We start from the raw sequence: 55,838 nt of genomic DNA on the forward strand, positions 1-55,838 counted from the left end.
ACGGCCGCGGCGATTTGAGCGAGTCGAGTCTCCACGTCGTCATGGTCGAGCTTGGCCGACGATATCTCGAAGCGACGTTCGTTGATACCGATGACTCAGCGGCTGTTGAGGCTGTCGCATACTTTGAACACGAAGGCTCACGTCTCGATGCGGTCTGTCTCGATGACGATGGCGATATCGTCGTCACGCTCGAAGCCGAACGTGCGAATCACGATATTTTGACTGCGGTCCCCGACGACTATGACAAGATGGCTGCGTGCGATCCCGAAGCCGCGGTGTGGGTCGTGAAGAATCGAAGTGATGCACATGAGGTCCTTCGTGCACTCAACGAGCCAAACGAGGGCCACCCACGCGTCGAAAAGACCTATAGTTCGAATTCGCCGCCATCGTCGTTCCAGATTCATCAACCCGGATTCACCGAGATGCGTACCTTACAGGAGTTGCAGTCGGGTCCGTCGGACTCGTGAGACAAAGCGAAAAAGACGAACCTACCGTCTGAACCACCCAAACAGCGACCATCCACGACCACTCTCGTCTGTCTTGTCTACGGCATCTAACGCTGCTTCCAGTTCACGTCGCCGTTCGCGTTCGGCTTCCAACTCCGCCTGTAATCGTTCGTTCTCCACGAGTACCGATTCGAGATGGCTCTGGAGGTCTTTGAGCCGGTCGAGATGGCCGGTATCGCGAGGTGAAGCTGTGTTCGAACGTTCGGTTGGTGTGGCCGACGTCGACGTCGGATCGTGTGGCGTCTGGTGGTCCGCACGTCCAGTTCGGGCGGAGTCTGTGCGCGTTGGTGAACGAGAGTCTGCATTCGACCACTGTGAGGGCTCATAAAAATCGGACGTCCGTGATACCGACCGCTCGATGGTCTTTTCTCCGTACGTCGACCCGTCGGCGAAGTGAGTTTCGTCCCATTTCTTGCGATACAATCCAGAGTCTCGCAGTAGCCGATCTATCTGTGCTGCATCACCGCCAGTCCAAAACGACAGGATAGAACACAGCGCCATATCGGCTTCTGAGTGGCTGTCATACGCGCTGGTATCGCCTTTCCACAGGCGACTGAATTTCGGCCCGTTGGCTGCGTTCGATGCGCGCTCGACCACATCCTCGTCGGTGAGGTTGTTTCCTGGCGTGTCGACAACACTCGGTGGCGTGGTGATACTGGTGGTGTTCGATGCGTGTTGTGTGTCATGCTGGCTGTGTTGTGTCTCGAAGTACGCACCGTGAATTGCGGTGAGTTCGTCTGTTCGGTCGGCGACCGTCGTGGGCGTCTCGTCGACGTGGTCGCCAGTCATTGTAAAGAATCGCGAGTGTTCGTAGAGTTCGAGGTTCCCTGTCCGGTTGCCGTCAGGCGGCAGTGATCCACGGACGATGATGTGATAGCCCGTCCCTGACGGACTGATCTCTGTATACGACGCAAGCTGGTCGATAATCACGGTCGCCCACGCTTCTGTCTCGCCCGTTTCGCGACTGCGGCAGTTGTCGAGGTCTACACCAACATATGGGTCGTCAGTACTGAACACGAAGCCGACACCGTCTGCCGCGCCCTCCGTTGCATACGCGAGCGCTTCGTCGAACGTCGTCCACGTCGCCGCATCGGTTGCTGAGGCATAGCCGCCGTTCACCGATACGGGAACCTTCGTTTCGTCTCCACCGCGTGTCTGTTTACGCCACCCTACCCATTGACCTCGTTCGAGGAGTTTGTCGGGGAGTCTGTCGCGTTCGGGTAGGGGTGGCGTCATCGGTACGCGATGGTCTCGGGGACACGTAGATAGCTATTTCGTGCTGCTACACCGGTGGGTCAATTCCCCTGAATTCTACACTGGTTTGGAAGTGAGGGATGTGTCAATACACCCTCTACAGCCCCAGATCTCAGGGGTGTACATCCACGTCGAGTTCCCGTAAGGGTGTATGGGAGCTGTGACTCCGATTGGGTGTAGATACAGATTCGAACCACGGCCTCAAGATGGACGTCCATCGAACTGACTCTGGGATATTGGCGTCTTGCGGCGCTCAGACGTACGATTCGGTCTGAGGTGGACCCACATACTCGTGGGCGTTCACCTCCTATCCACCCGTGGTCGAGTATACGCGAATCCGCTATTCTCCAGTACACCACATCAGAGGAGTGGTGTATCGGCAGTTTTCAACAGCTCGATTGGCCTCGTTGATTGGGATTGCTGCTTGCTCATATCTGTTCATCGTTGCTTCCCACGCGAGACTCGAAAACACCGAAACTCCATCTTTCGGGCGCTTCGACGTCCCGTTCTTGTGTTCGTCTCGACTCGAAGAGGAGCTTTTGCGCTGGTGACCAAACCAGCGTGCACGACGAAGCCGAGAGATATCAGTCGTTGCCAGTATGGTGTCTATTGTTGCGGGACAGATAGTGGGGTGTATCCAATCGAAGTAGAGATATTCGGCGGAGGCGCCAGACAGACCGACGAAGGTGTTGTTCATGAGCCGCCGACCTCCCCTCACGCCTTTGGGTGTTCACTCCCCGTTGTTCGACCTTGGAAGTCGTCGAACGGCTTTTCGTACCTCTCGCGGGCGACTTGTCCAGGATCCGCGAACGGGTCGTAGGTGATGTCTTCACGGTTCCGAGCCGACTTCCTTCGTCCTGCCCGGTCCCGCGTCGCCACAGCGCGACTATCGACGCGAGGACGACTGCGGCGAACAGACCGCCCAAGAAGAGATTGATCGGGTACTCGAGCGCGGGCACGACGAACACGAGAACCAACACGAGCGCAGTTAGTTGGAACGCGTACAGCAGGTAGCTGAACCACGTCCTGGAGAGTGAAACCGTTCGACCCATCTCTTGGGAACGTAGAGACACCACCGCCAAAGTGCTTCACACTGAGATGGCTCTGTTGAATCCCTCGGAGATCGTGTGGACGGAACTGTGCCGAAAAGGTGCGCACTCGAATACCCGGAGCCTCACCGACTGTCGTCGTCTTGTGTGTCGTTACGCCTCGAATTCGACCACGCGACGGCGATGCTCGGAAGTAGGAGAAGCACCGCCCCACCGAGCAAGAGGAGTGTGACGAGGAGATACAAAACCAGGGTGAACAGTAGGTCAATCACCCTCGAATCGGTACGTTCTCGTCAGGGCAGGCTCCGGAAACGTCGACTACGCCGTGTCGGTCGACGACCACCATCTGACACTTGACTCGTTCGGGGAATGAGTTCGGAACGTTTGGCCGAAACGCGAACCGACGCGAGCGACCCCGTCAGTTATCAAGATACGGCTCACAGACCCGCTCGACACCCTCCTCAAAGCTAACCTCGGGTTCCCACCCGGTCGCCTCGTGCATCTTCGAGTAGTCCGCTTTCGTGTCGTGGACGTACACTTCGAACGGATTTTCCACGTACGTTGGCTCGACGTCCGTCCCAAGCACCTCGTTTATCATGTCGACCATCTCGTTGAACGAGTAGCTCTCGCCGGTCCCCAAGTTGTAGATGCCCTGCAACCGCTCGTCGGCGGCGAGTTCCAACCCACGGACGATATCGTCGACGTGGGTGAAGTCGCGCGTCTGCGACCCGTCGCCGAAGAGCTCCGGCGACTCGCCGGCCGCGATTTTGTCGGCGAACTGCGCGACCGTATTCGCGAACTCGCCTTTGTGTTCCTCCGCGCCGCCGAAGCCCTGATACACCGAGAAAAATCGCATCCCGGCCAACTGCATGTCGTAGTGGTGGTGGAAGTACTCCGCGTAGCGCTCCCGCGCCAGCTTCGACGCCTCGTACCCCGTCCGGGACTCGACGGGCATGTCCTCCGGCGAGGGCTCGGTTCGCGACCCGTAAATTGACGACGTCGTCGCGTACACAACCGTCTCACAGCCGTCCGTTCGGGCCTGTTCGACCGTGTTGACGAAGCCTTCGATGTTGACGCGGGCACCCTTCGTCGGGTTCTCCTCGTGCATCTTGTACGACGACAGCGCCGCCAGATGGAACACCACGTCCACCCCCTCGGTCGGGAGGTCGTCGTCGAGGACGCTCGCGTCGTGGAACTCCACGGCGTCGTCGAGGTTCTCGGGCGTCCCGAGATAGAGGTCGTCGATTGCGATGACGTCGTTGTCGCCGGCGAGAGAGTTCGCGAGGTTCGAACCGATGAATCCGGCACCGCCAGTAACGAGGACTCGTTTGCCGTCCATACGGCAAAGCTCTCACGGAGTGACAAGAACGTATCGTCAACGTAGTGTGTAGGGTAGGTAGCTCTATAGTTTCCGTTCGCGGGACGACAAACTGCCACAATTCACCTGCGAGAGACCAGAGGGGCACCTTGAGGTCTTGTCTTCTACCGAGAACACAGTTCACCTACTTGTGCCCATAATCCCTGTCGTCCCAGAGTATACCACTATCCAAACTGTTCCATGTGTTCTGTTTCTTACCCACACACCAGTCCGCAAGTGTTCTACTGAGACAGACAAGTCTCAGATGGGGGGCCAGCACCCCTCACCAACCTCGCCATCACACACTACCAGTCCGAGACGATTCACCCATGTTCTGATCGGAACGGCAGACTTGGACGAATCCTCATCGTCCTCCAACTGCACGACGCGGGTTATCTATTGGGTCCCTATCTCTCCCCGAATGCCTACCTCAATCGGAACAAACAGGAGTACGTTGAGAAGATGCGCGCAGTCAGCGAAGCGGGAAGCTGGCGGGGCTGGATTCAATTGGGGTTTTATTTCGAACACGGTATGGAGGACACTACTGAGACACCTTCGCTTGGGAGAGCATCGACCCCACAACACTATGTCGTTCGAAATGAAATCTACTGAACAATTGATCCACTCCATATCAGCTCAGACTGCCATATATACGGATTTCAAGCAGTAAATTCGACTCGAATACGATATCTGGGGTCGCCAACGACCCACGACGAATCGGAAATTAACACGTATATCCGACAATCGCGTGTTTCGACGGTATATGCAATTCTGTACCGAGTGCGGCTCGATGATGCACACGGAGGGCGACACGTGGGTGTGTCGTTCCTGTGAGCACGAGGAGCCGCGTGACTCGCAAGCGGAGGCGGCGATGGCGATTCAGGACGGACAGCGAGACGACGGCGCACCCGCCGTGGCCGACGCGACGCGGGGCTCCACCGAGACGATGCAGGAGCCCTGTCCGGCGGACGACTGCGACAGCGACCGGGCCCACTACCAGATGATGCCGAAGCCGGGTGGCTCCTACGAGGTTCGGCTGTTCATCTGCGTCGAGTGCGGTCACAGGTGGCGCGAGTCCTGACGCTCCGGTGACTCACCGACCCACAGACAGCCTACCGCATCGACAACCCGGCCCCCAACCCCGTCCCGAGCGCCACGCCGATTGCGATTCCGAGCGCGAGATTGTCCGTCACGAGCCCGAGTGCGACGCCGAAGCCGGTCCCAATCGCAATCCAGGTGCCCATCGTCGCCGAGTCGATACCCCCGTCGTCGGTCCCACTCATGCGTGAACGATCACCGCGAGTCGAGATAGGGGTTCGTGACGGAGAACAGACAACAGACGCGCGTCGTCGACAACTATCTCGTCCGATCGCCGTGACCTGACCGAAGTCTCACAGCCATGCAACTGCCACACCACAACCCGAATCGGCTGTGGGAGTCGTAGACGTCGGACGGTGACCACAGCGGAAGATTGCGTGGTGAAACGAGCGGAACGCTCACTCCTCGAGGAAGCCGAGTTGCTCGGCGATCTCCCGCGGGTCGTAGTACATCCGCTCTTCCTGTATCTTGCCGTCGGCGATGACGAACGCGGACATACCCTTGTGCTCGAACGTGCGTCCGGTCGGGGGGAGGCCGTTGAAGTCGCCGTCGTGGGTCCCCGTCGCCCTCCATTCGGTCATGACCGTCTCGGCGTCTTCGAGGAGGACTTCGGGAGTGATTGTGAAATCGGGGAACGCAGTCCGAAGTTCGCGGACGTACGCGCCGAGCGCATCCGGACCGTGCAGTTCACCACCGGGAGCGCTCGGCTCGTAGGCGACGAACGAATCGGAGACGGCGTCTGTGTTCGAGTCCGCACCGTTCCAGAGCGCGAGATAGGCGCTCATGGGCTGTTCGTGTCTGGTCGAGACGTTCGAGGTCATTGGTCTAAACACCTCGCTAGAGAGAGGTGCCAAACCGGCATATAATCGTCAGACATCTCTCGTGGGTCGAGAACCGGTTTCTCTCCGGAGGGAGCAGAACGGTGGCGTGGACAGACCGATTCGACAGCGATTCGGACAACCAGACAGGGACGTTCCCAGCGAGCGACAATCACGGCGAGAGTTGATACGGTCCGCGAGTCTACGGTTACGTAGAGGTGAGAAAGATGATCGAAACGGCGACCGTCGTACTCCAGTGGAGTGGACACGGTCCGATGGGTCCTCACGGCGGCCACGGGGTCGCCGCGGGGGGCGCGACGGCCACCGGGGGCATGGGACCGTGGTGGCTCGCGCTCGGTCTCCTCCTCCTGGTCGTACTCGCCGGGGTGAGTCTCGCGTACGTCAGTCGCGTACGAGCGGACAGTACCGAGGCGGCTCCCCCGAAAGAAGCCGACAGTGCCATGGAAGACCTCCGAACGCAGTATGCACGCGGCGAAATCGACGACGAGGAGTTTGCAAACCGAGCGGCCACGTTGAATCTGGAGTGGGGATAGACGGGGGTTCGCGCAGAGAACCCGTCGAACGTACCAAAATCAGATACGTTGTCGAAGTCGAACAACTGATATCAGATATTCGATATTCTGAGACCGTGTCTACTTTTCTATCTGTTTTCACAGTGTCGACATGAGAGAAACAACCGGTTCATATATCGCATCCATAGTCGCTTAAGAGAACAACACATTCTGCTCAGAAACAGAATCACTCACAGAAGCAGAATATAACTCGGCACTTCAGAGTAGACTTTGTAGTCCCGTGACAGAACGGATTCCGCTACTAATCCGAAGAAGTACAACTCCTCAGTCAATTATTCATTTCGGATATATTCGTAGCCGTATCTGTCTTTGGCGGTGTTTTCATCAGCACCCAGATAGATTCAGGCACGACCGCGACCGCGACGCCCGAGTCCGCTCGGTGCAGAGACTCGTGAAACGGGAGGCGGCGGTCGTCAGCGGTCGAACGCGTCCGAGCGGTCGAGGAGCTCCGAGACCGACTGTCCGGCGGATTCGACGACGTCGAGCGTCACGCGTCTGGCCTCGTACGGTTCGACGATCGCGCCGGGGCCGCCGACGGTCAGCTGTTCGGTGCCGTCGTCGATGGTGAACGAGTTCTCGATGGGAATCGAGTTCGTCGTCGGTTTCACGAGCCCCTGCGTGATGTCGGTAATCGTCCCCGAGCGCGTTTCGAACGCCTCGTTCGAGTCCGCCGGTCTGAGTTCGAGCTCCGCGACGAGCGTGTAGCCGCGTTTCTGATACCGGGTCGCCGCGAAAATCGCGTGTCGGAAGCGGTCGTACGTCGCCGGAAGCTCGTCGGGTTCGTGCAGGTAAATCTCCTCTGCGAGCGGCCAGTAGTTGCCGAGGAACGACCCCACGAGCGCGGGGGACAGGCGGTCTTCGGTGAAGCTGATCGCCTGATGGTTCGACCCCCGGCCCATGACGAACTCCGGCGGGGAAAACAGCCCGTGGGTCCGGTCGACGCAGACGAGCATCGGCCCGCCGTCGGCCCAGTACCGGACGACACTGCCGAGCCCCTGCAACGCCGACTCCGAGACGGCGTCGTCCCCGTGGCCGTTGGCGAGGACGAGCGTGAGCACCCCCCGGTCGACGGCGGCCGCCAGCTCGGGCGCGAGGTCCGGAAGCAACGACGCCGGCACCGACACGTTGACCTCGTTTTCGGCCTGCTGTACCAGCGACGCGATGCGCTTTTTCACGGTGGACTTGGATTTGATGACCTCGTAGCGACGGTCCTCGCCGGGGTCGGGGTTGTGGATGGCTTCGAGCTGTGTTTCGAGCGAGGACAACTGGTTCGAGAGCTCCCTCACGACGACCGCCGGGTCGACGGCGCGAATCGTCGTCGGCGTCTCGTGGTCGTTGACCTCGACGAGGCCGCGGTCCTCGAACTCCCCGAGGACGTTGTAGACGTAGCGCTTGGACACGCCGGCGCGCTGGGCGAGGTCGCTCGCTTTCGCCTCGCCCCGCTCCAAGAGCGCGACGTACGTGTCGACCTCTTTGTCGGAGAAACCGAACGCCTTCAGCCGTTCGCGAACGGTTGGTTCATCGATGGTCACTACCCCGTCTTTCGGGACGACCGATAATTGAACTGTTCGTTGGCGACAGGACTACGAGCGACGCGCCGGCGGCGTCGCGTCGAAGCGGCGGCCCCGCGAGGGGGGCTACTCCTCGGTGTCGTAGGACTCGCCGACCGCCGACGGCACGCGGGTGTAGCCAACGCCGACGAGGACGACGAGCACGGCGACGTAGGGGAACAGCCCGGTGATGCTCCCCGGAAGCGAGATACCGATGGTCTGCAGTTGAATCTGGAGCATGTCCATCGCCCCGAACAGGAGCGACGCGCCGTAGGTCCCGAGCGGGTTGTAGTTGCCGAAGAGGTACGCGACGATGGCTATCCAGCCGCGGCCGTCGACCATCGTCACGCCGGTTCCGGTGAACCCGCTCCCGATGCCGATAGACAGGACCGCGCCGCCCAAACCGGCCATGACGCCGGAGAAGATGACCGTCGCATAGCGGACGCGGTTGACGTCGACGCCGGCGGTGTCGAGCGCCTCCGGGTTCTCGCCGGCCGCCTGGACCCAGTAGCCGTAGCGCGTGCGGAACAGGACGACCCAGGCCGCGACGGCGACAACGATGGTCAGCAAGACGAGCGGCGAGGCGTCGAAGAACAGCCGTCCGAGAACCGGAATCTCGGCGAGGACGGGCACCGAAACCGCGTCGATGTTCGGGAGCGAGGGGCTGGAGACGCCGCCCCACAGCACCGTGGCGGCGAACGGCCCGAAGCCGAGCCCGATGAACCAGACGGCGAGGCCGGCGACGATCTGGTTGGCCTCGTACCGAATCAACAGGACGGCGAACAGCGTCGCCAGCACGCCGGAGACGAGCGCGACCGCGACGAAGGCCGCCCAGAGGTGCGCCTGCGTGATGCCGTCGCCGCCGGCGAGGAGCCACGCGACCGCGGCGCCGACGAGCGCGCCGAATATCATGAACCCCTCCAGCCCGATGTTGAACACGCCGCTTTTCTCGGCGTACAGGCCGCCGATGGCCGCGAGCGCGATGGGCGTCGCCGCCTGCAGGGCGCGTTCGAGCGCACCGACCGTCACGAGGTCCGACCCCGGGAGGTCGACGAAAAGCAGGAGCGCGATGACGGCGACGAGCGCACCGAGGACGCCGACCAGCGTCCGGCGGTCGTCGACGAGCGTTCGAGCGGTACTCATTCGCGGTCACCTCCGAGCGAGGTGTACCGTCCAGCCGCGCGGAACAGCTCCGGCGCGGCGACGAACAGGACGATGAGCCCGATGACGCCGTCGACGAGTTCGCTCGGCACGTCGAGCGTGAAGCCGATGTACTGGCCGCCGGCGTCGAGGCCGCCGAAAAGCAGGCCGGCGGGAATCACGCCGAGCGGGTTGTTCGCCGCGAGGAGGCTCACGGCGATGGCGTCGAAGCCGAACGTGGGGAACGTGTTGGGGTCGCTGTAGTAGCCGAGAATCATAATCGCGAAGAGCGCGCCGGCGAGGCCGGCGATCATCCCGGAGATGGTCATCGTCCGGACGATCATCCGCTTGGGGTCGACGCCGGAGTACTTGGCCGCCGGCTCTTGGTAGCCGCTCGTGACGAGGTCGTAGCCGAAGCCGGTCCGGTCCATCACCAGATAGACGACGGCGACCGTCAGGAGCGCCACCCCGAGTCCGAGAATGGAAAACGACGGGCTCTCGAAGACGAGTCCGGGAAGCCCGACGTAGTCGGGGAACTGTTCGGTGTTCGGCGCGGCCGCCCCCTCCGGGCGGAGGTACGCGTCGAGCAGGAAGTAGACGACGCCCGAGGCGATGAAGTTCAGCATGATGGTCGTGATGACCTCGTTCGCGCCGGCGTACACCTTCATCATCCCCGGGAGCGCCCCGTACGCGCCGCCGGCCGCCAGCGCCAACAGCGCGGCCAGCGCCATCAGCGGAACCGCGGAGATAGACGAGTTCGGGAGCAACGGCGCGGCGAACAGGATGCCGAGGGTGGCCGCGAAGCCGCCGACGACGAACTGGCCCTGCACGCCGATGTTGAACACGCCCGCGCGGAACGCGACCGCGACCGCGACGCCCGTCAGAATCAGCATCGACGACTGTCGGAGCATGAACGCGAGGTTCGAGGCGTTCCCGACCGCGCCGTAGACGAGCGACGAGACGAACTCGACGGCGTCGTACCCCGAGGCGGCGACGATGACCGCGCCGATGAGCAACGCGAGCGCGGTGGCGACGAGCGCGATGACGACGCGTTCGAGCACCGACGCGTCGAGCATGTGGTCGGCGATGCGGTCCGCGAGAGACCGGACGCCGGTCGCGGCGTCGCTCACGCGTCACCCTCCACGCCGCTCGCCGCGCGTTCGGTGCCGTCCCGAGCCCGCCCGGCCATCAGTAAGCCGAGTTCCTCTTCGGTCACGTCGTCGGGGTCGACGGTGTCGACGACCGACCCCTCGTACATGACGGCCGTGCGGTCCGAGAGCTTCTGGACCTCGTCGAGCTTCGACGAGACGAGGAGGATGGCGACGCCCGCCTCCCGCATGTCCTGAAACCGCTGGTGGATGAACTCGATAGAGCCGATGTCGACGCCGCGGGTCGGGTGGGCCGCGACGAGCACCGACGGGTCGCGTTCGAGCTCGCGGCCGACGATGAACTTCTGTTGGTTGCCGCCCGAGAGCGATTTCGCGGTCGCCTCGGGGTTCCGCGGCCGCACGTCGTACTCGTCGATTATCTCGTCGGCGTGGTCGCCGATGCGTTGCCAGTCGAGAAAGAGCCCGTCGGAGAAGGCGTCCATCGTCTGGTTGCTCAAAAGCGCGTTCCTGACGAGCGTGTAGTCCTGAACGAGGCCCTCTTCGAGCCGGTCGCCGGGGACGTACGAGATGCCGTCTTCGATGCGGCGGCGACGGGACAGCTCGGTGATGTCGCGCCCCTGAAGCGAGACTGTGCCCCGCTCCGGGGTTCGCATCCCGGTGATGGCCTCGATGAGCTCCTGTTGGCCGTTGCCTTCGACGCCGGCGATGCCGAGAATCTCTCCTTCCCGAACCGAGAGGCTCACGTCGCGGGCCTGTTCGAGCCCGCGCTCGTCGCGCACGGTCACGCCGTCGACGGTGAGCGCGACCTCGCCGGGCGTTCCCTCCGCCGAGTCGACGTCGAAAAGCACCTCGCGGCCGACCATCATGCGGGCGAGTTCGTTCTGCGACGTCTCCGCCGCGTCGACCGTCCCGACGGCGCTCCCGTCCCGGAGGACGGTGATGTCGTCGGCCGCGTGCATCGCCTCGTCCAGCTTGTGGGTGATGAAGATGAGCGACCGCCCGTCGGCGGTGAGCGCCTCCATCACGTCGAACAGCCCCTCGACCTCCTGGGGCGTCAACACGGCCGTCGGCTCGTCGAGGATGAGCGTGTCGGCGCCTCGATAGAGGCTCTTGACGATTTCGACGTGCTGTTGGATGCCGAGTCCGAGCTCTTCGATTGGCGTGTCGAGATGCTCGTCGACGGAGAAGCCGTAGGTGTCGCAGATTTCGGTGATGCGACGGCGGGCCGCCTGCTCGTCGACGAGTCCCCGCGACGAGGGCTCGTGACCGAGCACGACGTTCTGGAGGACGGTCATGTTGTCGACGAGCTGGAAGTGCTGGTGAATCATCCCGATGCCCGCCGCGATGGCGTCTCTGGGGGAGTCGAACGAACGGGGCTCGCCGTCGACGGCGATGGTCCCCTCGTTCGGCTCGTACAGGCCGTACAGGACGTTCATCAGGGTCGTCTTTCCAGCCCCGTTCTCGCCGACGACGGCGTGAATCGACCCGCGGTCGAGCGTGAGGTCGACGCTGTCGTTGGCGACGACGTCGCCGAAGCGTTTCGTGATGTCCGTGAGCTGAACTGCTGGTGCGGTCGTGTCTGTCATGGGTTGGAGTCTACGCTGTCGGTGAAAACCCTGCGAGGTGGTGCCATGGCGGCGTCGCTAGCAGCCGCTGGCGCTACACGGCACGGTGACGTCGCCGTTGATGATGGCCTCTCTCGCCGCTTCGAGGTTCTCCGTGACCACGTCCGGCAGTTCGCCGCCGACCGCCTGCCCTAAGACGACGCGGACGGCATCCTCTTCGAGACCGAGGATGTTCGCGCCCTGCACCGCCGACCAGTTGTCCTGCACGGTGGCCTCCGCGACCTCGTAGGTCCCCTCGTTGATGTACTTCACCGCAGAGCCCATGATGACGTCCTCGTACTCGGGGAGCGTGACGGACTGGTCCGCGTCGACGCCGATGGCGAACCGGTTTGCGTCCTGCGCCGCCTGGAAGACGCCCTGTCCCGCCGCCGCCGCGGCGTGGTAGACGATGTCCGCGCCGGCGTCGTACTGCGAAGTGGCGATGTTGTTGGCGGTCTGCGTGTCGGTGTAGTTCCCGATGTAGCCGACTCTGACGTCGACGTTCTCGTCGACCCACTCGACGCCCGCGCGGTAGGAGCGCTCGAAGGCGTTGATGAGCGAGCCGTCGACGCCGCCGACGAACCCGACGGTGGACGAGTCCGGGTCGAGCGAGTTCCCCTCGTAGGAGAGCTCGCGGGTCGTCATCGTCCCCGCCAGCACGCCCGCCTGGAACGACATCTGGTGGTTCGCCCACGTGTACCCCGCGACGTTCGGCTGGTCGACGGAGTCGTTTATCAGCATCCAGTTCTGGTCCGGGTACGCCTCGGCGTTCGTCTGGAGCGCCTGCGTGTGGTTGTAGCTGACCAGCACGACGAGGTCGTAGTCGGGGTTCGTGCTCTCGGCGAGTCGAGACTGAACCGTCTGGTAGTTCGACTGGTTCGTCTCTTCGACCTGCTGAATCTCGATGTCGTACTCCTCGGCGGCCGTCTGAAGCCCCTGAAGCGCGAGGTCGTTGAACGCTTGGTCGCCGAAGCCGGCCGGGCTGGAGACGATAGCGACGTTCGTCGTCTCGCCGCCCGACCCGCCGCTTTCGGTCGTCTCGCCGCTTGTCTCCGAGTCGTCGCCGCCGCCGTCGTCCGCGGCGGTCGTCGTGGTCTCTTCGGAGTCGCCCCCGGAGAGACAGCCCGCGACCCCAGCTATCGCCGCGAGGCTGAGTCCCGATTTGAGAACGTCGCGGCGCTCGACGCCGCGTCGTGTCTCCTGTGTCCCTGTCTCGCCTGCCGAATCGCCTGCACCGGTGTCCCTTGTTGCCATTGTGTTGCCTCAGACTCACTCAATCCTGAGTAACATAAATAATTATGCGCTATTTTCGCATGGTAAACGGGTGAGATGAAAGTGTGAGATATTCGTTTATCGCACGTCCGCCCGTAAACGGACGGGGGTCGTACAGACCCGGACGCGCGCGGGGCCGTTCGGCGTCCGCTCGACCTAGTTTCCGAACGCGACTGGGCGACAATTCACCGAATCGTCAATTTAGACCGGGGGATTAATGATAATCACACGCAAAAGACTCGGAGATGACCTACGAGAACCTCGATTCCGACCTCATCAACGCGCTCCTCGAAGACGGGCGGCGCAGTCTCCGGAGCCTCGCCGAAGAACTCGACGTGTCGGTGACGACCGTCTCGAACCACCTGCGAGACCTCGAAGACGAGGGAATCATCGAGGGCTACACGCCCCGGGTCGACTACGACGCGCTGGGCTACGACGTGACCGCGGTCATGCACCTCAAAGTAGAGGGGAGCGCCCTCTCGGAGGTCACCGAACTGCTCGCCGACGAGCCACAGATGGTGTCGGTGTACGAGGTCACCGGCGACTACGACGTGCTCGCCGTCGGGAAGTTCAAAAACACCGACGACATGAACCGCCAGATTAAGGCGCTGTTGAGCGAGGCCCCGATTCGGGAGTCGAACACGAGCGTCGTCCTCAACGCGGTCTCCGAAAACGAGCAGTTCAGCCTCGGCGACGACGACGCCTGAGGCGGCTCAGTCGACGCGGAACTCGAACCGCGCACCGCCTTCGGCTCCCTCCGACACCGTCACCTCCCAGCCGTGTGTGGCCGCGACCTGTGAGACGATGTTCAGGCCGAAGCCGGTCCCCTGCGGCGACGTGGTGTAGCCGGCTTCGAACACGGTGTCGCGGTCCTCCGGAGGGATTCCCACGCCGTCGTCTTCGACGAAGAACCCGCGGTCGGTCTCGCCGACGGTGACGGTCACGCCGCCGTCGGCGGAACCGTGCTCGACGGCGCCGTCGGACGGAGTCCGACTGCCCGTGGAACCGTGTTCCACGGCGTCATCAGACGCAGTCTGGTTGCCTGTAGAACCGTGTTCGACAGCGTTCCGAAACAGGTTTTCGAGGAGTTGCTGGAGTTGGTCGCGGTCGGCGTCGACGACGGTGTCGGTCTCGACGGCCAACGTCGCGCCGTCGGTCACCACGTTCTGCCAGCACGTCCGCGCGAGGTCGGACAGCGCGACCGGTTCGACCGTCATGGCGTCGTCGCCGTCGCGGGCGAGCACGAGCAGGTCGCTGATGAGGTCGTCCATGCGGTCCAGCGCGCGGTCGATATCGTCGAGGTGGTCGCTGTCGCAGTCGTCTCGAAGGAGTTCGAGCCGGCCCATCGCGACCTGCAGTGGGTTGCGGAGGTCGTGACTCACGACGCTCGTAAAGCGGTCGAGTCGCTCGTTCTGCTCGACGAGTTCGGCCTCGCGTGCCTTCTGCTCGCTGATGTCGCGAATCATCGCGACGAACAGGTCCTCCCCGGCGAGGTTGAGCTGGATGAGGTGCACCTCGGTGGGGAACGTCGTGCCGTCGCGGCGTTCGAGCGCGCCTTCGAACCGCTGTGGCTCGTTCGCCGGGAGGTCCGCCCAGAACGACTCCGAGCGGTCCCGTTCGGAGGAGGGGTCGAGGTCCCAGACGGTCTTGCCGACGAGCTCCGCCTCGCTGTAGCCCAGTTCCTCGCACATCCGCTGGTTCACGTCTTGGATGGTGCCGTCGTCTTCGTGGACGACGACGAGGTCCGGCGAGTGTTCGAACAGGGCTTCGAGCCGGGCGGTGTTCGAACGCAGGAGCTCCTCGTAGGTCTTCCGCGGCGTGATGTCGTCTTGGAAGCCGACGAAAAAGTCGATTCCGCCGTCGTCGTCGAAGATGGGCGCGACGCGCACGCGGTTCCAGAACTCGGTGCCGTCCTTGCGGTAGTTCAGCAGTTCGGTCGTCACGGGCTCGCGGTCTTCGACCGCCTCCCGGAGTTCGGCGATAGACGCCTCGTCGGTCGCCTCGCCCTGCAGGAACCGACAGTTCCGACCGAGGGCTTCGTCACGGCCGTACCCGGTGAGTTCGGTGAACTGCTCGTTGGCGTAGACGATGGGGTTGTCCGCCGCGTGGGGGTCGGTGAGGACGATTCCGACGGGCGCTTCGTCCATCGCTCGTTCCCTGACCGACAGGCGCGTTTCGAGCGTCTCGCTCCGCGATGCCCGAGTAGTCCGGACGCGCTCGACGGCGTTCTCGATACGCGCGGCGAGGAGTCGGTACTGGGTCGCGTCGTCGCCCTTCCGGAGATACTCGGCGCCCGCGGATATCGCCTCACCCGCTATCTCCTCGCGCGCCCGTTCGGTAAAGAGGATAAACGGGAGTTCGGGGAACTCGTCGCGGACCCGCGACAGCACGTCGAGGCCGTCGAGGTCGGGCATGTCGTAGCCGCAGACGACGCAGTCGAACGCCGCGTCACCGCTCCGAATTCGGTCGAGCGCGGCCCGCGGGTCCGACTCGGTATGGACGGTGAGTCGCCCGCGCTCGCGCTCCAGTTGCGACGCGGCGCGCGCCGCGAAGTCGCGGTCGTCTTCGACGTAGAGGACGTCGATAGACGCCGACACCGAGAGCGAACGCGACGCGTTACGAGACGAATCCATACGCGGCGGAACATGACGCCAAGACACCATAATGGTGGTGCTAGATGGGGACGTGCCGCAATCACAGCCGCGTCGGACTCCCTCCGACCGACGAGAGACCGTCAAGCGAGAAGCGCGCGTCGGTACGGCGAGAAGCGCGCGCCCGTCGTACGTCGACCGCGCACTACTGGTTCGCGCGCTTGCGAGTCCGGCGACGGTGGAACGCGGATTCGGGAGGCGAACGCGGGAACAATAAAAACGCATCGAGTGGTTCGTAACCAGAGCCCTTATAATTTTGAATCCGCTTTCAAACGGTGATGACAACCCCCGACGAATCCGAACCCAACACGCCATCGCGGCTCGCCCGCGCCCTCTTCGCGAGCGGCCTCGCCGTCCTGGCGATTCGCAACCTGACCGACCTCGACGGCCGCATCGCCTACGCGGAGGCGAAGGGCGTCCCCGAGGCGGACCGCCTCGTCCCCGCCGCGAGCGGCCTGCTCCTCGGCGGGAGTATCGGCATCGGCCTCTGGAAGCTCCCCAAGCTCGCCTCCGCGAGCGTCGCGGCGTTCTTCGCCGGCGTCACGCCGACGATGCACGACTTCTGGGCCGTCGACGACGACGCCCGCGACGAGGAACTCACGTCGTTCCTCCAGAACCTGACGCTGTTCGGCGCGGCGCTCGCGTTCTTCAAGCGCGCCTCGGACGAGTAACGACGGACCGACCCGACACCCCACTTTCTTCCGCGGTCACGCGTCGAGCGTGTCGTCTCCCGCTTCAGCCTCGCGTCTGAGCGTGTATAGGTTGAGCAGTCCGACGATGACCCATCCGCCCGCGATGAGCGGTGAGCCGTCGACGACCCAGTATACTGCGAAGAGGAACGCGGCGAGGACGAGGAACTGTTGGAGGCGGGCGCGTCGAGACACGAGTCCAACTGACGCATGTCGCGGTTGTAGTTCTTACTCGCTTCGACACCCCATCGTTTCCAGTAAATCGTCGGCGACTGCGGCGGACCACCGACCACCGCGTCAGGACGAGTCCACGCCGTCCGCGTCGTCGGCGTCGACCGGGCGATGGAAGCCGACGAAGAACTCGACCGCGCCGTCGGCGTCCCGAATCGGGCGAATGTCGAGGCGGTTCCGGAAGGGCTCGCCGTCGGCGTCGTAAGTGCGAATCTCCGCGGATATCGGCTCGCCGGCCTCGACGGCCGACCGAATCTCGGCGACCGCCTCCGGGTCCGTCTCGGGACCGTAGAGGAACCGGCAGTTGCGCCCCGTCACCGACTCGGCGTCGTAGCCCGTGAGCGTCTCGAACGCCTCGTTGAGATAGACGACGGGATCGTCGGGTAGCGAGGGGTCGATGGCGGCGATGCCGACGTCGACGGCGTCAAGCACCCGGTCTTTCAGTTCGACTTCCGCCCGGAGCGCGTCGATTTCGGTGAGTTCCCGAACGATACAGACGTGTCCCCCGTCGTCCATCTGCGTCAGCACGAGGCGCTCCGGAACCGGCTCGCCGCCCTTGGTGAGGCCGGTCGAAAACCCCCGCCACGACCCCTCGGCTTCGAGTTGCGGGAGGATTTCGTCGTGGAACCGCCGGGCCTCGTCGTCCGGGTAGAGGATGGCCCAGTGTTCGCCGATGAGTTCGGTCCGGTCGCGGTCGTAGAGCGCGGCGTACGCCTCGTTGAGGTACTGGTAGACGCCGTCGCCGTCGATGATGCCGATTCCCTCCTCGGCCGATTCGATGGCGAGAAAGCCGCGTCGCATGTGCGTCTCGGCCCAGTACTTCTCGACGAGGTTCGAGACCTTGTTCGCCAAGACGGGGAACTCCTCGGGACCGCCCTTCTGGAGGTACTCGTCGACGCCGGCGGAGATGGCGCGACTCGCGATTTCCTCGCTTCCCTTGCCGGTAAAGAGGACGAACGGGAGCTCGATGCCCCGCTCGCGCGCCGCCGTCAGGAGTTCGAGCCCGTCCATCCCCGGCATGTCGTAGTCGCTGACGATACAGTCGTACTCCCCGCCGACGAGTTCGTCGAGCGCCGACCCGGGGTCGGTGTGCGTCGCCGTCTCGGCGTCGTCGAGTTCGCGTTCGAGAAAGGTCGCGGACAGCTCCACCATCGCCTCGTTATCGTCGACCAGCAGGATTCGCATCGCGCGTCGCTCCGCGCTGAACGGAGCGATACCGTGGAGTGGAGACACGTCCATACGTCTGTAGCGTCGCTTCAAGGCATAAAAACAGCTCGGGCGCCGGTCATCTGCGACGACCGAGCGCCCCGGACGAGCCCGAGCCACTCGACTCGCCATCGGAAGGCGAGCGAGCGAACGTCTGTATAGAATATATATTACTAGATTATCCCGACGGCAATAAATTATATGCGATGTGACACAGTTGACATCACCATATGGAAGTGGTTAGGAACGTCCGAGAGCTCGCGGCGGTTCTCGAACAGGTTACGGAGACGACCGGAGCGGTCTGCGAGCTCGAGTTGGCGAGCGGGAGAGACTCGGCCGTGGACGGTGCCGTGGCCTCGGTCACCGTCGAGTACGACCTCTCGTCGGAGTGCGCGGTCGACCCGGACCGGCTCTCCGTCTCGTCGCCGTCGGCGTCGGTCACAGATGGCCGGCTTCGACTCGGACTCGACGTGGCGCTCGCACCCCCGGCGAGCGGCGACACCGACCCGCAATCGGCGTCGACCGGCCGCGACTCCGAGCCGACCGAGCCGACGGTCGCCCGAGCCGACGGTTCCGGGACGCGCGACGCGGCGGGTGGCGCTCCCGTCGGAGCCGGCGCGTCGCCACCGACGATGGAGTCCGCAATCTCGACGGAGAGCGACGGAACACCGGAGGGCGACCGACCTGCATCCGCGTCGAGGAGTGACGACACCGAAGCCGAAACCGAGGCGAGCGCGGACGCCAGCACGACGACGGAGCCGGCGGTAGACGCGGACGCAAAAGCGGACGCGGATGCGGGCGCAGATGCGGAGCCGGAGCCGGAGTCGGAGCGCGACGCGGTCCCGGCCCACCACGACCCGGTTCGGCTTCGGGAGGTCTACGAGACCTGCGAGACGTTCAAGGAGATGACCGCCGCTCTCGGCGTCGACGTGACCCCGCAGACGGTTCGCAACCAGATGATTCGACGCGGGATTCACGAGCCGGAGTCCTACGGGCAGTCGACCGAGACGACGGCTTCGAGCGGGACAAGCGACGCGGGCGACGGGGCGCGGACACCGGAGTCGCGCGTCGCTGACGACGAGAGTTCGGCCGGGGCAGACTCGCCAGCCGAGGCGAGAGGCGAGGCGGCCGCCGGCCCGACGGGGCCGGCTGACCTCCCGCCGCTTCCCGCGTCGGTGGCCTCGCTCGACTGCTCGACCGAGGACGTGTGTGCGGCCGTCGCGGGTGCGAAGACGCTGTACGAAGTCGAGCGCCGCCTCGGACTCGACCGCGCCGAGGTCCGCGACGTCCTGACTGCGCTCGACCTCCTCGACCTCGTCACCGGACGGATGGCCCGGCGCGACCGGTCGGCGGCGAGTCCCACCGACGTTCGAACGCGAGTGCGCGCCGCGCTCGACGGAGAGTCCGAGTGAACCTTCCAAGTGAACCGGCCGGACGACCACCGGCGCGGCGGGAGGAGCGTCCCGTCCGCGACGGCCGACGCCGGAAGCGACGCCGAACTACCCCGAAAGACGACCGAATATCTCTGTATCCATAATATAGCTGAAATTTGATAGTTCTCGCTGTGCGGCCGTGACGCGCTCCGCACCTCGGCCGGGAGCGCGGTCACCGGCGTCGGTGAGTACGCCCGAGAGACACACTCAGTCGGGCTGACCAGCACGTTCGACACCCGACCGCGTGCCGTCCGGAACCCACGAGCACGAGGTGCGGATACGGCTCGAACGGCACGAACGGCACACGGCTCGAACGGCACGAAACCGGACACTGACAGACGTTTCGCGTTGACCCATTCGGCCGCCGAGGGCGTCCATCTCTCGTCGCTGTTCCCGAGGTCGTCGCAGAACGTCTCCCGTCGATATTCGCCGGTCTCGGCGGCCGAGTGGTGAGTTCTGAGAACGAACTCCTGCATCGGTGACCGCCCGACGGCGACGCGGGACCGCGCACGCGACGCCGGGGGCCTCTTCGGGAAACTGTCGGGTGAGCGCCGGTGCGTCTTCGTCCATCCGATTCAGCCGGGTCGCCGACCGTCTCTTCGAAATTTTACATTCAGATGATAGTTTTAGTGACCTATCGTATTAGTAATTATTTTTTGGGCGCGGCTTCCGACCGAGTATCGTGTTTTCGCGCACAGCGCCACGGACAGTTTTCACAGTCTTACTATAACGTCGTTACTAGCGTTATACTCTATCCGCGACGCTCCCCTAGTGCGTTGCTCTGCTTGGGGTCGGACGGCGAGTGCGGCGCGGGGACTGAGCGAGCGCCAACTGACAAAACTGCCCGCCGACGCCCACGCAGTCGCGGGTTCGCGGGGGAGACGCACGGACTCGCGGGAGTCTGTGTCGAATCTTTATCCGTGTGGGCGTCTAGCAGGGAGGTATGAACGGCCCGGACACCGCGGACGAAACGAGCTTCTATTTCGACTACGAGCTACAGGTCGATGCGACCCGCGACGCCGTAGCGAAGCTCGCTCGTGAGGTCCTCCAGTACGAGTGGGCCGACTACCTCCGGGCGTCGCCGCCGGCGGGCGCACACGCGTGGCACGCCCTCGACTCGGGGCGACCGTGGGGCCGCGTCACGCCCGCGGGGTGGGACCGCGGCCGCGACAGCGGCTACGACCTCCACTTCGAGCACTACCCGACGCCGCGCGCCCTCCAGCGCGGGCAGTTCCGGCTCGAACTCCACCTCGAAGACGGCGTCCACGGCAACGCCGACTTCTCCGGCGACTCGCCGTACGCGGCGCTCCGCGAGCGGCTCGTCGCGGCGCTCGACGAGGCGCGCGACGAACACGACGACCTCCCGGCCGGCGAGTTCGGCACCGGGCGGACGCTCTGGCGGGTCGACTCCCACTTCCTCGCGGGCGACACCGTCGCCTACTACGAGGCGCTCCGCGAGGCGCTGTCGGCCCACGACCCGTTCGTCGACGCCGTGGCGGCCGTCCTCGACGACGAACTTCCCGACTCCGACCCGTTCGAGCGCGACTGACGCGCCGGGGCGACCGCAGACTCGCGGGCCGCGTCGAATCACGCGAGTACCGACCGAGAGCGGTGCCGCACCCGAGAGGAGCGCGTCCGACGCCCCCGACTGCCGCCTTTAGGACGGACGGGTCCGTCAGAGCGACACCTATCGGTGTGAAGACAACCGCAACAGAAAGTGCACAATCCACCCGACAATATCGATATATAGCTACATTTGGGCTCCAATACCCGAGAACTGCGAAAGAATTATACTCGATACCGTCCGTTAGAGAAATGATGACGCAAACGCTCGAGGTCGCCCCGCACGTAATCACGGAGGGGTCGACCATCCGGCATTCGACGCTGTGTACGGAACAGACGGTGGTGGAGATCGAAGACGAGACCGTCCGGACGACGTACGACGACGAGGAGTTCGTCTACCCGCGCGAACAGCTCGCGGTCGACCTCTCGGTCGGTCGGTTCGAAGTCGTCTCCTGACCCCGCTTCGGGACGGCGCGGGCCGCCGTCTCGGGTTTCGTCGTCGCTCACGGTTCCCGTACTCGGGTCTTCCCGGCCCGCTCGCGGTCCCCGTTTTCGTCGCGCTCGACGGGTTCGCTTCTCGCCGGACGCTCCGCGAGCGCCCGCGCCGACACGCGTCTGAAACGCGGACAGTTCGACTGCCAGTACTATTTTTACCGCCCACGGAAATCTCCGGGCGTGTCCTCCGCAGACCCTCCGCGCTCGCCGGGTACGCTCGCCGTGAGCGCCAAAGAGACCGGCCAGTCGCTGTACGAACGGGCGTACAACACCCTGCTGACGGGGGTGGCGATTATGATTCCCATCGTCATCACGCTGTACGTCCTGCGCGTCGGCATCGACTTCGTCAGAAACGCCCTCGAACCGTTCATCGACCTCCTGCGCTGGGCGGGCGTCATCAGCCGCTTCGAGAGCGTCGAGTTCATCAGCCTCCTCATCGACCTCGGCGTCTACTCGTTCGTCGTCGACTTCTTCACCGAGTTGGTGGCGCTACTCGTCCTCTTCGGCATCGTCGCGGTCGTGGGGACCGTCGGCCGCAACCAGTACGGCGAGAAAATCATCGGCGTGTTCGACCTCGTGATTTCGTCGATTCCGGGCGTCGGAACGGTGTACAAGAGCTTCCGACGCATGGGCGACGTGGTCCTCGACGAGGGAGCCGACGAGTTCCAGGACGTGAAACTCGTCCAGTGTTTCGACGACGACGTGTACGTGCTGGGCTTCCAGACGGGGGGTTCGCCCGCGACCATCGAGCAGTCGACCGGCCACGGCGAGATGGTGTCTATGTTCCTCCCGCTCGCGCCGAACCCCGTCACCGGCGGCCTGCTCACCTACATCCCCGCCGACGACGTGTACGACATCGACATGACCGTCGAGGAGGGCGTCCGGAGCATCCTCACGAGCGGCGTCGCCACCGACGAGGACTCGGACGCGCTGGGCGTGAACATGTCCGAACTCCGCGGCACCGAGCGGTTACAGGACATCCGCGAATCGATGATTACGACCGACGAAAAGCGGGACGACGACTGAACGCGCGAGCGTCGCGTTTTCGAGGCCGTCCTCCGACGGCTTACCGGCCGCTCCCTCCGAACTCGCTCGACAGGATACCGGGGAGGTCGGTCAGCCAACTGACGACCGCGCAGACGACCATCACGCCGACCGCGGCCATGTAGCCCCAGACGGTGACCGCGTCGAGCACGAAGTCGATAGCGACGAATCCCGAGAGGATGACGGCACCGCTGACGGCCGCCGCGACGACCACGACCAGCGCGCCGTACGCCCGTGTCGGATTGTCTACCATATCCGAGAGTGTATATACAGTAACATAAACGTGAACAACGCCCTCCAGCGACGAGGGCGACACCGACCGTCCGACGACGACTCAACGGATGCCGCGCGGGAAAGCGCGCGCTCGCGGGCGACGTCGGAGACCAGAATGTGGCCAGAAGCCTCGGTAGTGGTGGTGGGTCTACGGAAGGAACACCGAGACTTAATTATCCTGACCAGATGGTTATCTGTTAGGTGTGCCTAAATACGTATCGGAAATTAGGGATATTCGCCGTTCACGCCGCCACGAGCGCCTACGACGTCCTTCCAGTCGCGGCGACGCGCGCCGAATTCGGATACCGCGTCCGGGGCGAGCGCACCGCAGGCGTCGGAACTCCGGGACCGACACGACCTGCGCCGACCGAGGTATTTTTTATTGACACGTCCGATACCGGAGGTATGGTCCCCCAGTCACCGACGGGCATCGAACCGATTCCGAGCATCGAAGGCCGCCCCGTGTACACCGCCTCGGGCGAGCGGTTGGGCGAGGCCGTCGACCTCTGTGTCGACCTCGACGACGACCGCGTGACCGCGCTTCTCGTCTCCGTCGAAGACCCGCCGGAGGAGTTGGAGGTCGGTCCGCGCGGCGTCCGGGTCCCGTTCGAGTCCGTGCGCGGGATGGCCGACATCGTCGTCTTGGCGGGCGACCCGGCGCTCGGGGCCGCCGACTGACCGCGGCGGCTCCGCGTTCGACCGACCGCGCCGCTAGGCATACGTTGATATAGTCCGGCCGACGACTGTACGGCGGGCAGTCGCGTTGGTCAGGATGTGGACAGCACGATTGCCCAGTTACGGCGATCCGTCCCGCCTGCTCGCCTCTGACAGGCGGTCGGCGCCCGCCCGTTCGAGCGCGGGTTGTGAGCCTCGCAACCCGCGCCGACGGGAAACTCGTCGTCGGTGAACTACTGTGTAGATACGTTGATACGAGTGGATGGAGTAGGCGGGTTGTGAGTTTCTACGAGTCGATTCACCAGTTCGTCGGCGAGCGCGAGACGCTCCGGTCGGTCAGCCACTACGAGGAGATGACGGTGCTCCTGACCGAGACGCGACTCGTCCAGATTCGACACGACGGCGCGCAGGCGACCCCCGACGAAGTGCGAGCGGTGCGGACGATACAGCTCAACCGGCCCGTCTTCGCCGACTGCTCCGTCGAACTCAAACCTGACCGGACGGTCGTCGGCTTCCGCGACGGCACCGGCGAGACGGTCCGGATGGTCGCGTTGCCCGCCCGCGACTTCGAGTTCGCGGCGACGCTGTCGGCCGTCGTCGGCGACGCGGAAGTCGACGCTCCGTTCGCCGGGGAGTGACCCGAGCGACCGCGGCGGGGACGGCCGCGAGTCCGAGGGGGCGACGCGCCCGACATCGTGACAATCTATTTACGCGATACCGACGAACGGTCGGGTGACGTGGAACACACCGGTCGCTGTGCCTACGAGCACGTCTTCGACGCCGCCGACGAGACGGGTACCGACGAGTCGCCGTCGGTGTGGCGGTGTCCGCACCCCGCGAGCGACGGCACCGACCGCTGTCTCTTCCATCGCCCCGTCGAGGAAACGCGGCCCGCGGTCGTCACCGAGGCGCTCCGCGAGGCGGTCGAAGACGACGCGCGGCCCTCGGCGTTCATCGGTGGGGCGTTCGAGCGCATCGACCTCGCGGGGGCAACGCCCGCGTCCGACGCACCGCTGGACTTCCGCGGCGCGATGGTGAAATCGGACATCGACCTCCGCGACGCGACGCTCGACGGCGCGCTCCGCCTCGACCGCGTCTCGGTCGGCGGCGCGGTGTGCATGCAACGCCTCGACGCGCCCGAGGCGGTCAGCTGTCGCCACCTGCAAGTCGGTGACCGCTGGGTGCTCTGCGAGGCGCGCTTCGACGCGCGCTTCGACGCGACCGGCTTCAGCGCCGAGACGGTCGTGGCGACGGCGGCGCGCTTCGAGGGCGGAGCGACGTTCAGGAAGGGCGCCGTCGACGCCGACGTGTCCGTCGCGGAGGCGTACTTCGGCGGGCCGGCGTGGTTCTCCCACACCCGGCTGGACGGTCGCCTCGACCTCGGGAGCGCCACGTGCGACCATCGGCTCTCGCTGGCGCACTGTCGCGTCCGCGGGGATGTCGTTGCCGCCGCGGCGACCGTCGACGACGGCCTCTCGCTCGAACACCTGACGGTCGACGGCGGCGTCGACGCGACCCGACTCACGGTCGACGGCGGCATCGACGCGACGACCGCCGCCTTCGGCGGCCGGGTCGACTGCACGGGACTCACCGCCCGCGGCGGGACCGTCGACTTCACTCACAGCGCGTTCGACGGCCCGGTCTACTTCGACAACGCGACGGTCGAGGGCCGGGCGCTCCGCTTCCGGAGCGCGCGGTTCGAATCGGGGCCGGCGTCGTTCGTCCGCGCGACCGTCGACGGGGGACTCGACCTCTCCGACGTGGTCTGTTCGGCCGAATCGCCCGTCCGGTTGGTCGAAGCCGCCGTCGAAGAAAGCGTCATCTGCGACCACGCGCGCTTCGGCGACGAGCTGTTCTGTTCGGGAGTCCGCGTCGCCCGCGACGTGGACCTCTCGGACTGCACTGTCGGAACGCTCACCTTCGGCGTCGAAATCGGCGGGCGGCTGGATTTCGCGTACGCGCACGTGACGGACACCGCGGCGTTCGGCGACACCGTCGTCCACGGTCCCGCTCGGTTCACCAGCGCGCGGTTCGACGCGGACCCGACGCTCACCGAGGCGACCCTCGACGACACGGTCGCGGCCTACGACATCTCCGTCGAGCGCGCCGGCGGGTCGTGACGTGGGTCGGGGCAGGTCGAACGCCCGGCCGCGGTCCGACCCGAGTCCGGCGAACATTATATGTCGCGCGGGGGAATGGTCTGAGGTATGTCGAGTGACGGGCAGAACACCCTCATCGCCCTCTACCGACGGTACGTCGACGCCGACCCCGACGAGACGACCGTCTACGCGGGCTTCGCGCTGTTCTTTACGGCTATCGGACTGCTCGCCGTCGCGCTCGCGGCGGTGGTGTGGAGCGGCGGCATCCCGCCCGAGAACATCTTCAAGTACGAACTCCGCGAGGTCGCGGGCGTCACCGGCGCGCTCGGGATTCCCCTCCTCCTCGCCTCCGTCGTGGTCCTGCTCCCCTCGCAGTACCGGTTCCCGAAGCTCCTCGCGGGCGCGGGGCTGGTCGTCTGCGCGGTCGCCGTCGTCCAGTTCGTCGGCGCGTACCCCCACAACTGGAACGTCGCCGCGAACGCCGACCGGAGCGGCCGCATCGTCGGCGTCTACTCGCTCGGCGCGGTGGCGGTCGTCGCCGCGAGCGGCACGTCGCTCGTCGGTTTCCAACTCGCCCGCGCGAGGACGAGCGGGCCCGCCGCGGGCGGGACCGACGCAGAGTCCGACGCGGCCGACGAGGAAGACGAGGAAGCCGTCGCCGCGCAGGTCCGCCGCGACATGGACGAGGCGCTGTCGGACAGCGAACTGTCGTGGGGCGGCGTCCGCAAAGCCGAGACCACCCGCCTGAAGCTCGACACCTCCGCCGTCGACGACGTGGACCGCGCGAGCTTCGAGAACGCGAAGGCGACCGAGACGCGCGGCGGGGGCGTCGACGACGCGGTCGCCGGCCTGCAGGGCCTCCGCGGCGGGAAGAAAGACACGGCGGTCGGCGACAGCACTGACGACCAGACCGCCGCACTGGCCGAGTTGCGGAAGCAACAGCAGGCCGAAGACGAACGCGAGGACTCCGAGGGACTGGTCGACCGGATTCGCGGGCTGTTCTCCTGAGTCGGTTCGGAACGCCGGGCCGCCGGGTGGGAATCGATTCGGCGTCGGTTCGGCGTCACATTCATCGACCGAACTGAACGTCAAGAGCGCATACAGATTTATGCGACAGCCCTGCGACGCGTGAGGTATGGCGAAAGGCCTTGACGTAGGAACCATGAACATCCTGTCCGCGAGTCAGGATGGGAGTGAGACCGTATTTGTCCAGCAACGAAACTCGTTCGTCGAAATCGACTACAGCGACATGGCGGAGCAGATGCTCTCGCGGAGCGACGTGCTCCACATCCGCAAGGACGACAAAGTGTACGTCGTCGGCGACGACGCGCTCAATTTCGCGAACATCTTCGGCAAGGAGACGCGCCGGCCGATGCAACACGGCATCCTCTCGTCCGAGGAGTCCTCCGCGATTCCGATGATTAAGCTCATCATCGAGCAGGTCGTCGGCTCGCCCTCGCGGCCGAACGAGCGCCTGTTCTATTCGAGTCCGGCGGACCCCATCGACTCCGACCTCTCGACGCTGTATCACGACAAGACGCTCGAATCGATGCTCGGCGACATGGGCTACGACCCCGAACCCATCAACGAGGGGATGGCGGTCATCTACAGCGAACTCGCCGACAACAACTTCACCGGCCTCGGCGTCTCGTTCGGCGCGGGCATGACGAACATCTGTCTGGCGTACTACGCGGTGCCGGTCATGCAGTTCTCCATCGCCCGCGGCGGCGACTGGATCGACCAGCAGACCGCGCAGGCCACCGGCACGGCCGTCGACAAGGTCACGTCCATCAAGGAAGACGACTTCAAGCTCGACTTCCGCACGGACGTCGGCGGCGTCGAGGGCGCGCTGTCGATTTACTACGAGAACCTCCTCGACTACGTCATCGAGAACATCGAGCGCGAGGTCGACGAGGAAGACATCGAGGAGGGCCTCGACGTGCCCGTCGTCGTCACCGGCGGCACCTCCAGCCCCGACGGCTTCGAGGAGCTGTTCGAACACCACCTCGAAGACTCGACGATTCCGTTCTCGGTCAACGAGGTCCGGAGCATCGACCGCCCCCTCTACAGCGTCGCCCGCGGTGCGCTCGTCGCCGCCCGCTCCGAAGAGGAGTCCGGTGGGAGCGCCTCCGAGCCCGAACCCGAACCGGAAGCCGAAGCCGCGCCGGAATCGAACTGAGCGCCGCTCCGAACTGACACACCGACCGGACAGTACGTCACGACCGAGGTCGACGCGCCGCCGGCGACGCGCGAGCGCGCGTCACTCGTCGCCCGCGCGGCCCCCGCGGTCGCCGTCCTCCCCGTTTTTCAGGTGCGAGTCACTGGGCTCGCGGTCGGTGGCTTCGTCGTCGGCCTCGTCGTCACCGGCGTCAGCTACTTCGTTAATCGCGTCGCCGCTGTCGGCTCCGCCAGCACCGCCCGCGTTCCCGTCCCGCTCGCGCGCCTCGCGAAGCGCCCGCTCGTGGAAGCGGGCTATCGCGTCGTCCCACGACTCTCGGCTCGGCGCGTCGCGCTCGTGGACCGTCTCGACGCCGACGAAGCCGCACCGCTCGCAGTAGCGCGCCGCGCGGCCGTCGAGAGAGAGCGTCGAGAGGGGCTGTGAACACCGCGGACAGGTCATGTCGTCTGCCGATAGTTCTCGCGGGGGTCGTATAGAACTACCCCGTCGGCGGCGCGTCCGAGGCTGGCTGTGACAGTGCACTAACAGAAGATTCACCACTGATGACGTGTCAAAGAGAGACGATGAAGGTCCTCTGCTTCGGCGTGGGGCAAGCGGGTGGAAACGTCCTCGACGCCCTCCTCCGGTACGAACAGCGCACGAACGCCGACTACGTCGTCGACGCGGTCGCGTACAACACCGCGTCGGCGGACCTCCGCGGCCTCGACCTCGTTCCCGAGGAGAACCGCATCCTCTTCGGCGCGGACGAGGTGAGCGGTCACGGCGTCGGCGCGGACAACGAACTCGCCGCGGAGCTCGCCGAGCGCGACAGCCGACAGCTCCTGCGGGGCACCGACGGCGCGCCGACCTCCACGGCCGACGCCTTTCTCATCTTCGCGGGGCTCGGCGGCGGCACGGGGAGCGGCGCGGCCCCCGTGCTCGCAAAGCACCTCAACCGCATCTACGAACAGCCCATCTACGGCGTCGGCATCCTCCCCGCCGCCGACGAGGGCGCGCTCTACTCGCGCAACGCCGCGCGGTCGCTCAAGGCGTTCGTGGACGTGACCGACCACGTGTTCGCGTTCGACAACGGCGCGTGGGCCGAAAGCGGCGAGGACGTCGCACAGGCCCACGAGTCGATGAACGAGGAACTCGTGCGCCGCCTCGGCATCCTCTTCGCCTCGGGCGAAGTGGGCGAGTCGGGGTCGGTCGGCGAGAGCGTCGTCGACTCCTCGGAGGTCATCAACACCCTCCGCGGCGGCGGCATCTCGACTATCGGCTACGCGGCGAGCGAACTCCCCGAGAGCGACGGCGGCGGATTCAGCATCTCGGGACTCTTGGGCGGCGGGTCGTCGTCGTCGGACGAACTCGACTCCATCAACCGCATCACGACCCAGACGCGGAAGGCGGTGCTCGGGCGACTCACGCTCCCGTGCGACGTCGACTCCGCCTCTCGGGGACTGGTCGTCGTCAGCGGCCCGCCCGAGTGGCTCAACCGGAAGGCCATCGAGCGGAGTCGGACGTGGGTCGAAGAGCAGACCGGGAGCATGGAGGTCCGCGGCGGCGACTACCCGCTTCCGGAGTCGAACCACGTCGGCGTGCTCGTGCTCCTCGGCGACGTGTCGCGGAGCGACCGCGTGGCCGAGGTTCGGTCGACCGGCGTCGAGGCCGAGCGGGACCGCCGCCAACGGGACGCCGACGCCGACGCCAGCGAAGACAAAACGGAGGCCGTCGTCGACGACCGCCTCGATTCCCTGTTCTGAGCCGACGGCCGGTGACCGGTGACCGGGGACCGGCGACCAACCAGCAACCAACCGGCGACACCGGCGGTCCGTCCAGCGTTCTCCCACCGGTCTCGACCACCGTCGGCTCCCGGTGTGGTCTCGGGTCGGAGAAAGTGTCAAATACTCCCTCGGCGAACAGTCGAACGCGTGTCCGAGACTAGCATAGCGGCGACGCCGCGCATCCTCGCCTACGGTCCGCCACCGGCGGGTCCGATAGCGACAGAGCGCGACGTGGACGTCGAGTTCGTGAGGTCGAGTCGGGTGTTGTTCGAGCGATTGACTGAGGGGCCGGTGCATCTCGTCGTCTGCCTCCACGCCCCGCCGGCGTTCGACGGCGTCGAGGCGGTCAAAGGAATCCGCCGGTTCGACGCGACGGTTCCGGTGGTACTGGCGTCGCGAGTCCAAAACACGATGCTCAATCTACAGGCGATTCAGTCGCAGGTCACATGGAGCGTCGGTCTCGCGGGCGACGTCCCCGTCGAGGAGGCGCTGTCGGAACTCGTCGTCGACGCGAGCGAGTGGATAGAGCGACAGGTGGAGTAGCGAAGTCGCGTCTGTCGAACCGCCGAAGGCGAAGCTCACCCGACCCGACCCGACATCGAACCGCGGTCAGTCGTCGGTCGTCGGGAAGTCGAAACCCCCTCGCGAGGAGCCGCCGCGTTCGTCCGCGCAGTCCCCCGGAAGCGACACCTGCGCTAGTTCGTTCTGCACTGCCCACAACCCCTCGAAGAGCCGGGCGAACTCGTCGTCCGCGTCGTCCGGGAGGTCGCGAGCGCATTCCCACAACAGTTCTTCGGCGCGGTCGATGTGCGTGGTGGCCCGGACGAAGGCGCCTTCGGTACGACGAGGAGAGGAGCGGTCCGCCATGTGGTGTGCCACGACACCGATGCGCATAGTCGTTTCAGTGGGTGTAACAAAGTTATAACCGTTACACTTCCGTCGGATTGTTCTTCAGGCTGACAATCAGAATCATTTATATATTCGAAGCGATTGTGTTCAATTGGATGCAGTACCGTACAGAGTAACCCCTCGGACGCATCCAACTGACCGAACTCATCCCCCCTTCCCCCCTTCCCCATTAGGTTCGGTCACCCTTCACGGGGCGCGACTGACTATCCTCGCGAGCGACTGTCGTATCCACACCCATCGGAAAATCGACGGAGTCGCTCGGCTTCGAGGACACATTCGATTGGAATTCTGCCACACCAATATTGAATTAGATACACAATACTGTTTGTGGGGAACTCGCGTTCTGACATTGAATCAGAAGTCCACTACATTCGTATAAAACAGAAGTTAAACTTCAGACTTAGCCATTTTCAGTCAATATCTATAACATCACAGAGTCTGTAACATGCACTAACTCTATGTTAGTGTAGATTAAAGATATACCTACTCAGAATATATTTGTTGTATTTCAGTATTTACGCACAACAGATGGGCCGAGGTAGTCGCACGGTCCGAAAACGGACCGTCAGTCAGAACCGCGGGCGTCGCAACTACTTGCCGAATCTGATGCCGTCTTCGACCAGCCGGAGGTTCCGTTCTCGGTCGATGTGCGGTTTCAGCCACTCGTACTCCTCGATTTGGAGGATGAGGTCCGCCTGCAGGTTCCGCCACGCGATGGCGTAGATGGGTGACTGCCCCCACGCGCGGAGTTCGGGGATGAACTCGTCGTAGCGCTCGTAGTGGCCTTCCAGACGTTCGAGCGCGTCGACCACGTAACCGGCGGCCTCGGATTCTGTGTCGGCGCCCTCGATGGCGCGGTTCAGCCGCGTTTCGAGCCCCTCGACGGCGCGTTGCATGTCCTGTGCCGCCGTGCCGTCCGCCTCCGGGAGCGAGTCGATGATGGGTTTCGGAACGCCGAGCGAGAGTGGTTCGACAGCCATGCCTCGAACTGGGTGGCAAGGCGGCAAAAAGGCGGCGACGGCCGCACCACGGCGCGGGCGGTTACCGACATCGCGGACGCCGTCGAGAACGCGGGACCGAGCGGCGTCGCCACTGCTCGCGAGAAACAGCGCGCCGGGGTGCCTCCGAAGGCCGTCCCGACCTTCGGTTTCGGCGCGTCGTTCGCGTTACGCGTCCGTCTCGTCGGTCCGCGCCCTGAGTTCGGACTCGACGAGGGCGTCGAAGTCGACGCCGTCGGCTCGGTACTGGTCGCGGTTGTCGAGGACGACCAACCCCTTGTCGGTGATTTCGTACAGCCCGGAGTTCGGCGCGGGCCCGACGCGCGCCAACAGGCCGTAGTCCGCGAGAATCGGCAGTCGCGTGTTGATGTACGAGCGGTTCTTATCGAGGATATACGAGAGGTTTACGGCGGTGTTTCGCCTCCTGTCTGCGAGCGCCTCGAGGATGTCGAAGTCAGTTGGGACGGCCAACTTCATACACGGTTGTTCGTAGCCGCTGTTAAATAAACAACTTATGCGAGAGGGCGTCCGGACGGGTTCGAGCGGCGGGGAAAACAGCCCGGCGGCCCCGGGCGGGTTACCGGTGTTCGAGCGCGTCGCGCGCGAGGCGTAAATCTTCGATAATTTGCGTGTGTCGGTCGATTGCGTCGTCGATGTGGCTCGCCGTCACCGCCGTGTCGAACCCGGCGTCGCGGTGGTACTGCGCCCGCAACAGATGCGATTCTAAGGCCCGCGAGGTCGAATCGCTCGCCGCCAACAGCGCATGGGTAATCGTCCAGTCTACCGCTCCCTCGTCGGGGAGGTCGTCGAACTCCGTTCGCCCCTTGTGTCGTTCTACCATCATTGCCCACGTTGGGCCGGGATGCTACTTAAAGTTATAGTGGCGTGATATTTCCGCCGTACTCGGGTGCATAGAAAACCGGGGATAAATCCGATATAGCGGTGTTCAAAGGCTGATTAACCACCGCGCCACGAATGGTCATTGAAATGTTATGTTGGTGATGTCTACGGCGTGTCGGGCGGTTTTCGGGTCGCATCGGAGACCCCTCGCCGAACCGGGGTCGAACTACCGCTCTTCGACGTGGCGAATCTCGACGCCGACGCCGCGGGTGGACTCGACCAGTTCGCGGCCGCCCATCTCCGCGCGGCCGATGGCGAACGCCTTCGGCCCCTCGACGACGACCTCGTCGCCCGGGCGGATGTCCGCGTCGGCGTCGACGACGCCCGGCGCAAGCACCGAGCCGTGGGGGACGAAGCCGTCGATTTCGACCGTCTTCGTCGGCGCGTCGCTGTCGCGCCACACCTTCGCGCCTTCGAGGGTGAAAGAGAGCACGCCGTACTGCGGGACCATCGTCGCCAACTGCACGCCCGCGTCGTTCCACACCTGTAGCTTGGGGAACCGGCTCGTCATCTCCAACTCCACGTCCGCAAAGAGCGCGTCGCCCGCGTCGGGGCCGAGCTGGTAGTCGGCGATGGCCTTCACGGCGTTGTGCTCGCGCTCCTCGCGGGTGAACTTGGGTTCGCCGTCGAGCGTCCGCATCAGGTTCCCGATGGACTCCGACGTCGTCGGGTGTTCGGAGACGGTGAACTCCACGTCGAGACCGAGGTCGTCGGCGACGCGCTCGACGATTTCCGTGTACGCGCCCGGCGGGACGTGCGCGACGATTCGCGGGTAGTCGTTGCGCTCCAGATAGCGCCGGAGCACCTCGGCGACGAACGACTTCTCGTCTTCCGACCAGTCGCCCGTGACGACCGAGTCGTAGTGCTGGGCGGGGTAGGTGAGTTCGAGTTCCTGCGGGACGACGCCGATGGGCGAGGTCATCGACACCATGTGCGCGCGGTACTGGACGGCCTCCTGGAACTGCCGGTGGCTCTGGGACTCGCTGTAGGGTTTCTTCGCCGAGCACGGCAGGAGCACGAGCGGGTGGTCGAAGCGGTTCCGATAGCGCTTGGTCACGCGGTCGGCGAACCGCTGAATCTCCACGCGGTCGATGGACTCCTCGGAGGCCGCGGTGAGCTCCGAGTCGCGGATGACGGGGACCCGCTCCTCCATGAAGCTGTACTGCTGGTCGAACCGGCGGAACAGGGCGGTCAGCCACTGGTCGTGACGGGCCTGCCCCTCGACGTAGTCGCGGAGCCGACCGTCGCGGACGCGGCGTCGGACCCGCGCGAGTTCGGCGCGCAGGGCGTTTGCGTTGTGGTCGGCGGCGTCGGCGCGAGTGAACTCCGAGGCGGGCGTCCGGCAGGCCTCGCAGGCGCAGGGGAGTTCGTCGAGGTCTTCGAGGAAGTACTCGCCGTCGCTGGTGAGGTAGAAGCCCTCCAGCCCGCGGGCGCGGGCGAGCGTCTCGTCGACGAGGTCGACGCCGGCGTAGACGAGAAGCGAGACGTTCCGGGGCGTGGCGACGCCCGAGAGCATCAGCGCCGTGTCGGCGGGGAGGTTCTCCTTCGCCTCGATGACGTTGTCGCGGAAGGCGCGCGCGTGGCCGACGAAGCCCTGCGCGTCGGAGAGGACGTAGGCGTCAGCGCCGTAGTCGTCGGCCGTGTCGGCGGTGACGACGGCGGCCGAGGGGAAATCCACGTCGGGGTAGTCCACGGCGAACGACTCGCGCACCTCGTCGGCGCTCCCGGCGGGGAGCGAGCGATGCGGGAGCACGGTCAGCACGTCGTCGGAGCCGTCGGGAAGCTCGCGCTCGGCCGCCCAGAGACTGCCGGCGTCCGCGAGCACGTCGTCCACGACCGCCGGCGTCGTCACCGAGTCGGAGAGCCGCAACTCCCCGATTCGGGCGGCGCCGTCGCGGGCGTGAACCTCGAAGTAATCGGTCATACCCGCTTTCGTCCCCCGATAGGCAATTAACTTGTCTTCTGCGGGCGCGGCCGGCGACCGAGACCGACCACTCGGCCTACACGACTTAGCCCCCGGCACCCGAAGGGACGGTATGGACGCCTCCGACCCCACCGGCCCGTGGTCACGCGACCGCGTCGACGACTTCCTCGCCGACGCGGCCGTCCCGGTCCGACTCTCGTGTCGCACCCCGGCGGACGACCTCTGGATGCTCTCTTTGTGGTACGAGTGGGACCCCGAGGCGGCCGAACTCCGGTGTGCCACCGCGGCCGACGCCGACGTGGTGCGATTCCTTCGCACCCACGACGACGTGGCGTTCGAAATCTCGACCAACGACCCGCCGTACCGGGGCGTCCGCGGCCGGGGGACCGCCACCGTCGAACCCGACGCGGAGAAGGACGTTCTGCGGCGACTCATCGGGCGGTATCTCGGCGACACCGACTCGGAACTGGCCGAGCGGTTACTCTCGCCCGACCGCGACGAGGTCGTGATTCGGATTCGACCCGAACGGATGCACACGTGGGACTACGCGGCGCGGATGCGTTCGTCTGAATAGTCGGCGCTGACGCTCGACACCGCGAAATAACCCCAAACGGGGGGCGTGCCGCGCGGGGGTGGCTTTTCTGGCCCGCGCGGCGTACGAAAAGAGGGTGCCTCTGTGTGGTGGTGGGCCGGTGCGTCGTCAGCGGGGTTACCGACGCCGGGCGGCGACGAGCGCCGCCGCGACGAGCGCGACGAGGGCCACGACGAGACCGAAGCCGGGCGCGTCGGTGGACGACTCGGTCGTCGTCTCCATCGGCTCGTCAGTCATCTCGGTCGCGGGTTCGTCGGTCATCGTCTCGGTCGGTTCGTCCGTCATCGAGTCGGTCGGCTCGTCGGTCGTCGTCTCGGACATCGTGCCTTCGACCGTGTAGTCGGCCGTGGCGATGACTGCGCCGCCGGCGGCCACGTAGGGACCGTCGTTTTCGCCCTCACTGGTCACGAAGTCGTAGGCCTCGTTGCCGTTGGTGTCCATGTGCGCCATCGGGACGACGGTGCCGGACTCTTCGAGCGGCGCGTCGAGGCTGATTTCGACGTTCTCGTGGGTGCCGGGTTCGAGGTACGCGGAGGTGCCGCGGACGCTCTCGAACACCGCGCCCTCGGTGACTGTCGCGTCGTGGACCGTCACGAAGCCGCCGTCGTGGAGCGTGACGGAGTCGACGGTGACGGTCGTGCCGTCGCCGGACTGGTCCGTCGCGGTCACGACCGCGTTGACCGAGGTGTGGGCGCTGGCGACGACCGCGCCGCCGTCAGCCGTGAAGGGACCGTCGGCCTCGCCCTCGCTGGTCACGAAGTCGTAGGCCTCGTTGTCGTTCGTGTCCATGTGCGCCATGGGAGTGAGCGCCTGCGAGGAGCGAATCGGCTCGTCGAGGGTGACTTCGACGTTCTCGTGGACGCCGGCCGGGAGGTACATCGAGGTGCCGACCACGCTGTCGAACACCGCGCCGCCCGACAGCGACGGGTCGTGAATCGTCACGAAGCCGCCCTGCGAGAGTTCGACTCGGTCGACCACGACGGTCGCGCCGTCCGAGGACTTCATCGTGTAGTCGACGCTGGCGGAGACGGTCGCCTCGCCGCTGTCGACGACGGCGTTCCCGTCAGCCGTGTACGGGCCGTCAGCCTCGCCTCCCGACTCGGGGAAGGTGTAGGTCTCGTCGCCGTCAGAGTCCACGTGCGCCATCGGGACGACGGTGGTCGTCTCGTTCAGCGGCGCGTCGAGGGTGACCCGCACGTCGCGGTGCAGACCGGGTTCGAGGTACGTCGAGGTGCCGCGGATGCTCTCGAACACCGCACCCTCGGTGACGGTGCCGTCGTGGACCGTCACGAAGCCGCCGTCGGGCAGGTACGCCGAGTCGACGACGACGGAGTAGCCGCCGGTGGCCTGCGCGGTGTAGTTCACGCTCGCGGTGTCCGAAGGCGTGGCCATCGCGGTGTCGACGACGGCGCTTCCGTCAGCCGTGTACGGGCCGTCGGTCTCCCCCTCGGACTCGGGGAAGGTGTAGGTCTCGTCGCCGTCGGTGTCCATGTGCGCCATCGGGACGAGCGTCGTGTTCTCGGTCACGGGCGCGTCCAGCTCGACGCGGACGTTCTCGTGGACGCCGGCGGGCAGGTACGCGGAGGTGCCGCGGATGCTCTCGAACACCGCGCCCTCGGTGACCGTCGCGTCGTGAACCGTCACGAAGCCGCCCTGCGAGAGTTCGACTCGGTCGACCACGACCGAGTCGCCGGTCGTGGGCTGGTCGGACATCGAGACGGTCGCGCTCGCGTCCACCGTCGCGGTGTCGACGACGGCGCTCCCGTCGGCCGTGTACGGGCCGTCGACCTCGCCGTTGGCCGCGACGAACGAGTAGACGCGGTCGCCGTCGGTGTCCATGTGGGGCATGGCGACGAACGTGCCGGACTCACCGATTGGTTCGTCGAGGTGGACGGTCACGTCCTCGTGGGTGCCGGCGTCGAGGTACGCCGACGACCCGACGACGCTCCCGAGGACGTTCCCGTCCGTGACGGAGGCGTCGTGAATCGTCACGAAGCCGCCCTCGGGGAGCGTGACGGAGTCGACCGTCACGGTCGTCCCGCCCGTCGCTTGGTTCTCGAAGGAGACGGCCGTGGTCTCCTGTTGTGCCGCGGCGGCCGCCGGGACGCCCCCGACGACCACTACGAGTGTCATCAGCACTGCGAGTGTGCGTCGCATGTCTCAGAAGGGGACGAATATTTAAAAGAAGATTTTCCGAACTGTCACCCAAATCTCTCCCCGTTGTGTCCCCAGTCGCCAGATTTCGGCGGCCAGAAGCCTTATTCGGGGATTGGGGTGCACCCCGTCTCGGGGGCGAACACGACGGCAGACTGCCGTCGGTTCGACCGGGCGGCCGGCGACGCGAAGGCGGCGAATCGGGCCCGATGAGACGGGGTTAAATACCGCTCGTCCACCAACTATCGCTATCGGATGTCCTACAGCTACACGGGCGACGCGCACCTCGGGCTCGCGGCGTCCTACCGCGCCGACGACGACCCCTTCCCCACGGACACGTCGCTTTCGTTCCCGCGGCGGAACCACCTGCGAGAGGACGTAGACCTCATCAAGCGCCTCCTGTTTCCCCGCTGTTGGAACGCGGGGCCGTGGGTCGCAGACGAGGAACTCCTCCGCGACGCCGTCGCCAACTTCGGCGCGCTCTGCTACTCGGGTATCGACCCCTACACGGACGAGGACCCCGAGCCAATCGTGGACGAGGTCGTCAGGCGACTCCCCGATATCCGCGAGACGCTGAAGAAAGACGTGGAGGCGGCGTACAAGGGCGACCCCGCGGCGCGGAGCTACGTCGAAATCATCCGGTCGTATCCGGGCGTACAGGCGATTGTCGTCCACCGGGTCGCCCACGCCTTCTACGAGGCCGGCGCGCCCGCGTACGCCCGCGAACTCGCCGAGTACGCGAAGATGGAGTCGGGCATCGACATCCACCCCGGCGCGACCATCGGCGACTACTTCTTCATCGACCACGGCACCGGCGTCGTCATCGGCGAGACGACGACCATCGGCGAGTGGGCGCGCATCTATCAGGACGTGACCCTCGGCGCGCTCCACTTCGAGGAGGACGAAGACGACGAACACGCGCTCAAGAAGGGGTACAAGCGCCACCCGGACATCGGCGACAGCGTCGTCATCGGCGCGGGGACCAAGGTGCTCGGCGCGGTCTCCGTCGGCGACCACGTGAGCATCGGCGCGAACTCGTGGGTCACCGAAGACGTGCCGGACCACACGAGCGTCTTCATCTCCGAGCACCCGACTCACGAGCGGAAACACCGGGACTGAGTCGGCGGCGACGCGGAAAATCAGAAGGAGCGGGGAGCGCGCGGCGTGTTCAGTCGAACGTAATCCACGCGAGGAACACGAGGCCGAGCGTCTCGAAGACGTGCAACAGCATCATCAGCCGCCACGCGATGACGGGTACGTCGGTGCTGAACCACCCCGAGAGCGTCGGGTCGAGGATGTACATGTAGAACGCGAGCGCGTTCTCCGCGAGGAGGAACACCCCGAACACGAGGAGGCCGACGGCGTGTTTGGACCTGAAGGTCAGGTAGTTTCGGGCCCACACCGCCGACAGTGCGAGGAGCACGACGACGTTGACGCCCGAGGAGACCGTCGCGACGTCCACCCAGATACTCATTCGTTCTCTCCTTTCCCCGTCATCCTGATATACGCTTTCCCAAATCTTTCCATAATCACCGCGCCCCTGTCTCGCACGCTCAGTCCATCCGCTCGACGATCGTCTCGACGGTCCCCCAGTTGGCGCGACACCGCGGCGACGGGAGGTAGACCGCGCCGTAGTCGTCGCCGCTTCGCTGGACCACGTCGTTGTCCATGAGCACGTCGAGGTGGTGCCGGACGGTCTTGTAGTCGAGGTCGAGCGTCTCGGCCAACTGGTTGGCGTTTCGGGGCTGTTCCTCGACGGTCTTGAGGATGCGCACACGGTTTTCACCGCCGCGGGTTCCCGTGAGCACGTACCAGAGGACAGCCTCCATCGTGTTCGTTGATACGTCGGGTGAACCTAAGAGCATCGACCGACAGACGCCGACGCGACCGGCTGGGGCACCGTTACTCGTCTGACAGTCCGGTGGCGTCGCCCTCCTCGCGCCCGTCGTCTGACTCCTCGTCGGCCAATCGCTCGGAGACCGCCGACAGCGACTCCAACTCGACCGAGTCGGGCACGCGGGCGAGCGCCGACTCGGGCCAGTCGTCGTGCGCCAGCGTGAACGCCGCGTCGGGGTTCTCCTCGACCAGCCGCGAGACGCCGCGGGCGGCCTGCTCGTAGGCGTCGCGGTCGAGGCGCTCGGGGACTTCGGCGGTGAGCGGGTACGTCTCGGAGAGCGACCGCGGGAACGGGCCGAACGGCGGGACGACGCGCCACGTCGCGTCGAAGTCGTCGCCGGAGGGGATGCCGCCCTCGGTGAGGAGGACGTGGCCCTCGGCGGTCAGGCGGTCCATGCGGGCGTGGTGGCGCGCGACCTCGGGGCGGTGGGCGCTCTCGTTGGAGGCGTAGAAGAACGCGCCCTTGGAGGCGGGGTCCTCGCGTTCGAGCTGGTCGACGTGGTCGAGGAGGGCGCGGTAGCCGTCGAGCATCGCCGGGTGCGAGCGGGCGCGCTCCTCGACGAGTTCCATGAGGTCGCCGTCGCGGATGGCCTGCTTGATGCGGCGGAGTTCCGCGAACGTGACGTGGAGGTTGTGCTCGGCGAGCAGTTGCTCCTGTTCTTTCGACCCCGCGGCCCGCAGGTCGTCCGGCGAGTACTCCGTGCAGATGGGACAGGTACACGGGAGGTAGTCGAGGTCTTCGAGGTGTTCGGTCCCGCGGACCGTGAGATACCGGCCGTCGCGGGCGTAGAGGGCGTAGGCGGCGGAGTCGAACAGGTCACAGCCGAGCGCGACGGCGAGCGCGAGCATCATCGGGTGGCCCGCGCCGAACAGGTGGACCGGGGCGTCGACGCCGAGACCGCGCTTGGCGGCGGCGACGGCGTCGACCATGTCGTCGTAGCGGTAGGCGTTCATCATCGGCACGACCGCGCCGACGGGGAACACGTCGAGGTCGGTCGCGTCGGCGTGGCGGCCGGCCTCCTCGCGGAGGTCCGGGTAGGTCGACCCCTGTACGGGCGCGTTGACGAGCATCTCGCCCGTGTCGGCCGCCTCGGCGTCGGCGAGGGCTTGCCTCGTGATTTCGAGGTCCGTCTCGGCCTGCTCGCGGGCCACGTCCGGCGGCGTCGGGATGTCGACCGGGGTGGCGATGTCGGTGCCGATGTCGCGCTGGAACTGGAGAATCTCCTCGGTCGTCGTGTCGATTTCGCCGTACTCGGCGAGCTGGAACGACCCCGAGTCGGTCATGATGGCCCCGTGGAAGTCGAGCATCTCGTGGAGCCCCACGTCCAGCGCCTCCTCGCGGAGGTGCTCGTTCGTCTTGATGATGTAGGAGTTGGTGATGAGGATGTCCGCGCCGAACTCGGATTCCAGTCGCGCGGGCGAAATCGTGTCGATGTTGGGGTTGACGACCGGCAGGAGGGCCGGCGTCTCGACGGTGACCCCCGCACGCGGGACCGAAAGGCGGCCGATGCGCCCGGCGAGGTCCCCGTCGCGGAGTTCGAAGTGGTCGCGCATGGAGTGGCGTTTCCCGAGCGCGGCGGTAAGGGTTGCGTTCGCGGGGCGGCCGGCCGCCAAAAATGGACACACGAATACATACCAGATGATTCCTTGAGATGTTATAGATAATATACACGAGAGATATCAAACGTGATTTTTTGGGCGAACAGTTTACAAAGAGATTAGAATAACTGGCTAACCAGATGTTAGCCGACTTATCGCCACTCGAAGTAACCGCGCTCGCCGTCTCCCTCGTCGGGCTCATACCGGTTATCACGCAGTACAGAGACGAGACTAAGCTGTTCGCCGCGGGGTACGTCCTGCTCGTCGTCGGGATGGTGGCGACGAACGTCGAGGCGCTGTTCCTCGGGTCGGTGCTCAACTTCGTCGAGCACGCGTTCGGCATCGGCCTCGCGGGAGTCACGTTCTTCGCGGCGGCGTACGTGCGCCGGAAAAACGTCATCAACGGCGGTGACGCCTCGTGATAATCGACGCGCTGTTCGACGCTATCGGGACCCTCGGGTTCGTCGGCGCGGCGGTGCTGGCGTGGCTCAACTACCGCGACACCGACGCGGAAGCGTCGTTCTGGCTGACGTACGCGTTCGCCTCCGTGCTGGCGATTCTGTGGATGGTCAGCCTCACGATGGAGAAACTCGGCTTCTACACCGAGATATTCAACCTCGTGACCTCGCCGCTCATGACCGCCACGGTCGCCGTCTTCGCCATCGGCGGCACCGCGACGCTCGCCATCGTCGCGGACATGAAAGAGCTCGTCGACGACGCCGAGACCCGGCGGCGCGAACTCGACGCGCTCACGACGGACCTCGAACGGCAGGCCGAGAGCTACGGCGACGCGATGCAGACGGCCGCCGACGGCGACCTCACCGTCCGCGTCGACGCCGAGAGCGACAACGACGCGATGCGCCGCATCGGGCGGGGCTTCAACGAGATGTTAGACGCCCTCGACTCGGTCGTCGTCCGGATACAGACGTTCGCCGAACAAGTCGACGACGAGAGCTCCGAGGTCACCGCGAGCGCCGACGCCGTGAAGGCGACGAGCACGGACGTCGCCAACAGCATCGAGGAGATTTCGGCGGGCAACGAGACGCAACACCGGAACCTCAACGCCGCCGAATCGGAACTGAGCAACCTCTCTGCGACCATCGAGGAAATCGCCTCCTCCTCCGAGGAAATCGCGCGGCAGTCCCAACAGACCGTCGAACGCGCCAAGGAGAGCCGCGAAGCGGCCAGTTCGACCATCGAGAAGATGGAGCAGTTGGAGTCGCGGTCGACAGAGACCGTCACGGAGGTCGAAGACCTCCAGCAATCCGTCACCCAGATCAGCGAGGTCGTCGACCTCATCGACGACATCGCCGAGAAGACGAGCATCCTCGCGCTCAACGCCTCCATCGAGGCGGCGGGCGCGGGCGACGCCGGCGAGGGCTTCGCCGTCGTCGCCAGCGAGGTGAAGACGCTCGCGGAGGAGACCGCCGAGGCGACCCAAGAGGTCGACTCGCTCATCGGCGACATCGAGGAGTCGACCGAGAACGTCGCCGAGGACACCTTCGAGACGCAGGCGGAGGTCGAAGCCAGCCGCGAGACCGTCGGCGAGACCGTCGACGTGCTCGAAGAAATCGTCCACAAAATCGAAGACAGCAACGACTCCATCCAGTCCATCAGTAGCGCCACCGACGAGCAGGCGCAGTCGACCCAAGAGGTCGTCACGATGATGGACGAGATAACGAACCTCAGCGACCGGACGGCCTCGGAGGCGCAGAACGTCTCCGCCGCGGCCGAAGAACAGACCGCCGCGACCCAGCAGATCGCGGCGTCGTCCTCGTCGCTGTCGGAGCGCGCACAACAGCTCAAATCGCTCGTCGCGCAGTTCGAATCCGGGCGCGCGGCCGGCGGCGCACCGGGCCGCGAGACGGCGACGCCCGCGGCCTCGACTCCCAACCGGGCGATGCGGGCCGACGGCGGCGACGACGACCGACCGAACTGACCGACGACAGACGACCGGCGCGCGAGCGAGCGCCCGACGAACGTTTTTCCGCCGGCCCGCCGACCGGCCGAGATGGAACCTATCAGCGAGTCCGACCTCGGCTGGAGTCTCTACGAACTCCCGGTCGGATGGGTGACGCGCCTACGCGCCGACGCCCCAGAAGAAGGCGATGCCGGCCACGGTGACGACCGACAGGAGCAACTGCAGGGGCGCGCCGACGCGGAGGAAGTCGGAGAACCTGTAGCCGCCGGGACCGTAGACGAACAGGTTCGTCTGGTAGCCGACGGGGGTCATAAAGGCCGTCGACGCCGCGAACGTCACGGCGAGGACGAACGAGAACGCGTTGGCCCCGATTGATTGGGCGGCGCTGGCGGCGACCGGAATCATGAGCACGACGCTCGCGTTGTTCGAGATGACGCTCGTGAGCAACCCGGTCGCGAGGTAGAACACCCACAGGACGCCGATTGCGGGGAGGACCGTCGCTGTCGAGGCGACGGCGTCGCCGAGGAGCGCCGCGGCACCCGTCTGTTGGAGCGCGACGCCGAGCGGGATGACGCCCGCGAGCAGGAAGATGACGTTCCACTCGACCGATTTGTACAGTTCGTTCGGCTTGAGGACGCCGGTGAGAATCATCGCGACGACACCGCCGAGCGCCGAGACGACGATGGGGAGGACGTTGAACGCCGGGAGCGCGACGACCCCGGCGATGATGGCGACGGCGAACGGCGTTTTCTCGGTCCGGTAGTCGACGTCGTCGAACTCGTGGGCGACGATGAAGTCCTCGTTTTGGACGAGGCGCGTGAGGCTGTCGGGCGGGGCCTGCACGAGGAGCGTGTCGCCGACGCGGATGTCGATGTCCTCGAACCGGTCGCGGACGACCTTCCCGCGGGTCCGAAAGGCGAGCACGTTCGCGTCGTAGCGCTGTCGGAACGTCGAACTGGCGAGGCTCTCGCCGACGAGGAACGAGCCCGAGGGGACGACGACCTCGACCATGACCGGCTCTTCTTCGCCCGGGTGAAGTTCGCTCTCCGAGCGGGGGCCGCCGACGAACGTGAGCCCCTCCGAGCGCATGATTCGTTCGAGCGTCTCCCGGTTCGTGCGGAGCCGGAGCGTGTCGTTCTCGTGAATCTCCTTGCGGGCCAGCGGTTCGAGGAACTGCTCGCCGTAGCGGATGAGCTGTAGCACGTCGATGTCGAGGTCGTCGTCGCCGAGCGCCTCTTGGACGGTCTGCCCGATGAGCGACGAGTCCGCGGGGACGACCACGTCGGCGAGGTACTCCTGGAGCGCGTACTCCTCGACGAGGTCGTCCTCGGCGGGCACCCGCTTGGGGATCAGGCGCACGCCGACCGTCATGAGGTAGACCGCGCCGACCGCGAAGACGATGACGCCGAGCTTGGTGAACTCGAACATGCCGAAGGCGTGGAGGCCGAGACCGGGCGACTCCTGTCCGAGCTGGGCCGCGATGTCGCTGGCGAGGATGTTCGTCGACGTGCCGATGACCGTCAGGGTGCCGCCGAGCATCGAGGCGAACGAAAGCGGCATGAGGAGCTTCGACGGCGAGGTCTTGCCCTTGTGCGCGAGGTCGACGACGACCGGGACGAGGATGGCCACGACCGGCGTGTTGTTGATGAATCCCGACACCGGGCCGGTGACGCCAATCGTCGCGGCGAGTTGCTTCGTGCGGCTGGTGCCGGCGAACTCGGCCATCTTCCGCCCGATTTGCTGGACGACGCCGGTCCGGTTGACCCCGGTGCTCAGGATGAGCATCGCCAACACGGTGATGGTCGCGGGGCTGGCGAACCCAGACAGGCCCTCTCGCGGCGAAATCTGCGTCCACGGCTCCAGCATCATCAGGAGGACCATCACCACGATGGCGGTCACGTCGATGGGGAGCCACTCGGTGGCGAACAAGACGAGAGACAGGAGAATGAGCGCGAAGACGACGAGCATATCGCCCGTGACGGCCGCCGGGACGAGTCCCTCGACTACCGACACGAGTGTGGAGAAGAACACGTCTGTTCGAGGGGCCAGCGAAGGAAAAAGGCTGGTATCCCCGGCCGCTCAGAACAGCAGGCCGGTCGGAACCCCGCCGGGGTTCATCTCGGTGAGCTTGAACACGAGGTACGCCAGCGAGAACAGCGTCGCGTTGTACGCGCCGTGGATGAGCGCCGGGACGGCGATGTTGTCGGTCAGTTCGTACGCCGTGCCGAAGACGACGCTCGGGAGGAACAGGATGCCGATGGTGACGAGTCGGCCGCCCGCGCCGCCGGTCAGCGCGACGTAGTGAATCGCGGCGAAGATGGCGCTGGCGAGGGCGATACCCGGCACCGGGCCGAACGACTCGCGGATGCGGTTCTGGACGACCCCGCGGAACAGCAGTTCCTCGCCGGGGCCGATGAGGAGGAACGACGCCGGGACGAGGAGCAACAGCACCTCGGGGTCCTGCGCGGCGATTTCGGTCACCTGGTTCGACCCCGCTTGGACGCCGAACGTCGAGACGAGGAACGCGCCGACGAACGCCGCCACGAGCGCCGTCACGTAGCCGAGGACGACCGCGACGATATCGCGGAGCGACGGGACTGAGACGCCGAAGTACGAGCGGTCGAGGCCGCGGTACCGGCTGTAGACGAGGGCGACGCCGCCGAAGGCGATGCCCTGCAAGAGGACGAGCGAGATGACGATGAGCGCGAGGGGCGTCAGTTCGACGCCCGCGCTCACCGCCGCGAACTGCGTGATGACGACAAGTATCGTTCCGACGACGAGACCGCCGCCGCCGAGGGCGATCGCCGCGAGGAAGGACCGAGCGAGGTCGGGGAGACGCGTCGTAGTAGACACAGGCGACCAGTTGGAGCGCCGGCGTCAAAATCCTTCTCGCCTCGGAACGGGGTTCGAGGGACGAACGCGAATGTGAGTCGGTCGCCTGACCACTCGGTGAGCTGACGCGCGGCCCGCGGCCGACCGAGAAATGTCTGACAGTCGCTACGTTTTACCGCGACGCAGCTCAACTCAGCGTATGCGATATCTCACGGTGCTGGTCAAACCGGAGAGCCGGGACGCGTTCCATCCCCTCGGAAAGCGGTTGACGGAAGCGCCGTCGGTCGAGAGGCGAGCGATTCATCACGTCGAGTTGCTCGCCGACGGCACCGTGTTGCTGTTCGCCGAAGCGAGCGGCAGTCAAGAGCGATACAGACAGATTATGGAGAACGCCCCGCGCGTCATTGACTACCTCGTCTCGGGAGATGACCCTTGGATGGCCGTGAGTAATTTCGAACCGACAGAGTCGTCGCGGCGGACGCTGGAACTACAACGGGAATCTCCGCTGGTAATCGAGACTCCGATGCGCTTCACCGATGACGGAGGTATCAAGCTGACGTGTCTGGGAACCGACGAGGCGTTCGGAGAACTGTTCGGAGTCGGTGTCGAAAGAGCGAGTGTCTCGGTCGAACTACTCGAAATGGGCGATTTCGAACCCGACAAGTCGACGTTCAGCAGGACGTTGACTCCCCGACAAGAGGAGGTACTGGAGGCAGCAGTTCAGTTGGGATACTACGACGTTCCCCGAGAGGCGTCACTTCGGGACGTTGGGGAGGCAGTCGGAATCACTCCTTCGACGGCCGGTGAACACCTCCGAAAAGTCGAACAGCGCGTGTTCAACGAACTTGTTTGCTAACGTTTTCGCGTCAGACGTTGCGGGACGGCGGACGGTGGGTGCGGTTCGCGCCAGACACGGTGATAAAAGTAGCCTCACGGCTACGGCAGTAGCCGTACCCCAGTCTGTCACCTGCGCTTAGGTACCGGTTCGAACTCACATGAGTCCCGCACAGAGACAGCGCCCGATCATCACTCCGAGCCAACAGCAATGACGGACACAGACACCCACCCAAGCACCGACGGCTCGCTCATCGACGCGTCCGGCATCGAATCCAACACCCGTCACGTTAACGGCGTCCGGTTACACGTCGTTACTGCAGGCGACTCCGACGATCCACTTGTCGTGTTACTGCACGGCCATCCCGACTTCTGGTACGGGTGGCGCGCCCAGATTCCGCGGCTCGTCGAGGCGGGCTTCCGAGTGGTCGTCCCCGACCAGCGAGGGTGTAACCTGAGCGAGGCACCCGACGGAATCGACTCCTACCGAGTGTCAGAACTGACAGCGGACGTGTGCGCCCTCATCCGTGACGAGGGACGGGAGTCTGCCCACCTGATCGGCCACGATTTCGGCGGGTTCGTCGCATGGAACGTCGCCCTCCGCCAACCGTCCGCGGTCGACCGACTCGGGATTCTGAACGTCCCACACCCGGCGGTGTACCGAACGACCCTGCGGTCGAGCCCCGAGCAGATCGCCCGGAGTTGGTACGTCTGGTTCTATCAGTTGCCGAGGCTCCCCGAATGGATTCTCAGTTGGAACGACGCGAGCAGGATGGTCGCCGCCCTCGAAAAGACGTCCAACCCGGGGACGTTCGACCGAGAGACTATCGACCGCTATCGGGCCGCCTGGCGGCACACGGGTATCGGGCCACGAATAGACTGGTATCGTGGGTTCCTCCGGTCGGAAAGCCCGCCCCGCGAGGTCGTCACCCAACCGACGCTGGTCTGCTGGGGCGAAGACGACATCGCACTCGTCCCCTCGATGGCGAAACAGAGCATCGACTACTGCGAGGACGGCCGGCTTCGGACGTTCCCCGACGCGTCGCATTGGGTACACCACGAGCGCGAGGAGGTGACCGACGAGCTGATTCGTCATCTCTCCTGAGCGGCGGCCCAGGAGGCGAACGCAAACGCAGGACGAAAAGGGGAACCAGCGACGGCCCTCTCGGCTCCTTACTCGCCGGCGAGTTCGTAGTAGAGCACGCCGAGAACTGTCCGCGCGTCGCGGACCTCGCCCGCGAGGACCGCCCGCTTGAGGTCGTCGTACTCGACCGTCGTCGGGCGAATGCTCTCGTTGAAGTCGAGGTTCTGGTCGGCGCTCGGCTCGCACCCGCGCGCGACGAAGTAGTGATGGACCGAGTTGGCGATGCCGTTGGCCGGCTCGACGGTCACGAGCGGTTCGACCGCCTCGGCCTCGTGGCCGGTCTCTTCCGCGAGTTCGCGCCGGGCGGCCGCGGCGTAGTCGTCGTCGTCCGGTTCGGTGCCGCCGGCGGGGAGTCCGCGGTTCGTCCGACCGACGGCCTGTCGCCACTCGTCGATGACGACCACATCGCCGTCGGGCGTGAAGGGGAGGACGACGACCGCCGCCGGCTCGTCGACGTAGTGGAAGTCCGTCTCGGTGCCGTCGGGGAGCCGAACGTCGTCCATGCGGATGTCGAAGCCGGGACACGAGTAGTCGATGCGCGTGTCGGTGGTCTCCCACGCGAGGTCGTCGTCGCTCATGGCTTCACGTGGCGGCGGTGTTTCCAAAAGCGTCGCGATACCCCGCTACCCCGCGTCGTCGAACGAGACGGTCGCGAGGTCGGCTTCGAGGTCGTCGACGTACTCGTTGTACGCCTCCACGAACTCGACGAAGTCGCCGGCGAGTTCGCGCACGTCGGGCGCGGCGGGGGGTTCGTACTGCGACAGCAGGTAGATGCCTCCCTCGCCGCCGACGCGGAGGTACGACGCCCGCGGGCCGTCCCACTTCAGCTCCCAGCGCGTGCCGCCGACCCGCTGGGTGAAGGTGCCGTACTCGCCGTCGAAGCGGTTGAGTTCGCCCGCCATGGTGTCGGCCACCTCGCGGATAGTCGAGACGAGTTGGTCCCGCTGGGCGACGATTTCCTCGGTCGTCGTCACCGTGGGGAACTCCGTCGGTACGTCGTCGAGGACGCCGTCGAGCGACTCGACGTGGTCGTTGTACGCCTCCACGAACGCCGGGTAGTCCTGCATCGCCGTTCCGAGCGCCTTCGGCTCCGGGGGCTGTTTGGTCGAGACGACGTACGTCTCGCCGCCCGACTTCCCCTTGAACCGGAGGTACTGGAGCGCGCCCGCCTCGTACTTGAGCGTCCACGTCCCGCGGCGCGTCTTGAACGTCTCTTGGCCGTAGTCGCCGCCCTGGAGGATGGCGAGTTCGCGCGCGATGGTGCCCGCGTGGGCCTCGACCGCGGCGACGACCTCGTCGCGGTTGGCCGCGACGTCGTTGACGCTCGTGATATCGAACGAGAGGGCGTCAGTCATGGTCGGGAAATGGGTGGTAGAGGGGGATAAGTGCGTCCGTCGCCGGTTTTATCACCGACAGTACACGTCTCGAACGTGATGAGCCAACACAGGGCAACGATTGGTGGGACAATCGGGGGCATGGCGCGACGGGCGAACCCGGCCTTTGCGGGCGGCATCGTCGCCGTCTCGGTGGTCGCACTCGCCTATGCGGTGACGGTCGGGTCGCTCCAGCAACACACGTTCGTTCACGTCATGGCGGGCCTGCTGTGGACGGGCACCGACCTGTTCATGGGGGCGATTCTCGGGCCGGTCATCGGCGGGCTGACCGACGAGCAGAGCGCCGCGGTGTTCGAGCGACTCACGCCGAAGACCGCGTTTTTCCTCCCGTCGATGGCGCTTGTCACCATCGCGGGCGGCATCACGCTCGCCCAGCGCCTCGGGGTGTTTCCCCACGCCGAACCGTGGCTCGCGCTGTTCACCGCCGCGAACCTGATTCCGATTTGCCTCCTGCTCGGACGGCGGCTGAGCGCGTGGCGCGACCGGCGCTGGCAGGTCGTCTTCGCCGTCGCCACCGTCGGGTCGCTCGCGTGGGTCGCGACCACCATCGGCGACTTTCAGATGACCACGCCGGCCATCATTGTCGCGCTGGCGGTCGTCACCGTCCTCTCGGTGCAGGGCTTCGGCTTCCTGATGCCCGGCGAGATACGGATGTACTTCGAGATGACCTCCGACGACCCGGACCCCGGCGTCATCTCCGCCATCGGAAAACAGAACGCCATGCTCGGCGGCGTGCAGGGGCTGTTCCAACTCGTCCTCATCGCCGACATGGTGTACCTCCGCTACGGCGGCTTCTGAGGTGAAAACGGGGTGAAAACGAGGCGGCGGCCGCGCTCGCGCACTCAGTCGGTCCGCCGGAACACGCGGAGCGTGTCGCGGTCGCCGTGCTCACAGGCGACCTGCTCGACGCCGAACTGCGTGAACACGGCCGCCCAGTCGCGGTAGTACAGCGGGAAGTCGTACTCCTCGTCGTTGACGCCGCGGTCCTCGGGCGGGACGGACCGGTCGCCCTCGTTTTCGACGGTGACGACGTAGTCGCTCGCGCTCCGGGCGACCGCCTCGAACACCCACGCGTCGTCGGGGTGGACGTGCTGGAGCGTCTCGACGGAGTAGACGGCGTCGAACTGGCCCGGAGAGAACTCCTCGGCGACCGCCTCGATTGCGTCGGCGTAGAACGTCCCGCAGTCGGCGAGGTCGGGGTAGGCGTCGGCCATCACATCGAAGCAGTCGGGGTTGATGTCGACGCCGTGGAGGTTCTCGAAGCCGTGTTCGCGGAGGTGCGAGAGATGCCGACCGGGACCACAGCCGAGTTCGAGAATCGACGCCGAGGGGTCGAGACGCTCCTCGAAGACGCGCCGAATCGACTCGCTCGTCTCGTTCGGCCCGTAGTACGCGTAGTACTCCGGGGAGAACTCTCCCGACCGGTCTGCCCACTTCCGACGAACGTCGTTAGCATCCACGGTGTCGGAGACCGACCGGCCACGCGTAAAGCCTCGTCGGCTGGGGGCAGACGCGTCCGAGCGCAGAACTGCCGATACCACAGGATATCTCGGAATCGTCGACGAACCGCTAGGCGAGCGCGAGTAGAACCGATATATCAGAACATTCGTCTACAAATACCGACGATTCAGAAAAAGATTCAATAAAATAACCCCCATGACAGCACGACCCTCACAAGTCTTATCCGTAAAGGGCGTGTGTGTTCAAAAGCAATGGCGAAAGGAAACGTTGATTTCTTCAACGACACTGGCGGCTACGGTTTCATTTCGACGGACGATGCTGACGACGACGTGTTCTTCCACATGGAAGACATCGGCGGCCCGGACCTCGAAGAAGGCACGGATGTTGAGTTCGACATCGAGCAGGCCCCCAAGGGCCCCCGCGCGACGAACCTCACGCGCCTTTAAACTAATTTAGTACGCCGCGTTTCGCGGCAGAACGATAACTCACATTTTGCGTATATTCGACCGGCGAGCGACGCGTTCGCGGCCGGTCGGCTACGCGACCTATCCACGCACCACTCAGAGCGTGTCGGCCGCGCGGGCCTGCTCGGAGCGCCGCCGCGCCTGTTCGAGTCGCCGGTCGGTCGCCCGCGAGAGCGACCCCGGGAGCTCCCCGCGAGCCGCGGCCAGCCGCTCGGCCACGCGTTCGAGTCGCGCGGCGACGGTGTCGAGGCTCTCGTCCGCCCGTCCGCGGTCGCCCGCCTCGGCGCGTTCGGCGGCCCTGCGTGCGGCCTCCGCGACCGAGTCGAGCGCCTGCGCCAGCCCGCGAACCGCGTTCTCTCGTCCGCCGCTCGCCGCAGTTCCCGTCGAGTCGTTCGGAGTGTCCGTCTCCGCCGAGTCGTCCGAATCGTCAGCGCCGTCACTGTCGTCGTCGACCGCCGCGACCGCCGCGGCCGTCTCCGCGGAGATGTCTGCGAGGAACATCGAAAGCGACGCCTTCCCGGTCCGCGGCTCGTCGATGCGGACGCTCGGAATCGACGCGGGCGCGGCGTCACCGTCCGAATCCGACTCTCCGTTCACGGGGTCGGGGTTCACCCGGAACGCGCCGAGTTCGTCGTCGCTGTCGCGGACCTCGACGGTGTAGGCACCGCCGCGGTGGACGTAGACCGCGTCCGGCCCGGACAGCGGCGCGTCGTACAGTCGACCGCCGAAATCGTCTTCGAGCGCGAGCGCCGTCAGGTCGCGGTCGGTCCCGTCGGCGTCGACCTCGACTTTCGTCGCCGACTCCCGCGCGACGAGCGGGACTTCGCCGTCCACCCCCGCGGTTGTGACCGTTTCGCCGCCGTCGTCGCCGGATGACGATTCAGTCCCCGTCGCGGACGCCGACCCGGACCCCGCGTCACCGACCCGAACCGTCTCGCTGTGGGGAGCCGACCCCGCGCCGTTGACCGTGAGTCGGTGCTCGCCCGCGGGGACGCCCCGGAGGACGCCGAGACCGCCGAACGTCGGCGCGGCCTCGGGGTCGCTCTCCAAGAGGAGGACGGATTCGACGCCCGACTCGCGGGTCGTCACGCCCTCGCCGTCCGGCGCGTCCGCGTCGGTGACGACCTCCGTCACCCGAACGAAAAGCGTGTTGAGCGCCGAGGGCTCGTCGACCACGTCGTATCGCTCGGCGAGTTCGCTTCGGTGGGTCGGGTCGGTGATGTCGGCCGCGGGGTCGACGTAGCGCGACTGACTCCACGGCGCGCTCGTCGTCGTGAGGTGGCTCGCAATCGCGTCCTCGACGAAGCCCGGGACCGCGAACTCGAAGCTCAGTTGCGGCCCGGTGAACGCGGCGATGTGCTCGACTTCGCCCGCGGGGACGAGCGCGTACTCGATGTCGGCGTCGGCGTCAGCGTCGGCATTGGCGTCAGCGTCGGCGTCGCTGTCGCCGGCCGTCTCGGGGGCGAACACCAGCCCCGTCGACCGCGCCGGGAGGTCCGTCGGCGGCGACGACAGCGCGTCGAACGACCGCACCGTGAGCGCCTCGCCGACGAGGGCGTCGCGCGTGACCGACGGGAGCCGCTCGTCTTCGTACACCGGCGCGCCGTCGAGTTCCGGAACGACGTAGGGCAGGCGCGCGCCCTCGTCTCGCGGGAGCCCGTAAGCGATTGGAATCTCCGCGGCGTCCTCGATGCGGTCGAACGCCCGGTTCGTGATGTCCGCGAACGTCCCGCCCGCCGGGAGTCGCTGGAACCGGTCGGCCCGGTCGTTGAGCGAGAGCGCGCTGGAGTGCGACCCGAGTTCCGACAGCACCCGCGGCGGACGCTCGGGGTCCGGGTCGAGAAACTCGTTGTTCGGCACCGACCGCGCGTGGGAACTCGCGACGTACAGCTGGGGGACCGGCTCGTCGTCCGCCGTGTCGACGAAGACGTGCAGGACCTCCCAGTCGTGCCAGTGGAAGTTCGTCGTGAACTGGTCGAACACCGAGTAGAACCAGTACTGCACGGCCGTCAGCGACGACCCCTCGTAGCCGACCACGTTGTAGAACACCGTCGGCTCCGGCGCTCGCTCGCCGGTCTCCCGCCGTGTCGCGTGATAGCCGTCGAGCGCGTCGAAGCCGTCGACGACCGTCTCGCCGTCTCGGTCGCTCGCGTACGACCGCGGGTCCGTCGGGAACCACGTCTCGGCGGCGTCGAAGTAGAGCGTCGGCGCGAACCGCGCGGCGAGGTCGCGGGCGACGTCGTCGTCGACGCGCTCGGTCGGGGCGGCGGTGCTCGCGGTGTCGGTCGAATCGCCACCGAGGGCCGAACACCCGGCGAGCGACCCGACGCCGGCGCTCCCGAGCGCGGCGAGGAACGCCCGGCGGTCGACCGCGGGTCGGTCCGTCATCTGTCTAGCTGGTGGAGTCGAGGACGGCACAAATCTCTTGTGCCGGGCGGCGGCGAGTGCGGGTGCGGAGCCGGGCGGTGGCGGGTTCGGGGGCCGGTCGCCGGCCGAAAACGCGGCGGCGACGACGGCTCAGAAGTCGCCGTTGATGATGTCGGCGACGTGCTGGCGGTCGAACAGCTGTTCGTCCTCGGGGATTTCGGGGTACGGGCCGCCGTCCGAGGTCGGCCACTCGCCGAACGTCTCGGGGTAGAACTGCTTGGCGCTCATCTCGAGTTGGAAGAGGTTGAGAATCGGTCCCTGATAGCGCGCGCCCTGCGGGTAGACGCGCCCGTTCCGGACCGCCGAAATCTCCGCGGCGACGGGGTCGGCTTCGAGCGTCGCCCGGAGGTCGTTCATGCTAACGCTCGGTTGCATCCCGCTCAGGAAGAGGACCACGTCGGGGTCGGCCTCCAACAGCGCCTCGAAGTCGACGGTCGAGCCGGACTCGATGGAGCCCTCGAACGCGTCGTGCGGTGCGAGCGGCCGGATGTGCGAGGTCATGAAGCCGGGGTTGCCGACCGTGTACGCCCAAATCTGGCCTTCGATGTCGGACGCGGTGAGCAACACGACGCTCGGGCGCTCGTCTTCCGGCGGAAGCCCTTCCTCGATGGTGGCGAGCAGGTCGTTGCGGACGGCCGCGAGCGCCTCGTAGCGCTCCTCCTCTCTGAGCACCTGTGCGACCTTCTCGAACTGCTCCCACAGCGTGTAGTACTCGTAGTCGCCGGTCCACTCGTCGGTCGGCGACGCGTGACGGCCGCTCAGCGAGTTCCCGAACCACGGCGAGATGTTGTCGGCGACCTCCTCGATGTCGGCCATGTCCCACTGTTCGAGTTGGACGACCCACGCCGGGTCGGCCAGATGCACGCCGCTGTCGAGTTCGTACAGCTTCTCCTTGCTCGTCTCCCACGAGGGGTACAGGTCCGCCCAGTCCACCTCGACGCCGGGGAGCCGCGCCGTGAACTGCTTCCACGTCGCGTCGTAGTACGCCGGCCCGTTGACCGCGTTGACGTCGTCGCCGCGGCCGAGCGCGAACGCCATCCCCGCGTGGTGGGAAAGCCGCGTGAAGATGCTCTGCGGCGGCTCGTCGAACTCCACGGTGCCGACCGGCGACATCGTCACCGAGTACGACGCGTCCGCGGGCGTCTCGGTCTCCGTGTCGGTGGCCGTCTCAGTCGTCGATTCCGTCTCGGTCTCCGCCGTCGACGCCGAGTCGTTTCCCCCGGTACAGCCGGCGAGCAGGCCGCCGCCGACGGCCGCGCCGCCGTACTTCACGTAGTCGCGCCGCGTCAGTCCCGTCCGTGGCGTCTCGTCGTGTTCCATAGTTTTTAGGCCAGCCTAAAACAGATAATTGCTTCGGTTCTCGGGCGACAGCGGGGTTACGACTGCCAGTGGCCGTTTGTCGTCGGAGACACCGTAGATTCGTCGGTGTCGAAACGGCGGCCGTGTCGGCGGTTCCGCCCGTTTGCAACTACTGTCCAAAACTCAGGTAGGTTGTCCGTGAAGATGCCGGCTCAGATTCGAACTTCCCTCGCTGTCGCTCGGACGTTCGAATCTTCGGTCGCCCAGACAACCGTTTCGGGAAGACTCGCACACGCTACGCGGTGCTCGTTGGCGTTGAAAGGGGTAGAAATGGGCCGGCTCAGATTCGAACCACGGTCACTCACTTCGTTCGTTCCCTGATTCGAATCTTCACCGGGTGAAATCTCCCACACCTTTCAGACCACTCGCTGTCGCTCGTGGGTCGTGAAAGGTGGGGAGAATATGGGCCGGCTCAGATTCGAACTGAGGTTACGGCCACCCGAAGGCCGAAGGATACCAAGCTACCCCACCGGCCCGCATTTTGAGGCAAGCCACCGTCGCGTTTAACAGTTGTGATTACGGGCCACCGTCAGACGGCGTGACACACCGCCGACCCCGACTCAGTACCGCGAATAGCCCGCGGTGTCGAGGTAGTTGTGTGCGACCGTAATCGAGTGGTCGGCGTGGAGAATCTCGGGGCCGAGGCGGACCCGCTCGTCGGCGGCGGCCGCCAGCAACTCGGCTTCCTCGTCGGTGAAGTCGTGGTGGTCCGAGAGGACGAAAATCGGGTTCTCGGGCGGTTCGACCTGAACCACGGGGTCGCCGTCTTCGTGGAGTTCGACCACGGTCGAATCGCGGGCGGCCTCCTCCAGCGTCGTCTCGAACCCCATCCGGCGGATGGAGACCCCCGGCGACGACTCGGCGGGCATGTGGCCGATGGCCTCCTCGCGCTTCACCAGCGCCTTGCGAATCAGCGCGGCGGTGGAGCGTTCGTCGGGGTTGAGTCGGCGGAGTTCCGACCCCTCGAAGCGGACGGTGTACTCGTCGCCGAGGACGAGGTGGACCCGAACGTCCTCGCGGATGTCGTGCGAGAGGAAGAACGCGGAGTTGACACAGCGACAGAGCACGTCGAGGCGGCCGGCCCCGCCCGCGATGTCGTCGAGCGAGAAGTCGGGCGTCGTCGGCGCGTCGTGGCCGATGACGATGAATTGGCGCATGAATCCGACTCGGCGCGTCGGGGTCTTATCGCTGTTCACTCGCGCGGAGGCAGAGGGCCGAGGGCACACGGGGGCCGAGGGAACGGGCGTCCCCGCCGGGCCGACCGCGACGACGCGAATCACCCCGACCGCGCACGTCATAGCCGCTGGACGCTTACCTCAGGTAAGTGAGCCACCAAGCCGGGCGCGACCCGATGGTCCGCCTGTTCGCCGAGTACGGAC

Annotated in this window: 56 protein-coding genes, 1 tRNA gene and 1 pseudogene (2 of these 58 cut by a window edge); 26 read left to right on the forward strand and 32 right to left on the reverse strand. The window is 65.7% G+C overall.

Features of this window, described 5'->3' with window-relative positions:
* Positions 1-467: the end of a type IV secretory system conjugative DNA transfer family protein gene (locus tag C438_RS18740; RefSeq protein WP_239640621.1), read on the forward strand. Its footprint begins 3,160 nt before the window's first position; 467 of the gene's 3,627 nt are visible here — the last part of the coding sequence; its start codon lies beyond the left edge, outside the window; it ends in the stop codon at positions 465-467.
* Between the two features lie 21 nt (positions 468-488).
* On the opposite strand, the gene C438_RS18745 is transcribed toward C438_RS18740, so the two are convergent.
* Positions 489-1,742: a phage NrS-1 polymerase family protein gene (locus C438_RS18745; protein WP_004967284.1), complete on the reverse strand. Its 1,254-nt coding sequence runs from the start codon at positions 1,740-1,742 to the stop codon at positions 489-491.
* A gap of 1,485 nt (positions 1,743-3,227) precedes the next feature.
* Complete coding sequence (locus C438_RS00700) at positions 3,228-4,148, reverse strand: NAD-dependent epimerase/dehydratase family protein (protein WP_004967285.1); 921 nt, start codon at positions 4,146-4,148, stop codon at positions 3,228-3,230.
* A 297-nt stretch (positions 4,149-4,445) separates the two neighbouring features.
* Here C438_RS00700 and C438_RS18755 point away from each other — a divergent pair.
* Positions 4,446-4,703: pseudogene (locus tag C438_RS18755) on the forward strand (Fic family protein); the annotation flags it as partial.
* Between the two features lie 226 nt (positions 4,704-4,929).
* A complete protein-coding gene (locus C438_RS00705) occupies positions 4,930-5,247 on the forward strand; it encodes an RPA12/RPB9/RPC11 RNA polymerase family protein (RefSeq protein ID WP_004967286.1) in 318 nt (105 codons plus the stop codon).
* A gap of 31 nt (positions 5,248-5,278) precedes the next feature.
* Here the strand turns inward: C438_RS00705 and C438_RS19555 are convergent, their stop codons facing one another.
* Together C438_RS19555 and C438_RS00710 are read right to left on the reverse strand one after the other, a co-directional pair.
* Positions 5,279-5,449, reverse strand: coding sequence for a hypothetical protein (locus C438_RS19555; RefSeq protein ID WP_004967289.1), 171 nt, complete (start codon positions 5,447-5,449; stop codon positions 5,279-5,281).
* 213 nt (positions 5,450-5,662) lie between these two features.
* The gene (locus tag C438_RS00710) at positions 5,663-6,085 is read right to left on the reverse strand and encodes an ester cyclase (protein WP_004967290.1); all 423 of its coding nucleotides are present in this window, start codon (positions 6,083-6,085) and stop codon (positions 5,663-5,665) included.
* A 224-nt stretch (positions 6,086-6,309) separates the two neighbouring features.
* On the opposite strand from C438_RS00710, the gene C438_RS00715 reads away from it, so the two are divergent.
* The gene (locus tag C438_RS00715) at positions 6,310-6,636 is read left to right on the forward strand and encodes an SHOCT domain-containing protein (RefSeq protein WP_004967292.1); all 327 of its coding nucleotides are present in this window, start codon (positions 6,310-6,312) and stop codon (positions 6,634-6,636) included.
* 452 nt (positions 6,637-7,088) lie between these two features.
* Here the strand turns inward: C438_RS00715 and C438_RS00720 are convergent, their stop codons facing one another.
* The 5 genes from C438_RS00720 to C438_RS00740 all read right to left on the reverse strand — a co-directional run bounded on the left by C438_RS00720 (position 7,089) and on the right by C438_RS00740 (position 13,332).
* Positions 7,089-8,207, reverse strand: a complete 1,119-nt coding sequence (locus C438_RS00720; RefSeq protein ID WP_004967294.1) for a TrmB family transcriptional regulator — start codon at positions 8,205-8,207, stop codon at positions 7,089-7,091.
* Positions 8,208-8,312: 105 nt separating this feature from the next.
* Positions 8,313-9,368, reverse strand: coding sequence for an ABC transporter permease (locus C438_RS00725; RefSeq protein WP_004967295.1), 1,056 nt, complete (start codon positions 9,366-9,368; stop codon positions 8,313-8,315).
* A complete protein-coding gene (locus tag C438_RS00730) occupies positions 9,365-10,495 on the reverse strand; it encodes an ABC transporter permease (RefSeq protein WP_004967297.1) in 1,131 nt (376 codons plus the stop codon). Before C438_RS00730 ends, C438_RS00725 begins: the two co-directional genes overlap by 4 nt.
* Positions 10,492-12,060, reverse strand: a complete 1,569-nt coding sequence (locus C438_RS00735; protein WP_004967298.1) for an ABC transporter ATP-binding protein — start codon at positions 12,058-12,060, stop codon at positions 10,492-10,494. The genes C438_RS00730 and C438_RS00735 overlap by 4 nt, the downstream gene beginning before the upstream one ends.
* A 57-nt stretch (positions 12,061-12,117) precedes the next feature.
* Positions 12,118-13,332 (reverse strand): BMP family lipoprotein, encoded by a 1,215-nt coding sequence (locus tag C438_RS00740; protein WP_004967299.1) that lies wholly within the window; start codon positions 13,330-13,332, stop codon positions 12,118-12,120.
* 263 nt (positions 13,333-13,595) lie between these two features.
* On the opposite strand from C438_RS00740, the gene lrp reads away from it, so the two are divergent.
* Positions 13,596-14,057, forward strand: a complete 462-nt coding sequence (gene lrp / locus C438_RS00745; protein WP_004967301.1) for an HTH-type transcriptional regulator Lrp — start codon at positions 13,596-13,598, stop codon at positions 14,055-14,057.
* Positions 14,058-14,063: 6 nt separating this feature from the next.
* Here lrp and C438_RS00750 read toward each other — a convergent pair whose 3' ends face one another.
* A complete protein-coding gene (locus tag C438_RS00750) occupies positions 14,064-15,983 on the reverse strand; it encodes a PAS domain S-box protein (RefSeq protein ID WP_004967303.1) in 1,920 nt (639 codons plus the stop codon).
* A 296-nt stretch (positions 15,984-16,279) separates the two neighbouring features.
* On the opposite strand from C438_RS00750, the gene C438_RS00755 reads away from it, so the two are divergent.
* Positions 16,280-16,672: a hypothetical protein gene (locus tag C438_RS00755; RefSeq protein WP_004967305.1), complete on the forward strand. Its 393-nt coding sequence runs from the start codon at positions 16,280-16,282 to the stop codon at positions 16,670-16,672.
* A 36-nt stretch (positions 16,673-16,708) separates the two neighbouring features.
* On the opposite strand, the gene C438_RS19560 is transcribed toward C438_RS00755, so the two are convergent.
* Together C438_RS19560 and C438_RS00760 are read right to left on the reverse strand one after the other, a co-directional pair.
* Positions 16,709-16,885 (reverse strand): hypothetical protein, encoded by a 177-nt coding sequence (locus C438_RS19560; RefSeq protein WP_167321088.1) that lies wholly within the window; start codon positions 16,883-16,885, stop codon positions 16,709-16,711.
* Between the two features lie 102 nt (positions 16,886-16,987).
* Entirely contained in the window at positions 16,988-18,160 is a 1,173-nt protein-coding gene (locus C438_RS00760) for a PAS domain-containing protein (protein ID WP_004967308.1), read from the reverse strand.
* 197 nt (positions 18,161-18,357) lie between these two features.
* Here C438_RS00760 and C438_RS00765 point away from each other — a divergent pair, with 197 nt between their 5' ends.
* The 4 genes from C438_RS00765 (at position 18,358) to C438_RS00780 (ending at position 22,644) form a co-directional block, all read left to right on the forward strand.
* Entirely contained in the window at positions 18,358-19,539 is a 1,182-nt protein-coding gene (locus C438_RS00765) for a hypothetical protein (protein WP_004967310.1), read from the forward strand.
* A 964-nt stretch (positions 19,540-20,503) separates the two neighbouring features.
* A complete protein-coding gene (locus C438_RS00770; RefSeq protein WP_004967312.1) occupies positions 20,504-21,109 on the forward strand; it encodes a hypothetical protein in 606 nt (201 codons plus the stop codon).
* A gap of 269 nt (positions 21,110-21,378) precedes the next feature.
* Positions 21,379-21,579 carry a hypothetical protein gene (locus C438_RS00775; protein WP_049917654.1) on the forward strand — a complete coding sequence of 67 codons (201 nt, stop codon included), beginning with the start codon at positions 21,379-21,381 and terminating at the stop codon, positions 21,577-21,579.
* A gap of 261 nt (positions 21,580-21,840) precedes the next feature.
* Complete coding sequence (locus C438_RS00780) at positions 21,841-22,644, forward strand: DUF502 domain-containing protein (protein WP_004967314.1); 804 nt, start codon at positions 21,841-21,843, stop codon at positions 22,642-22,644.
* Between the two features lie 40 nt (positions 22,645-22,684).
* Here C438_RS00780 and C438_RS00785 read toward each other — a convergent pair whose 3' ends face one another.
* Positions 22,685-22,915, reverse strand: coding sequence for a hypothetical protein (locus tag C438_RS00785; protein WP_004967315.1), 231 nt, complete (start codon positions 22,913-22,915; stop codon positions 22,685-22,687).
* A 425-nt stretch (positions 22,916-23,340) separates the two neighbouring features.
* Here C438_RS00785 and C438_RS00790 point away from each other — a divergent pair, with 425 nt between their 5' ends.
* The 5 genes from C438_RS00790 (at position 23,341) to C438_RS00810 (ending at position 27,888) form a co-directional block, all read left to right on the forward strand.
* A complete protein-coding gene (locus tag C438_RS00790; RefSeq protein WP_004967316.1) occupies positions 23,341-23,613 on the forward strand; it encodes a PRC-barrel domain-containing protein in 273 nt (90 codons plus the stop codon).
* 275 nt (positions 23,614-23,888) lie between these two features.
* Positions 23,889-24,248, forward strand: a complete 360-nt coding sequence (locus tag C438_RS00795) for a hypothetical protein (RefSeq protein ID WP_004967317.1) — start codon at positions 23,889-23,891, stop codon at positions 24,246-24,248.
* Positions 24,249-24,347: 99 nt separating this feature from the next.
* Positions 24,348-25,730 (forward strand): pentapeptide repeat-containing protein, encoded by a 1,383-nt coding sequence (locus C438_RS00800; protein ID WP_004967318.1) that lies wholly within the window; start codon positions 24,348-24,350, stop codon positions 25,728-25,730.
* A gap of 87 nt (positions 25,731-25,817) precedes the next feature.
* Positions 25,818-26,717 (forward strand): DUF7139 domain-containing protein, encoded by a 900-nt coding sequence (locus C438_RS00805; RefSeq protein ID WP_004967319.1) that lies wholly within the window; start codon positions 25,818-25,820, stop codon positions 26,715-26,717.
* 127 nt (positions 26,718-26,844) lie between these two features.
* On the forward strand, positions 26,845-27,888 hold the full coding sequence (locus C438_RS00810) for a hypothetical protein (RefSeq protein ID WP_449271560.1): 1,044 nt from the start codon (positions 26,845-26,847) through the stop codon (positions 27,886-27,888).
* 81 nt (positions 27,889-27,969) lie between these two features.
* Here C438_RS00810 and C438_RS00815 read toward each other — a convergent pair whose 3' ends face one another.
* Entirely contained in the window at positions 27,970-28,329 is a 360-nt protein-coding gene (locus C438_RS00815) for a zinc finger domain-containing protein (protein ID WP_004967321.1), read from the reverse strand.
* Between the two features lie 122 nt (positions 28,330-28,451).
* Here C438_RS00815 and C438_RS00820 point away from each other — a divergent pair, with 122 nt between their 5' ends.
* Together C438_RS00820 and C438_RS00825 are read left to right on the forward strand one after the other, a co-directional pair.
* Complete coding sequence (locus tag C438_RS00820; protein ID WP_049917624.1) at positions 28,452-29,630, forward strand: tubulin/FtsZ family protein; 1,179 nt, start codon at positions 28,452-28,454, stop codon at positions 29,628-29,630.
* 168 nt (positions 29,631-29,798) lie between these two features.
* Positions 29,799-30,194, forward strand: a complete 396-nt coding sequence (locus C438_RS00825) for a histidine kinase (RefSeq protein WP_049917625.1) — start codon at positions 29,799-29,801, stop codon at positions 30,192-30,194.
* Between the two features lie 66 nt (positions 30,195-30,260).
* Here the strand turns inward: C438_RS00825 and C438_RS00830 are convergent, their stop codons facing one another.
* The 5 genes from C438_RS00830 to arcS form a co-directional block, all read right to left on the reverse strand.
* Complete coding sequence (locus tag C438_RS00830) at positions 30,261-30,545, reverse strand: hypothetical protein (RefSeq protein WP_004967324.1); 285 nt, start codon at positions 30,543-30,545, stop codon at positions 30,261-30,263.
* A gap of 605 nt (positions 30,546-31,150) precedes the next feature.
* Positions 31,151-31,540, reverse strand: coding sequence for a hypothetical protein (locus tag C438_RS00835; RefSeq protein WP_004967325.1), 390 nt, complete (start codon positions 31,538-31,540; stop codon positions 31,151-31,153).
* Positions 31,541-31,726: 186 nt separating this feature from the next.
* The gene (locus C438_RS00840; RefSeq protein WP_004967326.1) at positions 31,727-32,035 is read right to left on the reverse strand and encodes a hypothetical protein; all 309 of its coding nucleotides are present in this window, start codon (positions 32,033-32,035) and stop codon (positions 31,727-31,729) included.
* Positions 32,036-32,135: 100 nt separating this feature from the next.
* A complete protein-coding gene (locus tag C438_RS00845; protein ID WP_049917626.1) occupies positions 32,136-32,402 on the reverse strand; it encodes a hypothetical protein in 267 nt (88 codons plus the stop codon).
* Between the two features lie 222 nt (positions 32,403-32,624).
* Positions 32,625-34,382 (reverse strand): archaeosine synthase, encoded by a 1,758-nt coding sequence (gene arcS, locus C438_RS00850; protein ID WP_004967328.1) that lies wholly within the window; start codon positions 34,380-34,382, stop codon positions 32,625-32,627.
* 112 nt (positions 34,383-34,494) lie between these two features.
* On the opposite strand from arcS, the gene C438_RS00855 reads away from it, so the two are divergent.
* Positions 34,495-34,956, forward strand: a complete 462-nt coding sequence (locus C438_RS00855; RefSeq protein ID WP_004967329.1) for a pyridoxamine 5'-phosphate oxidase family protein — start codon at positions 34,495-34,497, stop codon at positions 34,954-34,956.
* A 135-nt stretch (positions 34,957-35,091) separates the two neighbouring features.
* Here C438_RS00855 and C438_RS00860 read toward each other — a convergent pair whose 3' ends face one another.
* Positions 35,092-37,107, reverse strand: a complete 2,016-nt coding sequence (locus C438_RS00860) for a DUF7282 domain-containing protein (protein WP_004967330.1) — start codon at positions 37,105-37,107, stop codon at positions 35,092-35,094.
* A gap of 276 nt (positions 37,108-37,383) precedes the next feature.
* Between C438_RS00860 and epsC the strand changes: the two genes are divergently transcribed.
* On the forward strand, positions 37,384-38,247 hold the full coding sequence (gene epsC, locus C438_RS00865; RefSeq protein WP_004967331.1) for a serine O-acetyltransferase EpsC: 864 nt from the start codon (positions 37,384-37,386) through the stop codon (positions 38,245-38,247).
* Between the two features lie 49 nt (positions 38,248-38,296).
* Here epsC and C438_RS00870 read toward each other — a convergent pair whose 3' ends face one another.
* The 3 genes from C438_RS00870 to tgtA form a co-directional block, all read right to left on the reverse strand.
* Positions 38,297-38,602 (reverse strand): hypothetical protein, encoded by a 306-nt coding sequence (locus C438_RS00870; RefSeq protein ID WP_049917628.1) that lies wholly within the window; start codon positions 38,600-38,602, stop codon positions 38,297-38,299.
* Positions 38,603-38,681: 79 nt separating this feature from the next.
* Positions 38,682-38,957: a winged helix-turn-helix domain-containing protein gene (locus C438_RS00875; RefSeq protein WP_004967333.1), complete on the reverse strand. Its 276-nt coding sequence runs from the start codon at positions 38,955-38,957 to the stop codon at positions 38,682-38,684.
* Positions 38,958-39,030: 73 nt separating this feature from the next.
* On the reverse strand, positions 39,031-40,578 hold the full coding sequence (tgtA, locus tag C438_RS00880) for a tRNA guanosine(15) transglycosylase TgtA (protein WP_004967334.1): 1,548 nt from the start codon (positions 40,576-40,578) through the stop codon (positions 39,031-39,033).
* A gap of 185 nt (positions 40,579-40,763) precedes the next feature.
* On the opposite strand from tgtA, the gene C438_RS00885 reads away from it, so the two are divergent.
* Positions 40,764-41,045, forward strand: a complete 282-nt coding sequence (locus tag C438_RS00885; protein WP_004967335.1) for a hypothetical protein — start codon at positions 40,764-40,766, stop codon at positions 41,043-41,045.
* Positions 41,042-42,562, forward strand: a complete 1,521-nt coding sequence (locus C438_RS00890; protein ID WP_004967336.1) for a methyl-accepting chemotaxis protein — start codon at positions 41,042-41,044, stop codon at positions 42,560-42,562. The genes C438_RS00885 and C438_RS00890 overlap by 4 nt, the downstream gene beginning before the upstream one ends.
* A gap of 141 nt (positions 42,563-42,703) precedes the next feature.
* Here C438_RS00890 and C438_RS00895 read toward each other — a convergent pair whose 3' ends face one another.
* Positions 42,704-44,575: an SLC13 family permease gene (locus C438_RS00895; protein WP_004967337.1), complete on the reverse strand. Its 1,872-nt coding sequence runs from the start codon at positions 44,573-44,575 to the stop codon at positions 42,704-42,706.
* A gap of 48 nt (positions 44,576-44,623) precedes the next feature.
* Positions 44,624-45,397: a CPBP family intramembrane glutamic endopeptidase gene (locus C438_RS00900; RefSeq protein ID WP_004967338.1), complete on the reverse strand. Its 774-nt coding sequence runs from the start codon at positions 45,395-45,397 to the stop codon at positions 44,624-44,626.
* A gap of 178 nt (positions 45,398-45,575) precedes the next feature.
* Between C438_RS00900 and C438_RS00905 the strand changes: the two genes are divergently transcribed.
* Together C438_RS00905 and C438_RS00910 are read left to right on the forward strand one after the other, a co-directional pair.
* Positions 45,576-46,232, forward strand: coding sequence for a helix-turn-helix domain-containing protein (locus tag C438_RS00905; protein WP_004967339.1), 657 nt, complete (start codon positions 45,576-45,578; stop codon positions 46,230-46,232).
* 189 nt (positions 46,233-46,421) lie between these two features.
* Positions 46,422-47,315: an alpha/beta fold hydrolase gene (locus C438_RS00910; protein ID WP_004967340.1), complete on the forward strand. Its 894-nt coding sequence runs from the start codon at positions 46,422-46,424 to the stop codon at positions 47,313-47,315.
* 68 nt (positions 47,316-47,383) lie between these two features.
* Here the strand turns inward: C438_RS00910 and C438_RS00915 are convergent, their stop codons facing one another.
* Positions 47,384-47,932, reverse strand: a complete 549-nt coding sequence (locus C438_RS00915) for an NUDIX domain-containing protein (RefSeq protein WP_004967341.1) — start codon at positions 47,930-47,932, stop codon at positions 47,384-47,386.
* 45 nt (positions 47,933-47,977) lie between these two features.
* The gene (locus tag C438_RS00920) at positions 47,978-48,709 is read right to left on the reverse strand and encodes a hypothetical protein (RefSeq protein WP_004967342.1); all 732 of its coding nucleotides are present in this window, start codon (positions 48,707-48,709) and stop codon (positions 47,978-47,980) included.
* Positions 48,710-48,829: 120 nt separating this feature from the next.
* Between C438_RS00920 and C438_RS00925 the strand changes: the two genes are divergently transcribed.
* Positions 48,830-49,546, forward strand: a complete 717-nt coding sequence (locus tag C438_RS00925) for a hypothetical protein (protein ID WP_004967343.1) — start codon at positions 48,830-48,832, stop codon at positions 49,544-49,546.
* A 44-nt stretch (positions 49,547-49,590) separates the two neighbouring features.
* On the opposite strand, the gene C438_RS00930 is transcribed toward C438_RS00925, so the two are convergent.
* Positions 49,591-50,208 carry a class I SAM-dependent methyltransferase gene (locus C438_RS00930; protein WP_004967344.1) on the reverse strand — a complete coding sequence of 206 codons (618 nt, stop codon included), beginning with the start codon at positions 50,206-50,208 and terminating at the stop codon, positions 49,591-49,593.
* Positions 50,209-50,460: 252 nt separating this feature from the next.
* Between C438_RS00930 and C438_RS00935 the strand changes: the two genes are divergently transcribed.
* The gene (locus tag C438_RS00935) at positions 50,461-50,655 is read left to right on the forward strand and encodes a cold-shock protein (protein ID WP_004041873.1); all 195 of its coding nucleotides are present in this window, start codon (positions 50,461-50,463) and stop codon (positions 50,653-50,655) included.
* Positions 50,656-50,769: 114 nt separating this feature from the next.
* Here the strand turns inward: C438_RS00935 and C438_RS00940 are convergent, their stop codons facing one another.
* From C438_RS00940 to trmY, 4 genes are all read right to left on the reverse strand, one after another.
* Complete coding sequence (locus C438_RS00940) at positions 50,770-53,061, reverse strand: hypothetical protein (protein ID WP_004967346.1); 2,292 nt, start codon at positions 53,059-53,061, stop codon at positions 50,770-50,772.
* A 129-nt stretch (positions 53,062-53,190) separates the two neighbouring features.
* Positions 53,191-54,420 carry an ABC transporter substrate-binding protein gene (locus C438_RS00945; RefSeq protein WP_004967347.1) on the reverse strand — a complete coding sequence of 410 codons (1,230 nt, stop codon included), beginning with the start codon at positions 54,418-54,420 and terminating at the stop codon, positions 53,191-53,193.
* A 442-nt stretch (positions 54,421-54,862) separates the two neighbouring features.
* A tRNA-Pro gene (locus C438_RS00950) sits at positions 54,863-54,935 on the reverse strand.
* Between the two features lie 84 nt (positions 54,936-55,019).
* Entirely contained in the window at positions 55,020-55,616 is a 597-nt protein-coding gene (gene trmY, locus C438_RS00955) for a tRNA (pseudouridine(54)-N(1))-methyltransferase TrmY (protein ID WP_004967348.1), read from the reverse strand.
* 194 nt (positions 55,617-55,810) lie between these two features.
* On the opposite strand from trmY, the gene C438_RS00960 reads away from it, so the two are divergent.
* Positions 55,811-55,838, forward strand: partial view of an ABC transporter ATP-binding protein gene (locus C438_RS00960; RefSeq protein ID WP_004967349.1) — the start only. Its footprint extends 1,871 nt past the window's final position; the window shows 28 of its 1,899 coding nt (coding positions 1-28); the start codon lies at positions 55,811-55,813; its stop codon lies off the right edge, out of view.

Origin of the sequence: Haloferax denitrificans ATCC 35960 (assembly GCF_000337795.1) — an archaeon.
Taxonomy (GTDB): Archaea; Halobacteriota; Halobacteria; order Halobacteriales; family Haloferacaceae; genus Haloferax; species Haloferax denitrificans.

What these genes read in the sequence shown, in the direction of transcription:
- C438_RS18745 (WP_004967284.1), bottom strand. Translation starts at nt 1,742, where the DNA reads ATGACGCCACCCCTACCCGAACGCGACAGACTCCCCGACAAACTCCTC.
- C438_RS00700 (WP_004967285.1), bottom strand. Translation starts at nt 4,148, where the DNA reads ATGGACGGCAAACGAGTCCTCGTTACTGGCGGTGCCGGATTCATCGGT.
- C438_RS00705 (WP_004967286.1), top strand. Translation starts at nt 4,930, where the DNA reads ATGCAATTCTGTACCGAGTGCGGCTCGATGATGCACACGGAGGGCGAC.
- C438_RS19555 (WP_004967289.1), bottom strand. Translation starts at nt 5,449, where the DNA reads ATGAGTGGGACCGACGACGGGGGTATCGACTCGGCGACGATGGGCACC.
- C438_RS00710 (WP_004967290.1), bottom strand. Translation starts at nt 6,085, where the DNA reads ATGACCTCGAACGTCTCGACCAGACACGAACAGCCCATGAGCGCCTAT.
- C438_RS00715 (WP_004967292.1), top strand. Translation starts at nt 6,310, where the DNA reads ATGATCGAAACGGCGACCGTCGTACTCCAGTGGAGTGGACACGGTCCG.
- C438_RS00725 (WP_004967295.1), bottom strand. Translation starts at nt 9,368, where the DNA reads ATGAGTACCGCTCGAACGCTCGTCGACGACCGCCGGACGCTGGTCGGC.
- C438_RS00735 (WP_004967298.1), bottom strand. Translation starts at nt 12,060, where the DNA reads ATGACAGACACGACCGCACCAGCAGTTCAGCTCACGGACATCACGAAA.
- C438_RS00740 (WP_004967299.1), bottom strand. Translation starts at nt 13,332, where the DNA reads ATGGCAACAAGGGACACCGGTGCAGGCGATTCGGCAGGCGAGACAGGG.
- lrp (WP_004967301.1), top strand. Translation starts at nt 13,596, where the DNA reads ATGACCTACGAGAACCTCGATTCCGACCTCATCAACGCGCTCCTCGAA.
- C438_RS00750 (WP_004967303.1), bottom strand. Translation starts at nt 15,983, where the DNA reads ATGGATTCGTCTCGTAACGCGTCGCGTTCGCTCTCGGTGTCGGCGTCT.
- C438_RS00755 (WP_004967305.1), top strand. Translation starts at nt 16,280, where the DNA reads ATGACAACCCCCGACGAATCCGAACCCAACACGCCATCGCGGCTCGCC.
- C438_RS00760 (WP_004967308.1), bottom strand. Translation starts at nt 18,160, where the DNA reads ATGGACGTGTCTCCACTCCACGGTATCGCTCCGTTCAGCGCGGAGCGA.
- C438_RS00765 (WP_004967310.1), top strand. Translation starts at nt 18,358, where the DNA reads ATGGAAGTGGTTAGGAACGTCCGAGAGCTCGCGGCGGTTCTCGAACAG.
- C438_RS00770 (WP_004967312.1), top strand. Translation starts at nt 20,504, where the DNA reads ATGAACGGCCCGGACACCGCGGACGAAACGAGCTTCTATTTCGACTAC.
- C438_RS00775 (WP_049917654.1), top strand. Translation starts at nt 21,379, where the DNA reads ATGACGCAAACGCTCGAGGTCGCCCCGCACGTAATCACGGAGGGGTCG.
- C438_RS00785 (WP_004967315.1), bottom strand. Translation starts at nt 22,915, where the DNA reads ATGGTAGACAATCCGACACGGGCGTACGGCGCGCTGGTCGTGGTCGTC.
- C438_RS00790 (WP_004967316.1), top strand. Translation starts at nt 23,341, where the DNA reads ATGGTCCCCCAGTCACCGACGGGCATCGAACCGATTCCGAGCATCGAA.
- C438_RS00805 (WP_004967319.1), top strand. Translation starts at nt 25,818, where the DNA reads ATGTCGAGTGACGGGCAGAACACCCTCATCGCCCTCTACCGACGGTAC.
- C438_RS00810 (WP_449271560.1), top strand. Translation starts at nt 26,845, where the DNA reads ATGGCGAAAGGCCTTGACGTAGGAACCATGAACATCCTGTCCGCGAGT.
- C438_RS00815 (WP_004967321.1), bottom strand. Translation starts at nt 28,329, where the DNA reads ATGACCTGTCCGCGGTGTTCACAGCCCCTCTCGACGCTCTCTCTCGAC.
- C438_RS00820 (WP_049917624.1), top strand. Translation starts at nt 28,452, where the DNA reads ATGAAGGTCCTCTGCTTCGGCGTGGGGCAAGCGGGTGGAAACGTCCTC.
- C438_RS00830 (WP_004967324.1), bottom strand. Translation starts at nt 30,545, where the DNA reads ATGCGCATCGGTGTCGTGGCACACCACATGGCGGACCGCTCCTCTCCT.
- C438_RS00835 (WP_004967325.1), bottom strand. Translation starts at nt 31,540, where the DNA reads ATGGCTGTCGAACCACTCTCGCTCGGCGTTCCGAAACCCATCATCGAC.
- C438_RS00840 (WP_004967326.1), bottom strand. Translation starts at nt 32,035, where the DNA reads ATGAAGTTGGCCGTCCCAACTGACTTCGACATCCTCGAGGCGCTCGCA.
- C438_RS00845 (WP_049917626.1), bottom strand. Translation starts at nt 32,402, where the DNA reads ATGATGGTAGAACGACACAAGGGGCGAACGGAGTTCGACGACCTCCCC.
- arcS (WP_004967328.1), bottom strand. Translation starts at nt 34,382, where the DNA reads ATGACCGATTACTTCGAGGTTCACGCCCGCGACGGCGCCGCCCGAATC.
- C438_RS00855 (WP_004967329.1), top strand. Translation starts at nt 34,495, where the DNA reads ATGGACGCCTCCGACCCCACCGGCCCGTGGTCACGCGACCGCGTCGAC.
- C438_RS00860 (WP_004967330.1), bottom strand. Translation starts at nt 37,107, where the DNA reads ATGACACTCGTAGTGGTCGTCGGGGGCGTCCCGGCGGCCGCCGCGGCA.
- epsC (WP_004967331.1), top strand. Translation starts at nt 37,384, where the DNA reads ATGTCCTACAGCTACACGGGCGACGCGCACCTCGGGCTCGCGGCGTCC.
- C438_RS00870 (WP_049917628.1), bottom strand. Translation starts at nt 38,602, where the DNA reads ATGAGTATCTGGGTGGACGTCGCGACGGTCTCCTCGGGCGTCAACGTC.
- C438_RS00875 (WP_004967333.1), bottom strand. Translation starts at nt 38,957, where the DNA reads ATGGAGGCTGTCCTCTGGTACGTGCTCACGGGAACCCGCGGCGGTGAA.
- tgtA (WP_004967334.1), bottom strand. Translation starts at nt 40,578, where the DNA reads ATGCGCGACCACTTCGAACTCCGCGACGGGGACCTCGCCGGGCGCATC.
- C438_RS00885 (WP_004967335.1), top strand. Translation starts at nt 40,764, where the DNA reads ATGTTAGCCGACTTATCGCCACTCGAAGTAACCGCGCTCGCCGTCTCC.
- C438_RS00905 (WP_004967339.1), top strand. Translation starts at nt 45,576, where the DNA reads ATGCGATATCTCACGGTGCTGGTCAAACCGGAGAGCCGGGACGCGTTC.
- C438_RS00910 (WP_004967340.1), top strand. Translation starts at nt 46,422, where the DNA reads ATGACGGACACAGACACCCACCCAAGCACCGACGGCTCGCTCATCGAC.
- C438_RS00915 (WP_004967341.1), bottom strand. Translation starts at nt 47,932, where the DNA reads ATGAGCGACGACGACCTCGCGTGGGAGACCACCGACACGCGCATCGAC.
- C438_RS00920 (WP_004967342.1), bottom strand. Translation starts at nt 48,709, where the DNA reads ATGACTGACGCCCTCTCGTTCGATATCACGAGCGTCAACGACGTCGCG.
- C438_RS00925 (WP_004967343.1), top strand. Translation starts at nt 48,830, where the DNA reads ATGGCGCGACGGGCGAACCCGGCCTTTGCGGGCGGCATCGTCGCCGTC.
- C438_RS00935 (WP_004041873.1), top strand. Translation starts at nt 50,461, where the DNA reads ATGGCGAAAGGAAACGTTGATTTCTTCAACGACACTGGCGGCTACGGT.
- C438_RS00940 (WP_004967346.1), bottom strand. Translation starts at nt 53,061, where the DNA reads ATGACGGACCGACCCGCGGTCGACCGCCGGGCGTTCCTCGCCGCGCTC.
- C438_RS00945 (WP_004967347.1), bottom strand. Translation starts at nt 54,420, where the DNA reads ATGGAACACGACGAGACGCCACGGACGGGACTGACGCGGCGCGACTAC.
- trmY (WP_004967348.1), bottom strand. Translation starts at nt 55,616, where the DNA reads ATGCGCCAATTCATCGTCATCGGCCACGACGCGCCGACGACGCCCGAC.